The following is a 43,122-nucleotide window of genomic DNA, read 5'->3' on the forward strand; positions in this document are numbered from 1 at the left end:
GGGCGGGCTCCGGCGCAGGGGTTGGCGCCTCGGGCGTCATCGCCGGCGCCTCGGCAGGTGTCTCCGCGGGGGCCTGCACGGGCTCGGCCAGGCGCTCGGCGGCGGCGAGCCGCGGCGCCGCGATGGCGGCCAGGTGGAGCGGCGTCGCCCCTTCTTCCTGATGCAGCCCCTCGCGCTGCGGCTCATTGGCCGGCTCCACCGGCTCCGGCAGGGCGTCGGGCAACCCCTCCGGCATCCCTTCCGGCAGGGCATCGGTCAGCGCCGCCGGCATCCCGCCGGGCTCCCGCCCGCGCGGCGGCAGCATCATCTCGGCCAGCAGGAAGCTCGAGGGCCGCAGCATCTCCGGCGGCTCCTCCGCCGGCGCGTCGGGCACCGCGGCGGCGAGGGCGACCGGCGGCTCCGGCGCGGCCGCCGGGGGCTCGCGCTTGGCCAGCTCCTCGCTCAGCTCGAGGTCGAGCTTGTCGGCGGTGGCCAGCAGCCTGGCGATCTCCGCCTGCAGCGCCACCATGTCCTGCGGCGTGTCCGGCGCCGCCGCCGCGGGCGGTTGGAGGGCGGCCAGGCTGGCCAGGTTGGCCTGCACGGCCTGGCGGGCGGCGGCATCCTGCTCCAGCCAATGCGGCAGGTTGAGCAGCCCGAGCCCGCCCAGCCCCAGCAGCGCGGCCGAGCCGGTCAGGCTGATGGCCCGCACGGCCCAGCCGCGGCCTTCGCGTTCCAGCGGCGGCGGGCGGCGGTTTTCCACCGGGGCGGGCCTTTTGCCCGGTGCCGGCGCCTGGGGGAAGGGAGGCATGGTTCAGTCACCACCGGTTCATTCGGCGCGCGGTCCGACGGGACGGCGCCCCACAGTAACGAAGACCGCCGCGCTTTGTCGCGGGATGCGACATTCGAATTTCTCTCTGAGTAAATACCGTAAGGAGTTTTTCCTTTATCCAGAGGTATTCCTATAGAAGAAGTAGACGCTATGATTCGGAAGTAAAATCCACAACCTGTTTCTGCGGAGGGTCCTGGCGGCCGCCATCACGGGTTCCGGAGCGGCCGGGCCTCCCCCTGGGGTGACAACCGGGCGCCGGCGCGATATAAATGCGAACGCATCGCATTATCATCTCACCGCTCCGGAGACCGCGCTTCCGCGCTGGCCATGGCCCCCCCCGACCCCGAGGATGCCGCGACGCTGCCAGCCCCCGGCGGGATGCGATGGCGGGCGCTGGGCTGGATCGGCTCGGCGCTGCTGCATGGCGGCGCGCTGCTGCTGCTGCTGCCGCTGGCGGCGCCGAGCAGGATCGCCGGCCGCCCTCGCCATCCCCGCCGCCACCGCCAGCGGCGACCACGGCCGGCGGCGGCGCGCCGGAGGGGCTGTCGGCGGCCTACCAGGCGATGCTGCAGCGGATCCTGCGCCGGGCGCATCGCGTGCCGGAGGCGGCGCGCGACCGCGGCTTGGGCGGCACCGCGCTGGTGCAGGCGGTGATCGCGCGCGACGGCAGCGTGGTGCAGCACCGCCTGCTGCGCAGCAGCGGCGTCGCCCTGCTGGACGAGGAGGCGCTGGCGCTGCTGCGCCGGGTCTCGCCCTTCCCGGCGCTGCCCGACAGCTATGCCGGCGCCGAGGCGCGCATCACCGTGCCGGTCGAGTTCCGCATCCTGCGCTAGTAGACGTCGCGGCGGTAGCGGCCCTCGGCGGCGAGCGCGGCCAGGCTGGCCTCGCCCAGCAGGTCTTGCAGCACCGCCTGCACCCCGGCGCCCAGCCCGGCGCGGCTGCCGCAGACATAGATCACCGCGCCCTCGGCCAGCCAGGCGCGCAGCCGTGGCGCCTCGGCGGCCAGCGCATCCTGCACGTAGCGCGGCGCGCCGCCGTCGCGGGAGAAGGCCAGGTCCAGCCGGTCCAGGAAGCCTTCCGCCTGCCAGCCGGCCATCTCGTGGCGGTGGAAATGGCTGTGGGCGGAAAACCGCTCGCCGAAGATCAGCCATGTCCGGCGCTCGCCGGCGCGGCGCCGCGCCTTCAGATGGGCGCGCAGCCCGGCGAGCCCCGTGCCGGCGCCGAGCAGGATCGCCGGCCGCCCGGCCACCGCCTGGAAGCCCGGATTGGGCCGCAACGCCAGCCGCAGCCGGCCGCCCTCGGCCAAATGCCGGGTCAGCCAGCCGGAGCCCAGGCCGGGCTGCCCCTGGGCGTCGCGCGCCAGCCGCACCAGCAGCTCGAGGCGGCCCTCCTCGGGCAGGCTGGCGATCGAATAGTCGCGCCGTGGCAGCGGCGGCAAGGCGGCGGCCAGGGCCTCGGCGGGCAGGCCGACGAGCGGCGCCTGGTCCTCTGTCAGCCGCCGCGTCGCCAGGACGTCCGTCAGGTGCTGCCCGTCGGGCAGCCGCCATTGCGGCGACAGGTCGAGCCGCGCCAGCCAGGCGGCGACGCGGGCGGGCGGCAGGCAGGGCTGGATGCTGGCGATGTCGCCGGCCTGCCAGCGCGGCATCACGCCTTCCGGGGTCAGGCCCAGGTGATAGGCGGGGTTCTCAGGGTCGCCGGGGTTGAGCAGCCGGCGCTCGGCCAGGATCCAGGCGCTGTCCTCGGGGGCGGCACGCGGAACCGGCGTGGCGCCGGGCAGCAGCGCGGCGATGCGGGCCTGCCATTGCGACAGCGCCTGGTCGTCCTCGCGGTCCATCTCGATCGGTGCGAAGAGCGGCGTCGCCCCCTGCTGCCGCAGCCAGTGGTCCAGCCGCCGGCCGAAGGCGCAGAAGTCGCGGTAATCGCTGTCGCCCAAGGCCAGCAGCCCGAAGCGCAGGGCGGAAAGATCCGAGGTGCCGGCCATGGCGCCGCGCAGGAAGGGCAGGGCGGCGTCGGGCGCATCGCCCTCGCCGGTGGTGCTGGCCACCATCAGCAGCCTTTCGGCCGAGGCCAGCATCGCCGGCTGCAGCTGGCCGATCGGCGCCAGCGCCGCCTGCTGGCCGCCGGCGCGCAGCAGCGCCACGGTCTGCGCGGCGATGGCCTCGGCGCGGCCGCTCTGGCTGGCATGCACCACCAGCCAGGCGGCGGCGGCGGGGCTGGCCGCGCGCTGCCGGCGGCGCCAGCGCCAGGCCGCGTGGCCGCAGAAGGCGCCATAGGCCAGCACCACGCCGGCCGCCGAGAGCAGATGCGGCTCGATCATGCGGCCATCTCCCGCAGCGCGGGCGAGAGATGCTCGCGCAGACCATCGCCGGCGCGCTCGGTGAACAGCGCGGGGATGCGCAGCCGCGTCGCCAGCGCCAGGCCGGCGCGCAGCCCCAGCACGGTCAGCGCCGTGGCCCGGGCATCGGCGCGCATGGCGCTGGCATCGAGCACGCTGACCGAGGCCAGCTGCGGCCCCACCGGCCAGCCGCAGCGCGGATCCAGCGTGTGGCTGTATTCTTTGCCGTTGACCGTGAAGGCGCGGCGGCTGTCGCCGGAGGTGGCGACGGCCTGGTCGAGCAGCGCCAGGGTGAAGCCTTCCGCGCCATCCGGCCGTTCCAGCGCCACCCACCAGGGCGTGCCATCCGGCTTGACGCCCTGGCCGCGCAATTCGCCGCCGACCTCGACGAGGAAAGACGAGAAACCTTGGGCGGCGAGGTGGCGGGCGACGCGGTCGACGCCATGGCCCTTGCCGATGCCGCAGACATCGAGGCGCAGCCCGCCCGGCTGCAGCAGCCGCCCGGCCGCGTCGAAGCGCAGCCGCCCGCCACAGGCCCGCGCCATGGCCAGCAGCGTGCCCTCCGGCAGGCCGGGCGGCACCGGGCGATGGCAAAACCCCCAGAGCTCCGCCAAAGCGCCGATGGACAGGTCGAAGGCGCCGCCGCTTTCCATCGCCACCTGCTGGCCACAACGAAGAACCTCGGCGAGGCCCTCGGGCAGCGCGTGCCAGCTGCCGCCGGCCGCGTCGTTGAAACGGCTGAGCGCCGAGGCGGGCGCCCAGGCGCTCATCTCGGTGACCACCGCGTCCAGCGTGTCCTGCACGCCCTGCCGCAGCGCGGCCTCCGGCGTGTCGCCGGGATCGATCAGATGCACCGACCAGCCCGTGCCCATGCTGCGCCCGGCCAGCCGCCGCAGCGCGCCGCGCGGCGGCACCGGCGGGCGGGCGGGCCGCGGGATCAGCAGGCGCTGCATGGCCGCATCAGCGCCGGGCGCTGACCGCCACGACGCCGAGCTCGCTGCTGCCCGAGGCGCTGCTGGCCTGGTCGCGTGGCGGCCATTGGAAGGGCACGCGCACCAGCTCGCGCCCGCCGGATTCCCGCGCCACCTCGACCGCCAGGCGGTATTCGCCGGGGGCCAGGTCGCGCAGGGCGGCGTTGCCCGCGGTGATCTCGTGCCGGCCGGGGGCGCGGGTCGGGCCGCTGATGCCCTCGGCGGGGAGGCGCATCTCGCGGCCGCTGCGGCGCCACCAGGTGCGGAGGTCGCGCAGCCAGCCCTGGCCACGCTCCTCGCGCAGCTTGGTGTCGTACCAGACGGCGACGGTGGAAAGCGGCGCCTGGTCCGGCGTCTCGATCCAGGCGGCGAGATAGGGGCGGTGGTATTCTGCGACGGTCAGCCGCGGCAGCTCGACGCTGACGCGGAGCTCGGCGGCCTGGGCGGTGCCGGCCAGCACCAGGCCGGCGGCGAGAACGGGTGAGGCTGCGCGCATCGGCGCTACTCCCTAGTGGATGAACAGGATGACGATCAGCAGCGGCACCACCAGGCCGAGCCCGACCAGCGGCCAGGTCGAGGGCCGGTTGCCGGCATAGAGATGCAGCAGCCACAGCCCGGTGACGCAGAAGACCAGGCAGGCGACGGCGAAGACATCGAGGAACAGCGACCAGACCGGCCCGGCATGCCGCCCCTTGTGCAGGTCGTTCAGCAGCGCGACCGGGCCGCGCGTGGTCAGCTCATGCGTGACCGCGCCGGTCTCGCGCTCGATCGCCAGCCAGGCGTCGCCGCCGGGGCGGGGCAGGCTGACATGCAGCTCGTCGGCGCTCCATTCGGCGGCGGTGCCGGCCGCGATGCGCACGCCCATCGTGCGGCGGATCCAGTCGCGCACAGCCTCGGGCAGCGGCGCCTCGCCCTCGGTGTCGGTCGCGGCCAGCTGCGCGCGCAAGGCTTCGGGCAGCTGCGCGCGGGTCTCGGTGACGCGCAGCTGCGCCGGCAGGTCGCCGGCATGGTTCAGCGTGAAGCCGGTGACGGCGAAAAGCAGCATGCCGACCAGGCAGATCGCCGAGCTGATCCAGTGCCAGCGCCGCAGCTGCCGCAGCCAGAAACCGCGTTTCTCCGTGGCTTGACCTGGGGCCTGCATCGTCGTGGTCATCGTCGCAGGCCCAGGCTTCATCGCCTCACGGATGGCTGCGCGCGGTCTCGTGGTCGGCGGCCGAGATGCTGCCGTCATTGTTGGTGTCCGTCCGCGTGAAGGTGCGGTTGGCCACGGCCAGGTATTCCTCGCGGCTGATCGACAGGTCGCGGTCGCGATCGATCGATTCGAAGCGGCGGCTGGCCTGGGTGATCTGGCGCTCGAAACGCTCGTCCAGCGGCTTGCCGGCATATTCGGCGACCAGGCGGGTGCGGTACTCGGCGACATATTCCGCTTCCGACAGCTTGCCGTCGCGGTTGGTGTCGCTGCGCTCGAACTGCGCCGCGCGGATCGCGTCGTATTCGGCGCGGCTGACCACGCCGTCGCGGTTGGTGTCGTATTGCGCGAAGAAGTTCTCGCGGAAGCGCTGGCGGGCGGCCTGGATCTGCTCCGGCGTCATTGTCGGGCGCTCGGCCTCGGCGGCCGGCGCGGCGGCAGCGGCGGGCGCGGCCGTGGTGGTGGCGGGCGGCGCCGGGTCGGGCATCGCGCAGGCCGGCAGCAGGGCGAGGAGCAGGAAGGGGAGGCGGCGGAGCATGGCGGATCCTCAGGCTGAAGCACGACCGTGCAATGTGACGAAGCCTTTAGGTCAATCGATAATGATTCTCAAGTGCATGCGGTGGCGATTTCCGCGCGGCGCCCGGCCGACCGTCCCGCAGCCTGTTGAAGCTTTCATTTGAGAACAGAGACTTGCTGCCTCGGTGCCCCGCGCGGGCTCGCCGCCCTGCCACCGGCCGTGCCGAAAAATGGCAATCGGCAGCGTGACGGTATATTGCGAATGAGTCGCAGTATCATTAAGGGAGGCCGCACCGGCTCCGCCCAAGGCGGCCAGGACCGGCTGCAAAAAGGTCACCTGACATGCCAGCACCGCACCCGACCATCCTGCGCCACATGCTGACCACGACGGCGCTCTGCGCCCTCGGCGTCGCGCCCGCCCTGGCGCAGGATGCGGGGGTGCAGCTGGCGCCCGTCGCCGCCGAGGCCTCGGCCGCCGACGCGCCCTACCAGACGCCGGCCGCTGTCAGCCGCGTGGCGCCCGAGGATCTCCGCGAAGGCGCCGACACCAACCGGCTGCTCGACATGGTCCCGGGCGCGGCGCTCGGCGGCTATGCCTCGCAGCCCGGCGTCGCGGTGAACATCCGCGGCTTCGAAGGCGTCGGCCGCGTCAACATGATGGTCGAGGGCGTGCGGCAGAATTTCCGCCCCGCCGGGCATGAGGGCGGGTCCTTCGCCTATATCGACCCGAGCTTCCTGGGCGGCATCGACATCGAGCGCGGCGCGGTGACCGGGCCGGGCGGCATGGGCGCGCTGGTCGGCGCGGTCAATTTCCGGCTGCTCGACGTCGAGGACATCCTGCGCCCCGGCCGCACGGTCGGCGGGCGGGCCCAGGCGATGACCGGCACCAATGGCTATCGCTGGAATTCCAGCCTGGTCAGCGCCGCGCGGCTGGGCAATGGCGTCAGCATCCTGGGCGGCATCAGCGGGCGGGAGAACGGCAACTTCAGGAATGGCGACGGCCAGGAGGTCGAGCATACCGGCCAGGCGCTGCGCTCCGGCCTGTTCCGGCTGAACTGGGAGCCCGACGGCGAGCACAGGTTCTCGTTCCTGGGCAATATCTACGCCAATGAATTCACGTCCAATTACTACAACCAGACCATCCAGTCGAACCTGGCCAAGATCTCCTACCGCTACAACCCGGCGGCCAATCCGCTGGTCGACCTCAATGTCTCCGCCTCCTGGAACCAGGTGCGGATGATGAACCACCTGACCGAGCTCGGCACCGTCTCCGCCACCGCCACCGGCCGGCGCATCATCAACGAGGCCTATGAGGTGGGGCTGTCCAACACCAGCCGCTTCACTTTGGGCGAGGTGGGCGTCGCCTGGGACTACGGCGCGCAATATGCGACCGACGACACCGAGACGCGGCGCGGCGGCGTCAACGGCAATGGCCGGCTCAGCATCGCCGGGGCCTATTCAAATGCGGGCTTCACCCTCGGCCGGCTGAGCTTCGTGCAAGGCCTGCGCTACGACCATTACGAGAACGACGCCGAGGGCTATGCCACCACCGCCTATGGCGCGGTGCCGGTGACCGGGCCCTTCCATGCCGATCGCAGCGAAGGCCGGGTCAGCCCGAAATTCACCCTGGCCTACCAGCTGCTCGACTGGCTGCAGCCCTATGTCAGCTATGGCTGGGCCTTCCGCCCGCCGACCATTTCCGAGACCATGTATTCCGGCCCGCACAGCGTCGGCGGCACCTCGACCTTCTATCCCAACCCGTATCTCGGCGCCGAGCGGTCGCGCGGCTGGGAGCTCGGCCTGAACCTGCTGCGGCGCGACGTGCTGATGGCCGATGACCGCCTGCGCATGAAGGTCGCCTACTATGACAACGACGTCGAGGATCTGGTCAACACGGTCACCGTGCGCGGCACCAACCCGACCACCAATCGTGCCGTCTCCTACTATTTCTACGACAATGTCCCGGGCACCAGCCGGGTCAGCGGCATCGAGGTCGAGGGTGGCTACGACATGGGCCTGGCCTATGTGAACCTCGCCTATAACGGCGCCAGCATCAAATACCCGGATGGCGCCGACCACAGCTACACGCCGCGCAGCAGCGTCACCCTCGATGCCGGCATCCGCCTGCTCGACCGTCGGGTGACGCTGGGCGGCAAGCTCCGCCGCATCGGCGCCACGCAGACCTACAGCACCACCGGCACCAGCACGCCGCTCGCCGCCTATACGACGGTCGACCTCTATGGCAGCTGGCGGGCGATGGAGAACCTCAACCTCTTCGCCAGCGCCACCAATGTCGGCAATACCAGCTTCACCGTGCCGACGGCGGAGACCATCGGCGGCGGCCGCGGCCGCACCATCATCGGCGGCCTCACTTTCACGTTCTGATGCGCGACACCCCGCCGATCTTCCAGCTGCTGGAGCGGCTCCAGGGCGACCGCCCCTGGGGCAGCATGCTCGATGCCGGCACCGGCGCGCGCTCGGCGCGCTGGATGGCGGGGCTGCCGACGACGCGCTGGACGGCGGTCTCCGCCGATCCGGCGATGCTGGCGGAGACGCGGGCGGCGCTCGGCCCGCTGCGCGCCGCCGACCGGCTGCTGGCCGGCAACTGGTCGGACGCTGCTTTCCTGGCCGGCGAGCGGCATGACACGGTGCTGGCGGAATATCTGCTCGGCGCCGTGCAGCCCTATGCGCCCGGGCTGCAGCCGCGGCTTTTCGCCCGGCTGCGGCCGCTGGTCGGGCAGCGGCTCTATGTCATCGGCCTCGACCCCTATGCCGGGGGGCAGGGGGGCAGCGCCGACGACCGGCTGCTGCGCGCCATCGGCCGTTTCCGCGACGGCTGCCTGCGCCGCGCCGGGCTGGTGCCCTATCGCGAATACCCGGCCGAATGGGTGCTGGCGCGGCTGGGCGAGGCGGGGATGGCGGTGCGCTTCGCCCGCCGCTTTCCCAATCTCTACGACGCGCGCTGGGTCGGGATGCAGCTGTCCAGCGCCGCCGAGGCGCTGCAGGGCCGCGCGCCCGCCTGCGTCGTCGCGCGGATGGCGGCCGAGGCGGAAACGCTGCGGGCGCGGGCCGCCGCGCATGGCGTCCTGCGCAGCGGCGCCGACTATGTCATCATGGCGGAACCCGCCTAGCCGGGCTTCGACCCGGCCAGGGCGGCGCGCAGCCGGGCGATGCGCTTCGGGTCGCGCGCGGCCACCGCCAGCACGGCGACGGCGCCATCCAGCGTCGCCGCCAGGGCGGCGGCGAAATCCGCGCCGCCCATTTCCCGCCGCGCCAGCTGGTCCAGCAGGAAGCCGGTGCGCTCGCCCTCGGCGGTGCGCTCGACGGTCAGCACCTGCATGGCCCAGCCTTCGACCCGGGGCAGCGCCGCCAGCGCCGCCTGGCGCAGCGCGGCGCGCAGGTCGGCATCGGGCGCCAGGCGGTACACCTGGCCGAGGTCGCGGAGGCTCTCGCGGTAGAGCCGGACGCGCAGCGCGCGGGACGGGGCATCGATCATGCGGCGCAGCTTGCCATGCGGCGCCGTGCCAGGGAACCGGCGCCCGGTTTTCGCGCTGGACGCGGCGGCGCGCCGGCATTAGGAAATGATCGTTTCCTAATCCGGCGAGGAACCCCATGCCGCCCCCCGGGACCCGTCCCCGCCTCGGCCGCCCGCGCGCCTTCGACGCGGCGCGGGCGCTGGACCAGGCCATCGCGCTGTTCAGCACGGCGGGGTTTTCCGCGACCTCGATCGCGGCGCTGACCCAGGCCACCGGGCTGGCGGCAGGCAGCCTCTACAAGGCCTATGGCGACAAGGAAGGCCTCTTCGCTGCGGCGTTGCAACGCTACCTCGCGCTGCGCGACGACCGCCTGGCGGCGCTGATGGCCACGGCGCCGGACGGGCGCGCGCGCATCGCGGCGCTGCTGCGGCTCTATGCCGGGCTCAGCCAGGGCGAGGCCGGCGCCCGCGGCTGCCTGGTGGTCTCGGGCATCACCGAGCTCGACCAGCCCGGCGTGCCGGCCGCCGTGCTGCGCGCCACCCTGGCGCGGCGCCACGCCATGCTGGCCGCGCTCGTCGCCGAGGGCCAGCGCGACGGCTCCATCGCCACGGCCGAGCCGCCGGACGGTGTCGCCGACCTGCTGCTGGCGCTGCTGCAGGGCATGCGCGTGGTCGGCAAGGGCGGCTGTTTCCCGGCCCAGGCCGAAGACTTCGTCCGCCGCGCGCTGCGGCTGCTCGACTGAGGGGGGATCGGCGGCATGACAGGGCTGGCGCATCGGAGGGTGGCGGTGGCCGGGGTGCGGCTGCATGTGGCGGAGGCCGGGCAGGGGCCGCCGGTGCTGCTGCTGCCCGGCTGGCCGCAGAGCTGGCTCGCCTGGCGCCATGTCGTGCCCCTGCTGGTCGCGGCGGGGCGGCGGGTGGTGGTGCTCGACCCGCGCGGGCTGGGCGACAGCGACAGGCCGGAGGGCGGCTACGACCTCGACACCGTCGCCGGCGAGATCCACGGCTTCCTGGCGCAGGAGGGGCTGCTGGGCCTCGACATCGTCTCGCATGATGTCGGCTCCTGGATCGCCTATGCCCTGGCCGCCGGTCATCCGGCAGCCGTGCATCGGCTGGTGCTCAGCGAGATGACGATGCAGACCGCCGGCGTGGCGCGGCCGGTCCCGGACGAGGCGGCCAATATCGCCGGCTGGCATTTCGGCTTCAACCGCCTGCACGGCCTGCCGGAGGCGCTGGTGGCGGGGCGGGAGCGGCTGTTCCTCGACTGGATGTTCGACAACAAGGCGGCGCGGCCGGCGGCGATCGACGAGGCGGCGCGGGCGCATTACGAAGGCTGCTTCGCGCGGCCCGGCGCGGCGCGGGCCGGCTTCGACTATTACCGCGCCCTGCTCAGCCCCGCGGGGCTGGCCCGCATGGCCGAGCGCCTGGCGGTGCCGCTGCCCATGCCGGTGCTGGCCATCGGCGCCGAGGGCGGCGTGCGCGGCCGCCTGGCCGACAGCCTGCAGGGCGCGGCGCCGCGCCTCAGCAGCCTGGTGCTGCCCGGCGGCCACTACCTGCCCGAGGAAGCGCCGGAGGCCTTCGCCGCGGCGGTGCTCGCCTTCTGGCGCGACACCGTCGATGCCTAGCCGGCCCGGCGCTACCGGGCCAGGGCGTCGTCCAGCCGGCCCGGCGCTACCGGGCCAGGGCGCCCGTCCAGCCGGCCCGCGCTACCGGGCCGGGGCGCCGTTGCGCCAGACCGCCTCGATGCTGCGGCTGTTGGTGATGTCGACCGTCGGGTCGGCGCGCAGCACGATGAAATCGGCGCGGTAGCCGGGCGCCAGCCGGCCGCGGTCGGGCAGCCGCATCACCTCCGCCCCGGCGCGGGTCGCGGCGGTGAGCGCCTCGACCGGAGAGAAGCCGGCGGCGACGAAATGCGCCAGCTCCAGATGCTCGGCCACGCCCGGGATGCGCAGCGGCGTGGCGCCGGAATCGGTGCCCAGCGCGACCTTCACCCCGGCCGCCCGCACCGCGCGCAGATTGGCGATATTGGTCTGCACCTGCTGCCGCTGCCCCTCCGCCCGGCCCAGCGCCGCGCGGCGCCATTCGGGGTCGCGGAAGCGCGCCTGCAGCGCCGGGCTCATCGCATCGCGGAAGAAGGGCTGCTCGAGCCATTCCGGATGCTCGGCATAGATGTATTCGGCCTCGTTCAGGTTGACCGTCGGGATGTACCAGACGCCGCGCTGGCGCATCGCCGCCAGCAGCGCGGCATCGACCGGGCGGTCGCGCACGCCATGGCCGATGACGTCGACGCCGGCGGCCACCGCGCCCTTGGCGTCGACCAGGTCGTGGATATGCGCCGCCGCGCGCAGCCCGCGGGCATGCGCCTGGTCGATCGCCGCGCGATAGACGGCCGGCGGCAGCTTCGGCGCCTGGTGGTTCAGGTCGTCGATCCAGACCTTGACCATGTCGATGCCGGCATCGGCCATGGCATCGACCGCGGCGCGCGCCTCGGCGGGGGTGCGGGGCCGGGCGACCTGGTCGGGCTCGGGGTTCATCGCCGGCGGCGGCGCGCCGCCATCGGCCATGCCGACGCCGGGCCCGGCGCCATAGAGGTCGGCGCCGCCATGCCGGCCGTCGCGCCATTCGCGGCGCAATTCATGGAATAGCGGCCGGTTCATCCCCAGCGCATTGACCGCGACGACGCCATAGCGCTGGAACTGCGCCAGGTCGCGCGCCACGGTCTCGCGGGTGTAGAAGCGGCCGCCGAAATCGGTGCCGCTGACCATGCCGACATGCGAATGCGCGGCGATCAGCCCGGGCATCAGGTGGCGGCCGGCCAGGTCGACCCGGCGGGCGCCCTCGGGGATGGCCAAGCTGTCCTGGGTGCCGGCGGCCAGGATGCGGCCGTCGCGGATCACCAGCCGCGGGCGGTCGACCACCCGCTCGCCATCGAACAGACGGGCGGCATCGACGACGGTGGTGGCCGGCGCTTCGGCGCTGGGCTCCGCCATCGGGCCTGCGGTGCAGGCGGCGAGGCCCGCGGTGGCCAGCAGCACGGCCCTCCTGCGGGAGAAGATTCCCGTGGAAAACATCATCACGCATCCTCCGGATTTTTGTTCTTCGAAGGAGATGATATCGGATGGCCGGATTTTAACCAGCGGATGTCACGCCCGCCGCCGGCGCGTCACAGCCCCAGGCTGAGCTGCCCCGGCGCCGGCTGCGCGGGGCCGCCGCGCAGGAAGATGTCCGGCAGGAAACGCTCCGGCAGGGCCGCGAGCTCGAGCAGCAGGCTGTCCACCGCCTCGCTCACCTGCTCCCGCGGCAGGGACGGGCAGATGGCGCGCAGATAGCCGCGGCCCTCGCTGCGGGCGTCGCGCAGGCTGGAGCCGGCGCGCAGCGCCTGGTTGATGGCGGACCTGACGCGGACAGCGGTGACCGGGTCGATCAGCGTGGTGCGAATGAGATCGTGTTTCACGGGAACAAATTAAGAACATCTTGCCGGGCGGTGTCCAGCTAATTCATGGCGCCTAGGTCACGGACTCATAATGCCGCAGCCATAGCCTTGACCCGACAAGGTGTAGGGCAGCGAGGTAGTTGCGCGAGAGCTTGTCGAAGCGTGTGGCGATGCGTCGGAAGTGCTTCATTCGATTGAAGAAGCGTTCGACGAGATTGCGCTCTCGATAAAGCTCGGGCGGTACCGATCTCTGGTGCTTCCGGTCTCGCTGGGTCGGGATGTGGGCCTGCCCGCCGCGCGCGGCGACGAGATCCAGGATGGCCCGGGCGTCGTAGCCGCGGTCGGCGACCAGGTCCCGGCCCGGCTGCAAGTGCTCGATGAGGGCCGGTGCAGCGGCCTTGTCGGAAGCCTGGCCCGGCGAGACCAGCAGCACCAGCGGCAGGCCGGCCCCGTCGACGGCCGCGTGGATTTTGGTGGTCAGTCCTCCACGAGAACGGCCAATGGCGTGATCCGAGCCCCCTTTTGACCCCCTGCGGCATGCTGATGGGCGCGCACGATCGAACTGTCGATCAATTGCAGCGACTGCGGCGAGCTGGCCGCCAGCATCTCGAAGATCCGCAGCCAGACACCAGCGCGCGCCCAACGGTTGTAGCGATTATAGACCGTCGTATAGGGACCATAGCGCTCCGGCAGGTCACGCCAGGGCGAGCCGGTGCGCAGGATATAGAAAATCCCGTTCAGCACCCGCCGGTCATCAACCCGAGGCACGCCCCGTGGCTTGTTCGGCAGCAGCGGGGCAATGATCGACCACTCGCTCTCGGTCAGGTCGAACCGGGCCATCTGACGCTCCTCACCATCTGGAGCTTTGAATCAGGGCACGCCGAACACCGCAAGCTTTATGAGTTCACTACCTAGCTCTTTGTTTGATCGCGTGATTCAGGTTTTTCGGTGATTCCACCTCAAGCCATCACGCTCTAGCCCTCCGCGCGGGCCAGCCAGCGCAGGCTGCGCCGGCCGGGCAGGAAGAAATAGCCGCCGCCGCGCAGGCGGACGAAATCGGCGAAGCGGCGGATGGTCAGCGGCCCCTCGGGCGTCGGCACGGTCAGCCGGGCGCTGCGGCCGCCGCGCGACAGCACCGCATCCACCTCGTTCTCCAGCCCGTGGAATTGCGGCGCCATGGCCCAGCTCTGCTGGATGAACTCGAACTGCCGCTCGATATCCAGGTTCAGGCACATGAAATAGAGGCCCGGGCCATGCGCCCCGGCACCGCCGCCGGCGGCGGCGAAGGCGCGGCCGCGGCGCAGGATGCGGTGCCGGTTGGTGATGGACAGCTGCTCGCGCGAGCCGGGGGCGAAGGAATCGCGCGGATTGGTCCGCCGCACATGCGCGCCGAAGGGGCAGCGCAGCCCCATCGGGTCCTCGGCGCCGAGCAGGAAGTCATTGTCCATCGGCACGTTCTTCTTGCGGTTGTCCCAGCCGGTGCCGGGCTCGGTCGGGTGGCGCACCAGCGAGGTGCCGTCCTGCCAGCGGCCGACCATCTTGGCGCCGATCCAGCAGGCGCGCTGCGCCGGGTCCAGCCCGGGCGGCAGGCCGGCGCGGCCCTCGAGCTCGATGGCGGCCCGGGCCATGAAGCCTTCGAAGGCGGCGACGTCCTGCTCCAGCTGGCGCACCACCAGGAAGCTGCCGTTGCGGCCGAAATCGCGCTCGGCCGTGGCGCTGCCGGGCTGGAAGCTCGGCAGCAGCAGCCCGTCGGAATGGCGCTGCTCGCGCACCGGCAGGATGGCGCCGGGATCCTCGGCCGCGGCCATGCCCGGCGACAGCGGCAGCCCGCCACGGTTGTCGGGATAGCCGTAGAGGAACTCGCCGGGCTCGACGGCATGGATCTCGTCGGCATCGCGCATCCAGCGCCGGGTGCCGCGCACGATCGGCTGCGAGACGCCGTCGACGAAGCCGAAGGGCTCGCGCATCGGCCCGCCATCCGGCGCGGCGGGCGGCGCCAGCTGCAGCTGGTGCAGCAGCCGGCCGCCCTGCAGCGCCAGCGCCGTGGTGGCCTCGGCGATGGCCGCGGCCAGGGCGGCGGCATCCTCGGCATAGAGGTTCAGCACCGCATCGGGGACGGGGTCGGCGCCCCAGAGCCAGTCGGCCGGCCCGTCATCGCCGGTGTCGGACAGGATATGGGCGCGCACCGGATGCGCCATGCCCTGGCGGAAGGCCTGCGGGAACTGCGCCAGCGTCGCCGGCGGCAGGCCGAGCTTCTGCAGCCCGCCGGCGGCGAGGCCGAGCTGCTGCACGGTGCCGACCGGCAGCTCCTCGCCATAGGTGATGCGCGGCTCCAGCGCGCGCAGCCAGGCGCGGGCGGCGGCGGGCTCGGCCGGCAGGGCCAGGACCAGGCTGGCCGCGGCCGGCTGGCGCTTCAGCCCGCCATAGAAGATCGACTGCACCTCGCCGCTTTCGATGATGCCGGCGGGGCGGGCGCTGGAGCCGAGCAGGCTGAACCAGGCGGCGGCCTCGTCCTCGGTGGCCGCCGTCAGCAGCCCGTGGCGGATCGCCGCATTGGCGCGGATGCGGGCGGTGGTCAGGCGGGGATAGGCGGAATACCAGAAGCGGGTCGGGCGCTGCTGGCGGCGGGCCCAGCGCTTGAAGCGGTCGCCGTCGGTGGCGCCCTTCTGGAACAGGTTCTCGGTCGCCGGGAAGCCGGCGGTGTTGCTCCAGACGCCGGTCAGGCCATTGGCGGCCTTGGTGATGAAATCCTCCAGGTAGCTTTCCCAGCTGCCGCCGAAATTGGAGAAGAACAGCAGCCGGTCGGTGCCGGGCAGCAGCACCCAGCGGGCGAAATGGATGGTGCCGATCTCGCCCAGGAAGCCCGGGCGGAAATGCCGGGCCACCATCAGCCCGATGACGCGGAAGGCCAGGCGCAGCGTCAGCTTCCTGAACCATCCGGCCTGCATCACCGAAATGCCGGCCAGGTGGTTCTGCAGCGCGCGGTTCTCATGCGCGGTGACCTGCTCCAGCACGCCGGCCTCGGGCAGGCTGTCATCGGCGGTATTGGCGCGCTCGCTGCGGCGCAGGCGGAGGAACAGCCAGGCGAGCAGCCCGGCCAGGGCCAGCACCCCCACCGCCGCGGCGGCGACCAGCGTGGCGAAGCCCAGCGCCGCGCCGCCCGCCTTGCCGGCCAGCCAGCCGGCCAGCAGCACCAGCAGCCCGAGCGGCAGCAGCACCGGCCAGAGGAAGCTCCAGGCAGCGGCCAGCACCAGCCCCGCCATCCCGTCCTGCATCCCCGAGGCGCGGGGCAGCGGCGTCACCGGCTCGACCTGGCGCATGCCGGCGAGCTCGGGCGGCAGCTCGGCGCCGAAGACGCGGTCGCGCAGCTGGCGCAGCCGGGCCAAAGGCGTGGCGCCGGGGATGGCGCCCTCGTCCATCACGCCGCGCAGCCGGCGCGTCAGCTGGTGCTCGTCGAGGATGCGGGCGGCCGACATGCCCGGGGTGCCGCAGAAATCGAGGCCCGGCACCTCGAACAGCCCGGCGCCGGTGCGGATGCGGTGCCGGGCCAGCAGGTCGTGCAGGGCGCCGCGCTGCAACCCGGCGGCGTCGAGGATCAGCGCCATCTCGGCGGCCAGCAGATCGGTCAGGATGCGCGGCGCCGCGCCCTCGCTGTCATCGACCGAGATCTCGATGACCAGGTGGGCGGGCTTGCCGCGGTCGCCGGGCACGGTGGTGATGCTGAGGAAATGCAGCCCCTGGCGGCGCAGCACGTCGCGCAGCGGGCCGCGGTCCAGCAGGCGCTGGCCCAGCACCTCCAGCCGGTCGTCGACGGCGGCCAGATGCGCGGCGTCGAAAGGCACGCCGTAGGTCAGCATGAACTGCCGCATGGCGAACCTCCCGGGCAGGGGGTTTCGGGACCCCCAGCCTAGGCAGTTTCGCCGCGCCAGCGAAATGAATTGCCGGTCATCGGGCGGATCAGCGGGCCGGTCACCCCGGGTTCGGGCGCAGCGCCTCCAGGTAGCGGCCCATAGCCAGGCGGCGGCTGCGCACCAAAGCGATGGCCTGGGCCGGGCTGACCGCCTGGAAGCGCAGGCGCTGGCGGCTGCGCAACTGCACGAAGCTGTCCAGGCTGGTCGACAGCACGGTCGCGATCTTCGGATAGCCGCCGGTGCTCTGGTGGTCGGCCAGCAGCACCGTCGGCACCGCATCGCCCGAGACCTGGACCGAGCCACGGGCGATCGGCTCCGAGGGCATGTCCAGCGCGGCATTGGGCGGCAGCGCCGGGCCGTTCAGCCGCACGCCCATGCGGTCATAGGCGTCGCTGAGCGCATAGGTGGCGCCGAGGAAGGTGGCGATGGTCTCGGGCGCGAAGAAGCGGTCCTGCGGGCCGAGCACCACCGGCACCTCCGACAGCGGGCGGGCCCAGAGCGGCAGCGGGATGGCGCGCGGCGCCACCACCCGGGTTTCCTCCAGCGTGATCGCCTGGCCCTCGGTCAGCAGCCCGCCGCCCAGCCCGGTCGGGCCATGGGTGGAAATGCTGTCGAGCCAAGGGGCCACCTGCAGCCGGCCGGCAAATGACAAATAAGTCCAGCAGCCCCAGAAGCCGGGGCGGATGGTCAGCACCTGGCCGGCGCGGAGCGTCAGCACCGTCCAGGCGCCGTGGCGGACGCCGTCCAGCGTCACCTGGAAGCCGCCGCCGGCGACCGCCAGGCTGACCTCGCCGGCGTCGCAGGCCAGGGTCAGCCCGCCGGGGGAGATCTCGATGGCGCCGGCCTCGTCCGGATTGCCCAGGACGGCCTGGGCGGCGGCGAAGCTGGCGCGGTCCATCGGCCCCGAGGTCGGCACGCCGAAGCGCATCTTCCCGAAGCGCCCGGCATCCTGGAAGGTGACATGCGGGCCGGCCTGGGTGACGGTCAGCTGCGCGGTGCTCATGCGCGGCTCTCCGCCTCGAATTGCTCGCGGGTGATGCGGGTGAAGCGGACGCTGTCGCCGACATCGAACAGGAAGGGCCGGTCGCTGTCGCCGCCATCCAGGATGCGGGTCGGCGAGCGGCCGATATTCCACCAGCCATTCGGCATGATCATGGTGGTGACCAGGCATTGCGGCCCGGCGATGACCACGCTGCCGGCGGCGGTGCCGCGCACCGGCGCGGTCTTGCGCGGCAGGCGGATGGCCTCGGGCACGCCGGCCAGATAGGCGTAGCCCGGGGCGAAGCCATACATGTAGACGCGGTAGTCGCCGGCCAGGTGGGCGGCGATGATGGCCTCGGCCTCCAGCCCGGTGGCGGCGACCACGGCCGCCATGTCGGGGGCGAGCGCCGCCTCGTAGCAGACGCGGACCTCGCGCGGCTGGCCGGGCCTGCGCGCCACGGCGGGTGCGGCGATCAGCCGGCGCAGCGCGGCCTCGACCGTCGCATGGTCGGTCAGCACGGGGTCGAAGCGGACCAGGATGTTGACATAGGCGGGGACGGCTTCGAGGAAGCCGGGCACGCTCTCGGCCGACAGCCCGGCATCGAGCCGCAGCACCTGGTCATGCACCCCGTTGTCGATGCGGTCGCCGAACTCGACCAGCAGCCCATGGTCGGCGACCGGCCGGAACACCGGATAGGCAAAGCTCATGGGGCGGCCTAGAGGGGCTTGGACAAGAACGGCGCCACGGTGATGCCGGCCTCATTCAGGCGGCGGCGGATATGCTGGGCCATGGCGACCGCGCCCGGGCTGTCGCCATGGACGCAGACCGAGACGGCGTCCAGCTTGATCGGCGCGCCGTCGACCACGGGCATCAGCCCGGTCTCGAGGAACTGGATCAGGCGGGATGCCGCTTCTTCCGGATCATGCAGCATGGCGTCCGGCCGGCTGCGCGGCACCAGCTGGCCGTTCGACAGATAGCCGCGATCGGCAAAGATCTCGCTGAAGGTGGGCAGCCCGGCATCGCGGCCGGCGCGGTCCAGCGCGGTGCCGGAAATCGCCAGCATGGCGAGGTCGGGGGAGATCGCCTTCACCGCGCGCGCCACGGCGGCGGCGACATCGGGCTCGGCCGCGGCCCAGTTGCCCAGCGCGCCATGCGTCTTGACGAAGCGCACCTTGGTGCCGACCAGGGCGGCGGCGCCCATCAGCGCGCCGACCTGGGTCGCGACCAGGCGCTCGACCTCGCCCATCGTGTGCGGGATCAGGCGGCGGCCGAAGCCCTCGCGGTCGGCGAAGCCCGGATGCGCGCCGGCGACGACGCCCTGGTCGCGCGCCAGGGTCAGCGTCTTGAACATGGTCTCCGGGTCGCTGGCATGGGCGCCGCAGGCGATGTTGGCGCTGGTGACGACCCGCAGCAGCGCGCCGTCATCGCCCATCTGCCAGGGGCCGTAGCTCTCGCCGAGATCGGAATTGAGGTCGATCGTCCGCGCCATGGGGCTGGTCCTCGTCGGTTCGGGGGTGATCCTATGGCGGGATCAGCGGGTTCGCCAGGGGGCCGACCACAGGCGCAGCCGCGCGATCAACGCCGCCAGCAGCAGCAGGCCGAGCTGCAGCACGCCGACCACCGCGGTCTTCGGGCTGATCTCGAGGCGGATATCCTCCCACATGCGCATGGCGATGGTGGTGCCGTTGGGGGACGACAGGAACAGGCTGATGATCAGGTCGTCGAAGCCCGCGAGAAAGGCGAAGAGAAAAGCGCTGGCGAAGGAGGCGGCGAGCAGCGGCAGGGTCACGTCGCGGAAGCGGCGCAGCGGCGCGGCGCCCAGGCTGGCGGCGGCACGTTCCAGGTCGGTGTCGAAGCGGCGAAGTGCTGCGACCAGGATGATCACCACATAGGGCAGGCCGGTCACCGTATAGGCGATCCAGAAGCTGGCGATGCTGCCGTTCAGCCCGAGCCGCACCGCGGTGAAGAACAGCCCGAGGGCCAGCGCGATATGCGGCAGGATCATCGGCGCGACCGCCAGCAGCCAGAGCAGCCGCCGCCCCTGGAAGCGCCCGCGCGACAGGGCGAGGGCGAAGGGCGTGCCGATGGCCAGCGCCGTGGCGGCCCCCGCCAGCGAGACCACCAGGCTGAACCCCGTCGCCCGCAGCCAGGCCTCGTCCGCGAAGAAGGAAAAGAACCAGCGCAGCGACCAGCCGGGCGGCGGGAAGCTGAGATAGGGCGCGCTGCTGAAGGCGATCAGCACGACGACGATCATCGGCGCCAGCAGCAGCGTCATCAGCAGCAGACCGTAGCCCCAGAGCAGCGGCGTCGCGATGGGCGCCAGCAGGCCCGCGACCGCGGCGCCGAGCCGGCGCAGCAGCGGCGGCAGCGGCAGGCGGCGGGCCGGGGCGGCGGTGGTGTCCTCGCCGGCCATGGCGACGATGCGCTTGCGGAGCAGCAGCATCAGCGCGGTGACGAGGGCCAGCAGCAGGCAGGCCTGGGCGGCGGCGGTGTCGAATTCGGCCAGGGTGCTGACGCGCACCTCGATCGCCTGGGCCACCAGATAGTCGCCCGGCGCGCCGAGCAGGGCCGGCGTGATGTAGAAGCCCATGGCGGCCAGGAAGACCAGCGCGGCGCCGGCGCTGACGCCGGGCCAGGACAGCGGCAGGAAGATCGTCGAAAAGCTGCTGCCGGGGGGGGCGCCCAGGCTGGCGCCGGCGCGCATCAGCGCCGGGTCGATGCGCTGCATGGCCGCGAAGATCGGGAAGACCGCCATCGGCAGCAGGATATGCACCATGCCGACATAGGAGCCGAAGCGGTTGAAGACGAGTGGCAGCGGCTCCTCGATCAGGCCCAGCGATTCCAGCGCGCGGTTGACCAGCCCGTTGCCGCCCAGGATGGCGACCCAGGCATAGGAGCGGATCAGGATGCTGGTGAGGTACGGCACCGCGACCAGCGCCATGATCTGCGCGCCCCAGCGCCGCGCCGTGGTCGCCGCCCAATAGGCCAGCGGATAGGCCAGCGCCAGGGTCAGCAGCGTCACCACCGCCGCCATGGAGAAGGTGCGGCCGAGGATGCCGAGGAAGGTGCGCGACGACAGCACCTCGCCCCAGGCGCCCATGGAAAACAGACCGCCCTGGTGCAGGCTGGTCCAGACGACGCTGCCCATCGGCAGGATGAAGCCGATGCCGAGCGCGATCAGCGCCGGCAGCATCAACAGGAAAGGGCGGTTCAGCATCGGCCGGGACAGGCGGGCGTGGCGGGGCTCAGCCGGCCGAGACCCACTTCTCCCATTCGGTGATGGCGCGGCGCAGCCCGGTCTGGCCGGTGCTGTCGGTCGCGTTCCAGAAGTCGTAGTCCTGCACGATCTGCAGCCCCTTCACCGCCGGCGCGGTCGGCAGCAGCGCGGCGCGCTCGGCGCTGATATGGTCGAAGGCGCGCGAATTGGTCGGGCCATAGGTGATCAGCTCGGAATAGCGGGCCTGCGGCTCGGCGCGGCTCATATAGGCGATGTATTTCTGCGCGTTCTCGGCATTGGCGGCGCCCTTCGGGATCGCCCAGCCGGCCCATTGCAGGATGCCCTGGTTCCAGACCTTGCCGATGCTGCCGCCATTGTCGTTGGCGCCGTCGATGCGGCCGTTCCAGGCGCTGCCGAGGCTGGCCTGGCGGTCGATCTGCAGCTGGACGGATTCGGCGCCGTTCGCCCACCACTTGACGACATCGCCGCGGATGCGCGCCAGGCTGCGGAAGGCACGCTCCCAGTCGATCGGATACAGCTTGTCGGGGGCCACGCCATCGGCCAGCAGCGCGATCTCGAAGCTGCAGCCATCCGCCGCATTGGCGCCGGCGGCGAGCGTCCGGCGGCCGGGGAAGGCGCGCGCGTCCCAGAGCTGCGCCCAGCTTTGCGGGGCGCGGTCGCCGTAGCGCTTCTGGTCGAAGGCCAGCAGCATGGAATAGAGCATCGCCGGCGACTGGAACTGCCCGGCGGGGACGATGTCGAAGGCGCGGCGATCGGCCTCGGCCCAGAAGTTGTAGTCGATCGGCTGCAGCAGCGCGTCCTTCTCGAAGGCCGCCATCGAGCCGCCGGAGATATTGGCCACGTCATGCTTCGGCGCGCCGGCCAGGATCGCCGCGCGCTGCACGCCGGAATTGACCCCGGCCTGGTGGATGACGCGGATCCCGGTCTCCTTCTCGAAGGGCTCGGAGAAGGCGCGGCGCTGTGCGACCCCCATGGTGCCGCCGCCATCATGGACGATGACCGAGCCCGTGCCCTTCAGGCTGTTCTGCGCCAGCGCGGGACGGGCCAGGGTTGCGAGCGCTGTCGCGGCAAGCAGGCCACGGCGTGAGATGATGCTGGACATCAAACGGTCTCCTGCGTGTCGAGAGGATCGTAGACCCGGGCGGTGCCGGGGAGGAAGCGAAGGAAGCCGGCCTCGCCCGGCTGCCACAGCCGGCCGCCGCCCGAGCTGTTCCAGCTGGGCAGCTCCATGGTCAGCTGCTGGCCGCCGGCGGCCAGCAGCAGCACCTGCTGCGCGCCGCCGAAGCTGGCCTGGATGACGCGGCAGGGCTCTCCCGGCGCGTCGTCCGACAGCGTCATATGCTCCGGCCGGATGCCGAGCACCTTTCCCGGCGCGGGCGCGGCGCTGTCGGGCGCCAGCGCCCCGGCCAGCGGCGTCGAAAACCCGACGACGCCGCTGTGATCAACGGACAGAAAATTGGTGCGGCCGATGAAGTCGGCGACGAAGGCGTCGACCGGGCGGCGGTAGAGCTCCGCCGGCGCGCCGACCTGGCGCAGCCTTCCATGGTTCAGCAGGGCGACGCGGTCGGCCATGGACAGCGCCTCCTCCTGGTCATGGGTGACCAGGATGATGGTGGTGCCGAGCTCCTGGTGCAGCTGCTTCAGCTCCAGCTGCATGTGCTGGCGCAGCTTGCGGTCCAGCGCGCTCATCGGCTCGTCCATCAGCAGCACGGCGGGGCGGAAGATGATGGCCCGGGCGAGGGCCACCCGCTGCTGCTGCCCGCCCGACAACGCATCGATGCTGCGTGAACCAAGATCGTCAAGGCGCACCGTGCCCAAGGCCTCGGTTACCCGTCGAAGAATCTCGCCCTCGGTGACGCCGCGGCGGCGCAGCGGATAGGCCAGGTTCTCCGAGACGCTCATATGCGGGAACAGCGCATAGCGCTGGAACACCATGCCGATTTCGCGCTGATGCGGCGGCAGATGGTCGACCGGCCTGCCGCCGATGATGATGCGCCCGCTATCGGCGCGCTCGAAGCCGGCGATGGTCATCAGCATGGTCGACTTGCCGGAGCCGCTGGGGCCGAGCAGCGCCAGGAATTCCCCGGGCGCCACGGCGAGCGAGACGTCGTCCAGCGCGCGCAGCCGGCCGTAGCGCTTGCTGAGGCCCTGGATCTCGACGGGCTGCCCGGCCTGGCGCATTCAGCCTGCCACCAGCGGCAGGTCATGCGGCAGGGCCGACAGGCGCTCGGGCTCGCCCTCGGTGACGATGAAGGTCTCGCCGAGGCACATCGCGAGCCCGGTCTGGTCGTCGAGCAGGATCATGTGCATGAAGACCACCATCGAAGGCTCCAGCACCACCGGATTGCCGGCGAAGATCATCGGCCATTCCATCCAGGTCGGCGGATAGGCGGCGCCCAGGCTGTAGCCACAGGCGTTCAGCCGCGCATGCTTGTAGCCGTGGCGGTCGAGCACCGAGGCATGCGCCTCGAACAGGTCGCCATAGGTGTTGCCGGGGCGCAGCCTGTCGCGGCACAGCGCCAGCGCCTCGACATTGGCGTCGTGCATCTTGCGATGCCCGGCGCCGGCCTTGCCGGTCAGCGCGGTGCGCATCAGCGCGACATGGTAGTGGCGATAGGCGGCGGCGAATTCGATGTTCACCTGGTCCTGCGCGCCGATCACGCCCTTGCCGGTGAAATAGCGGCATTGCAGCGCGTTCTCCCCGGCGCCGCAGACGAAGCGGCCGGCCGCCGGGTCGCCGCCCTCGCGGATCACCGTCGCATAGATCTCCGCGAGAATATCGGATTCCGACCTGCCCGGCCGGCAGGCGGCGAAGGCGTTGAGCCAGGCGAGGTCGGCCAGGCGCCCGGCCTCGCGCACATAGTCGAGCTCGGCGGGCGACTTGATGACGCGGAAGCGGTCGAAGAAGGTCGAGGAATCCTCCAGCGCGCAATCCGCGAAGGCGGCGTCGAGCAGCTTGCCGCGCTGCGCGTTCAGCGTGGTGGAGGCATATTCGACACCGATGCGCATGCCGGGCTTCACCCGCGCGCCGAGCTCGGCGCGCAGCGTCACCGCCGGATTGGCGCCCGCCTTGTCGACCCAGAGCCGCACATCCTTGATCACCGAGGTGCGCCGGGCCTGCAGCACGTCGGACGAGCGCGTCACCAGCACCATGTCGCCATCGGCGCCGAGCCACAGGCCCTGGAACTGCGAATAGCCGGCGGTGTCATAGCCGGTCAGCCAGTACATGCTCTCCTGGCGGAACATCAGCAGCCCGTCGAGCCCCGCCTGCCGCAACCCGGTGACCGCCCGTGCAATGCGCGAAGTCAGCTCTTCGATCGTGAAATGCAGGGCCATGCGTCACCGAATGCCAGAGGAAAGCCGGAAATCCCACGTAGTTTATGCTGATGACAAAGCTGGGATGAACCGATTAATCTTCCCCATATGAATTCTGTTCAGCAATTGGCGCGGCTGCCGCTGGTCGGGCTGCGCGCCTTCGAGGCTTTCGCGCGGCTGGGCGATGTCGCCGCCGCCGCCGCCGAGCTCGGCATCACGCCGTCCGCCATCAGCCACCAGCTGAACGCGCTGGAGGAGCAGCTGGGCCAGGAGCTGACGGCGCGGCAGGGCCGGCGGCTGGTGCTGACCGGGGCCGGGCGGCGCTATTTCGAGGCGGTCAGCCCCGCCTTCCTGCTGCTGACCACGGCGACCGGGCAGCTGCGGCAGAACCGGCTGCAGCGGCGGGTGACGATCAGCGCGCTGCCGCTGCTGGCCAATGGCTGGCTGATGCGGCAGTTGACCGGCTTCATGGCGCGCCATCCGCAGGTCGAGCTGCAGCTGCAATATGCGCGCTACCGCGCCTATTCCTCCGACGCCGCCGATATTTCTCTGCGGTTCGGCAACGGGCATTGGCCTGGCTATGCCAGCGAGAGGCTGCTGCCGGGGGCGGCCGTCCCCATCGCCAGCCGCGGCTTCGTGGCGCGGCATGGCGCGCTGCGGCGGGCGGCCGATTTCCTGCGCGTGCCGCTGATCCATGACGGCAACAGCGAGCAATGGGCGGCCTGGCTGACCGCCGGCGACGCCGCGCCCACCGCGCCGCTGACCGGCATGATCTGCGAGGACGGCATGCTGACGCGCTCGGCGATGCTGGCGGGCTTCGGCGTGGCGCTCAGCCGGCCGGTGCTGCTGCAGCAGGAGCTGCGCGAGGGCAGCCTGGTGCAGCTCTCCGATCGCGGCCTCGGCAATGGCGAGGACTACTACCTGTGCCTGCGGCAGGACGGCGAGGTGAGCGCGCCGGTGCGCCACCTCGCCGCCTGGCTGCGCGCCGCGGCGCAGGCCTAGATCAGGCGGCCACGCTTTCGCCCAGCGCCGGCCGCACGTCGCGGAAGGCCGTCGCCTTCTCGAAGGCGTCGCCGAGCTTGAGCACCAGCGCATCCTCGAAGGGCCGGCCGACGATCTGCATCGACAGCGGCAGCCCGTTGCCGGTGAAGCCGGAGCAGACCGACAGCGCCGGCAGGCCGAGCACGTTGAAGGGCCGCGTGTAGAAGCGCGCGCCCATGATGGTGTCGAACTCGCCGAGCGGCTCCGGCGGCGTGTGCCGCGTCGGCATCACCAGCAGGTCGACCTCCTGCATCATCGCCGCCGCCTGCGCCACCAGCCGCGCCCGCAGCCGCAGCGCGTTGACGTAGTCGGCGCCGGAGACGAAGGCGCCGGCCGCGATGCGCCGCCGCGCGATGGAGCCATAGAGCTCTGGCGTCCGGGTCAGCCCCTGCTCGTGGATGGCATAGGCCTCGGGGCCCATGATCAGGGCGCAGAGATCGTAATAGGTCTCCAGCGGCGCCAGGCTGACATCGCGGATGATCGCGCCCTGGCCAGCGAAGATGCCGAGCGCGCTTTCCATCGCATCGGTGACGACGGTGTCGGCCGGCGCATCGGCCTCGAAGAAATGCCGCACCACGCCGATGCGCAAGCCGCGGATACCGCTGCCGAGGCCGCTGGTGAAATCGATCGGGCCGGGATCGGCGCTGCCCGGATCCATCGGATCGTGGCGCGCCAGCACCTGCATCATCAGCGCGCAGTCTTCCGAGGTCCAGCACATCGGCCCGGCATGGTCGAGGGTGAAGGACAGCGGCAGCACGCCGCGCCGGCTGACCAGCCCATAGCTGGGCTTCAGCCCGGCGATGCCGTTCCAGGCGGCGGGCGAGCGGATCGAGCCGCCGGTATCCGTGCCCATCGCGCCCATGCAGAGCCCCGCCGCGACCGCCGCCCCCGAGCCGGAGGAGGAGCCCGCCGGATCCAGCGCGGTGTCCCAGGGGTTGCGCGCCGGCGGCCAGGGCAGGTCGAAGGAGACGCCGCCGATGGCGAATTCCCAGGTCGCGGTCTTGCCCAGGATCACCGCGCCCGCCTCGCGCAGCAGGCGGATGGTGGTGGCGTCCTCGGCCGGCACATGGTCGCGGTACAGCGCCGAATGCCCGGTCGTGGCGATGCCGGCGGTGTTGTAGATGTCCTTGATGCCGAGCGGGATGCCGTGCAGCGGCCCGCGCCAGTTGCCTGCCGCGATCTCGGCCGCCGCGGTGCGCGCCTCGGCCAGGGCATCGTCGCCCAGGACACGGATGAAGGAATTCAGCCGGCCGTCGAGGCCAGCGATGCGCTCGAGGAAGGCCTCCGCCAGCGTCACCGGCGACAGCGTGCCGGCGCGGATCTGCCGCGAGGCCTCGGCGATGGTGAGGAAGCAGGGATCGCCGCTCATGGCTGCGGCGCCTTCTTCGCCGGCACCAGGCGGAAGACGTTGCTCGGCTCCTCCAGATAGGAATAGCTGCCGCGGATGCGCGCGGCGGCCTCGTCGCCGGCCTGCACCAGCCGTTCCAGATCGGCGCGGTCGGCCTCGGGGAAGCGGTCCAGCTGCCGGGCGCGCAGGCGCTCGGCGAAGGGGATCACGGACATGGCGGGCTCCGATCGCGGGTCAGGGGCGGGGCAGGCGGAAGCCGCTCAGCGGCTCCTGCCCATAGGGGCGCGGGCCGCGCATGCTGGCCGCCGCCTTCTCGAGATCGCCGACCAGCGCGACAAGCTTCGGCATCTCCTTGGCCGGGACGCGCAGGCCGAGCGCCTCCAGCCGTTCCTCGGTGGTGTCGGTCATGCCGCCGCTCCCTGTTCCGCCGCCACTGCCTCGACCGCCATGGCCGGGCGCCGGCCGCGCGTCGCCATGATCCGCTCCACCGCGTCGCCCAGCTTGAGCACCAGCGCATCCTCGAAGGGGCGGCCGCCGATCTGCAGCGAAATCGGCAGGCCGGCGCTGGAGAATCCGTTGCAGACGGCGAGCGCCGGGCCGCCCAGCACGTTGAAGGCGCGGTTGAAGAAGGGCTGCGGGCCGCCGATCATCGAATCCTCGCCGAGCTTGCCGGCGGTCTGGCGCGAGGTCGGGAAGACCAGCACATCGACATCGCGCATCACCGCGGCCGCCTCGGCCACCAGCCGGGCGCGCTGGCGCTGCGCGTTGATATAGTCGGCCGCCCGCACCAGCGCCCCGCCCATCAGCCGCACGCGGCCATATTCGCCATAGAGCTCCGGGCTCTCGCGCAGGAAGTTCTCGTGGATGGCGTAGGATTCAGAGCGCGAGACCAGGCTGCACAGCGCATTGTACTCGCCGAAGGGCGCGAGCGAGACGGTGCGCAGCACGGCGCCCTCGGCCTGCAGCGCCTGCAGCGTCGCCTCGGTCGCGGCCAGCACCTCAGGCTCGCATGCGACGTCGGTCTCGAAGAAATGCCGCACCACGCCGATGCGCAGCCCGGCGATGCTGCCGCCGATGCCGGCGGAGAAATCGATCGGCCCGGGATCGGTGCTGCCGGGGTCGAGCGGATCATGCTGCGCCAGCGCCTGCATCATCAGCGCGCAGTCTTCCGCCGTCCAGCACATCGGCCCGGCATGGTCGAGCGAGAAGGACAGCGGCAGGATGCCGCGCCGGCTGATCAGCCCATAGGTCGGCTTCAGCCCGGCGATGCCACACCAGGCGGCCGGGCCGCGGATCGAGCCGCCGGTATCCGACCCCATCGCCCCCGGCACCAGCCCGGCGGCGACGGCCGCGCCCGAGCCGGAGGAGGAGCCTGACGGGTCCAGCGCCGTGTCCCACGGGTTGCGCGCCGGCGGCCAGGGCAGGTCGAAGGAAGAACCGCCGATGGCGAATTCCCAGGTGGCGAGCTTGCCCAGCATCACCGCGCCGGCCTCGCGCAGCAGGCGCACGCTGGTGGCGTCCTCCTGGGGCACATGGTCGCGGAACAGCGCGGAATGGCCGGTCGTGGCGATGCCGGCGGTGTTGTAGATGTCCTTCAGCCCGATCGGGATGCCATGCAGCGGGCCGCGCCATTTGCCGGCGGCGATCTCGGCCTCGGCCTGCTGCGCCTCGGCCAGCGCGGCGGCCTCCAGCAGCAGGATGAAGCTGTCGAGCTGGCCGTCCAGCGCCTTGACGCGGGCGATGCAGGCGCGCGTCAGCTCCACCGGCGACAGCTGCCGCGTTCGGATCAGCCGCGACAGCGCGGCGATGCTGTGGAAATGCAGTTCGGTGTCCAAGGCGGGTCTCCTTCCTGGGGCGGGCCGGCGAGGCGAGGCAGGCTCTGAGCGAGCAATCCGCATGCCGTTTCCTGCTGACCAGCACTGCAAGAAGCATGACGCGGGATCGGCAATGACCTAGCATGGCGCGCGAAAGCGCGAAGGACAAGTGCCAGATGGAAACGCCGGAGAGCCTGCGCCGTGGCCTGGCCTGGCTGCGCGCGGCGCCCAGCGCCGCCGCCCCCGCGATCGAGGCCGCGCCGCAGCCCGACCTGAAGCGCGCGGTGCTGATCATGATGGCGGGGATCGCGTTGTTTTCGGTGCTGAACGGCGTGGTGAAGGACCAGGCCGAGCGCTTCCCGGTCAACCAGATCACCTTCTTCCGCAATGCCTTCGCGCTGCCGCCGCTGCTGGCGATCCTGCTGGCCGGCGGCAAGATCCACCGGCTGCGCATGCGCCAGCCGCTGCGCCACCTGACGCATGCGGCGACGATGACGCTGTCGCTGATGCTGGCCTATATCGGCTTCCGCCTGCTGCCGCTGGCCGAGACCACCGCCATCTCCTTCATCCGGCCGCTGATCGTCACGGCGCTGGCAGCACCCCTGCTGGGCGAGCGCGTCACCTGGATCTCCTGGCTGGCGGTGCTGCTGGGCTTCTGCGGCGTGCTGATCGTTGTGCAGCCGGGGGCGGGCGAGATCGTCGCCATCGGCGCGCTCTATTCCCTGGCCGGCGCCTTCATCGGCTCGCTAAACATGCTGCAGCAGCGGGCGCTGTCGCTGACCGACCACACCATCGGCATCGCCGTCTGGTACATGGCGCTGTCCTCGATCATGCTGCTGCCGACGCTGTTCTTTTCGTGGGTGACGCCGGGTGTCGGCGATCTTCTGGGGCTGATCGGCATGGGCGTGGCCTCGGGACTCTGCACCTACCTCATCATGCGGCCGCTGGCCTATGCCGGGGCCGCCGCCCTGGCACCGGTGCAATATACCGGGCTGCTCTGGTCGATCGTCATCGGCTATCTGTGGTTCGGCGACGTGCCGGGCACCGCGGTGCTGCTGGGCTCGGCGGTGGTGATCGCGGCGACGCTGCTGGTGCTGCGCCGCCGCTGATGGCTATTGGGCGGCGGCCAGCGCCGCGGGCTGCAGCACGGGGCGATTGCTGCGCCAGGGCGTCGCCATCTCATAGGCATGGGCGGTGCGGAACAGCATCGCTTCGGAAAAAGGCTTGCCGACGATCTGCATGCCGAGCGGCAATCCGCCCGGGCCGAAGCCGGTGCAGACGGAAATCGCCGGCAGGCCGGTGACGTTGAAGGGGATGGTGAAGCTCGGCTTCTCCAGCATCGCCCAGCGCGGCACCTCGGTGATGCGCGCGGCCTCGCCCGGCTGCACCGCGGTGACCAGCATGTCGAGGCCCTCCATCGCCGCCACCATCTCGGCGCAGAGAATGCGGCGGCGGCGCATCGCCTGGACATAGTCGGCGCCGCGCAGCAGCCCGCCGATCGCCAGCTTCTCGCGCAGCAGCGCGCCATATTTGTTGTAGTCGGTCTTCAGCCAGGGCTCGTGCACAGCGAAGGCCTCGGCCAGCAGGATGATCCAGCCGCAGGCGGCGTAATCCTGCAGCGGCGACAGCGTCACCTCGCTGACCACGGCGCCTTGCTTCTGCAACTCGGCCACCGCGGCGTCGAGCGCGGCGATGGTGGCGTCGCTGGCCGCGCTGTCGCTCTCGTGGAAGTGGCGGATCACGCCGATGCGCAGCCCCTTCACATCCTGGCCGATCTGCGCGGAGAAGTTCTCCACCGGCCGGTCGGCGCTGGCGGGATCGGTCGCGTCGTAGCCCGCCATCGCCTGCAGCATCAGCGCACAATCCTCGGCGGTCCAGGCCATCGGCCCGGCATGGTCGAGGCTGTAGGACAGCGGCTGCACGCCGGCGCGGCTGACCAGCCCATAGGTCGGCTTGATGCCCGACAGCCCGCACAGCGTGGACGGCCCGCGGATCGAGCCGCCGGTATCCGAGCCCGTGCCGCCCAGGATCAGCCCCGCCGGCACGGCAGCGCCGGTGCCGGAGGAGGAGCCGCCGGTGAAATGCTCGGTGTTCCAGGGATTGCGCGGCGGCGGCCAGGGCAGGTCGAAGGAGGGGCCGCCCATGGCGAATTCATGCGTCGCCAGCTTGCCCAGCATGACGGTGCCGGCCTCGGCCAGCTTGCGCACGGCGGTGGAATCCGTATTGGGGACATGGTCTTCCAGCAGCCGCGAATGCGCCGTCGTGCGGATGCCAGCGGTGTTGTAGATGTCCTTGTGGCCGATCGGAATGCCGTCGAGCGGGCCGAGCCCCTCGCCGCGCATCACCCGCGACTCGGCGGCCCGCGCATCGGCCATGGCGCGTTCCGGCGTCAGCAGCAGGAAGGTCTGCAATTGTGGGTCGAGCGCCTCGATGCGGTCGAGGCAGGATTGCGTCAGCTCGACCGGCGAGATCTTCTTCGCCGCGATCTGCGCCGCGGCTTCGGCAATGGTGGGGATCGTGCTCACCTCACTTGCTCCCCGGCGTGAAGGTCAGGGCCGGCTCGGCGGCGCGCGGCAGCGGCGCGTGCATGCGCGCCACCTGCTGCTCGACCAGGCCGTAGATGGCGTAGATGTCGCGCTGCTGCTCGGCGCTGAGCGGCAGCCCCGCCTGGGCGACAAGCACGGAGAAATCCTGCTCGCTGATGCTGGGCTTCATCATGGACACCTTTCTGGCGTGGAGAGGGATCTAGGCGGGGACGGCAGCCTCGGCCGCCACGGCATGCAGGCAGCGGACCATGGTGCCGGTCTCGCCGCGCACCACCGGCGGCTCGCGCTGGCAGCCGGCGACGGCCTCGGCGCAGCGCGGCCGGAAGTGGCAGCCCTCGGGCAGCGCGGCGAGGCTGGGCGGATTGCCGGGAATGGTGCGCAGCAATGTCTTGCGCATGCCGCCATGCACGGTGGAGCTCAGCAGCCCGCGCGTGTAGGGGTGCTGCGGGTCGCGCATCACGCCGCGCAAGGTGCCGGTCTCAACGAAGCGGCCGGCATACATCACGGCGATCTGGTCGGAGATCTCGGCGGCGACGCCGACATCATGGGTGACGAAGACCACGGCCATGCCGAGCTCCGCCTGCAATTCGCGCAGCAGCATCAGGATCTGGATCTGCACGGTGACGTCGAGCGCGGTGGTCGGCTCGTCGGCCAGCAGCACCAGCGGATCGCAGGCCAGGGCGAGCGCGATCATCGCCCGCTGCCGCATGCCGCCCGACATCTCATGCGGATAGTTCTTCAGGCGGCGCGCGGCGGAGGGAATGGAGACGCGCTCCAGCAGCCGCTTCGCCCGCGCCATGGCGGTGGCCCGGTCGGTGCCCTCGTGCTGGATGATGGTCTCGGCGATCTGGTCGCCGATGGTGTAGACCGGATCCATCGCCGACATCGGCTCCTGGAAGATCATCGAAACCTTGCTGCCGCGCAGCTTCGCCAATTCCGCAGGCGGCAGCGACAGGATATCGCGGCCGGCCATGCGCACCTGGCCCTCGACCTTGGCGAAGCCGGGCAGCAGCCCCATCACCGCCTTCAGGCTGACGCTCTTGCCGGAGCCCGACTCGCCGAGGATGGTCATCACCTTGCCGCGCGCCAGGCTGAAGCCGACGCCATTGACGGCGCAGACCTCCTGCTCGTCGCGCTTGCGGAAGCGCACGGTCAGACCCTCGACCTCGAGCGCCGGCGGCTCGGGCGTGGCGTCAAGCGGCATGGCGGGGCTCCGCGTTCATCTGGGCCTCGGGCAGGATGCAGGCGACCAGGTGCTGCGCATCGCCCGGCGCGGCATCCACCGGTGGCAGCAAGGGCGGCAGCATCTCGGCGCAGGCGGGTTGGGCGAAGCGGCAGCGCGTGCGGAACCGGCAGCCGGAGGGCGGGTTGATCGGGTTCGGCGGATCGCCCGACAGCGGCAGCACCGTGGTGCGGCGGTCCGGATCCAGCGTCGGCTTCGAGGCCAGCAGCGCGCGGGTATAGGGATGCCGCGGCCGGCCGTAGATTTCCTCCACCGGCCCGGCCTCGACGACGCGGCCGAGATACATGACCAGCACGCGGTCGGAGATATATTCGACGACATTCAGGTCGTGGCTGATGAAGAGATAGGTGAGGTTAAGCCGCGCCTTGAGCTCGGCCAGCAGGTTCAGCACCTGCGCCTCGACCGATTTGTCCAAGGCGGAGACGGCCTCGTCCAGGATCACCAGCCGCGGCTCCAGCGCCAAGGCGCGGGCGATGTTGACGCGCTGGCGTTGGCCGCCGGAGAGCTCGTGCGGATACCGGCGGGCGAAAAGGGCGGGGTTCAGCCCGACCTGGGCCAGCAGTTGCTCGGACCGCGCCACGGCCTGGCGCGCCGGCAGCCCGTGCATGCGCGGCGCATAGGCGATGGAATCGACCATGGTCAGCCGCGGGTTCAGCGAGGAATAGCTGTCCTGGAACACCATCTGCATCTGCCGCCGCATCTCGGCGACCGAGAGGCCGGCCTGGCTGCCGACCTCCTCGCCGTCGAAGACGATGCTGCCGGCGTCAGGCCGGATCAGATGCATCACCAGCCGCGCGGTGGTCGACTTGCCGCAGCCGCTTTCGCCGACGACGCCCAGGGTCTCGCCCTTGGCGATGGTGAAGCTGACATCGTCCACCGCCTGCACCGTGGCGACGCGGCGGTTCAGCAGCCCGCCATAGACCGGAAAATGCTTGCGCAGATCGGTGACGGAGAGCAGCGGCTGTGCCGGGCCGCCGCGGTCGCGCGGATCGACCGGCGGGACCGGCAGGAGGGCCGCGCTCACTTGCTCAGCCTCACATCCATGGCCGAGCGAAATCCGTCGCTCATCAGGTTGAAGCACATCGAGGTGACGAAGATCATCACCCCCGGCAGCGCCGCCACATAGGGCTGCACATAGATCGATTGCCGCAGAGAGTTCAGCATCAGCCCCCATTCGGCCTGCGGCGGCGTGACGCCAAGTCCGAGGAAGCTGAGGCCCGCCGAGAGGATGATCGAAAGGCTGATCAGGCTGGTGGCATAGACCAGGATCGGCCCCAGCACATTGGCCAGGACATGGTGGCGGATGATCTGCATGGTCGTGGTGCCGCTGGCCCGCGCCGCCTCGACGAAATCCAGGTGACGCGCCTGGGTGGTCACCGTCTCGGCGATGCGCACCATCGGCGGGATGAAGACCACGGCCAGCGCGATGATGGAATTGGTCAGCCCGTTGCCCAGCAGTCCGCAGATGGCGATGGCCAGCAGGATCGAGGGGAAGGCGTAGAAGACATCCATGGTGCGCATGATCAGCGTGCCGGTCAGCCCGCCCATGAAGCCGGCGGTGATGCCCAGCAGCCCGCCCACCAGCAGCGACACCATCACCGGCGCGACGCCCGCCAGCAGCGACAGCCGCCCGCCATAGGCCAGCCGGGTCCACAGGTCGCGCCCGGTCTCGTCGGTGCCCAGCCAGTGGCCCGGCGTGCCGATCGGCCGCAGCCGCCGCATGACGCTGCCGGCATAGGGGTCGTAGCTGGTCACCCAGGGCGCGCAGATCGCCATCAGCACGATGGCCAGCAGCAGCAGCGTGACGATGATGGTGACCGGGTCGCGCTTCAGCCGGCGGCCGACGGCGGTCCAGTAGCCGGCGGCGGGGCGTGGCGTGGTGGCCTTGCCGACCAAGGTGGCCAGGGCATCGGGATTGGCGAGGTCGGACATCGCGAGAGGTCTCCCTTAGCGCCGGATACGCGGGTCGATGGCCGCCTGGGCGATGTCGACCAGCAGGTTGAGCAGCACGAAGAAGCTGGCCAGCACCAGGATCGTCGCCTGCAGCACGGGAATGTCGCGGCGGAAGATCGCCAGGTTCAGCAGGTTGCCGGTGCCGGGCCAGTTGAACACCGTCTCGATCAGGATCGAGCCGCCGAGCAGGTAGCCGAATTGCAGCCCCATCAGGGCGAGCACCGGCGGCGCCGCGTTCTTGATGATGTGGCGCAGCACCGGGCCGCGGCCGAGGCCCTTGGCCGAGAGCGCGCCGACGAAGTCCTGGCCCATGATCTCCAGCACCGTCGCGCGCACCAGGCGGCCGATGACGCCCATCGGGATCATGCAGAGGGTGACCACCGGCAGCACGATATGGTCCAGCCGCTGCCACAGCGGCAGGCTGTCGTCGCCCATGCCCTGGGCCGGCATCCAGTCGTTCAGCACGGCGAAGACCAGGACGAGGACGATGGCGAACCAGTAATGCGGCAGGCTGACGCCGGCGGTGGTCACCGCGCTCAGCAGCTTGTCCGGCCAGCGCCCGTGATGCAGCGCCGCCGTCATGCCGAAGACAATGCCCAAGGTGAAGCCCAGCGCCGCGGCGGTGACGGCCAGCACCAGCGTGTTGCCCAGCGCCGTCATCAGCTGCCCCAGCACCGGCGCGGCGTTGAAGACGGAGATGCCGAAATCGCCGCTCAGCGCCCGCCCCAGCCAGAGCAGGTACTGGATGTGGAGCGGCCGGTCGAAGCCATAGGCCGCCTTCATCTGCGCGATGATCTCGGGCGAGGCCTCGGGCGGCATCAGCATGTCGATGGGATTGCCCGGCGCCACATGCACCAGGCCGAAGATGACCAGGCTGACGCCGAGCAAGATGGGAATGGCTTGCAGCAAACGCCGCCCCGCGAAAACGAGCATGGGTGCTCCTTCGACTGGTCGGATGGGCCCTTCGCCGGGCCTGTGACGATCTATGCACAATGGCTGTTGCGCATCCAGCCTTGTTTGCGCCTAATAGAATGGCAAATGGCGGTTTCGGGAAATGGCCTTGCCCGATATGGTGGCGCTTCCACTGATTCTGCATCGAATCGAGGCACGACATGCATCAGAACCAGATTCACCGAGCCGTGAGCAGCAGAGTTCGGGAGCGGCGGGGCAGCCTCTATCCCTTCGCCAGCATCGATCCCGCGCGCACCGCCCATGTGGTGGTCGACCTGCAGAACGGCTTCATGGCGCCCGGCGCCGTCGCCGAGATCGCGACGGCGCGGGAGATCGTGAGCAATGTCAACCGCATCAGCGCCGCGCTGCGCGCGGCCGGCGGGCTGGTCGCCTATATCCAGAACACCTTCGACGACGAGGCCGTGGCGGGATGGCCGGTGTTCTTCGACCATTTCTGTTCTCCCCAGCGCCGCGCTGCCATGATCGAGGCCTTCACCCCCGGCAACTGGCAGCACGCGCTGTACCCGGAGCTCGAGGTGCTGCCGGCCGACCTGGTGGTGCGCAAGCGCCGATTCGGCGCCTTCATCCAGGGCTCCTCCGACCTGCATGCGCAGCTGCAGGCGCGCGGCATCGACACCGTCATCGTCACCGGCACCGCCAGCAATGTCTGCTGCGAGTCGACGGCGCGCGACGCGATGATGCTCAACTACAAGGTCTTCTTCGTCGCCGACGGCAATGCCACCCACACCGATGACGAGCAGGATGCGACGCTGACGGCGATGGCGAATATCTTCGCCGATGTCTCCGACACCGCGGCCGTGGTCGCGCTGATCGGCCGGGCCGCGGCGGCGATGCCGCAGGCCGCCGAGTAGCCCCAGGGCCTCCGCGCAGAATGCGAGGGTGCCGGGCGATGCGCCCGGCGCCAGCGGCGTGCCGTGCCCCGCAGCACCAGGACAGAGGTTCAGCCATGCCCGACCGGCGCCAATTCCTCCTCGCCTCGGCTTCCACCCTGCTGGCCCCGATGGCGGGCCCCGCCGCCGCGGCGCCGCCCCAGGTGCTGCGCGTCGCCATGACCGCGGCCGACCTGCCGACGGTCACCGGCATTCCGAACAATGGCGGCGAGGGCTTCCGATTCCTCGGCTACCCCGCCTATGACAGCCTGGTGAACTGGGACTACACCCGCACCGAGGAGACGGCGAATATCGCGCCGGGCCTGGCGACGGAATGGAAGATCGACCCGGCCGATCCGAAGCGCTGGCTTTTCTCGCTGCGCCAGGGTGCCAGGTTCCACGACGACACGCCGGTCACGGCGGAGGCCATCCTGTGGAATCTCGCACGCATCTATGACGACAAGTCACCGCAATACGACGCGCCGGCCTCGCCCATCGTCAAGGCGACGGTGTCGATGCTCGACACCTTCTCCAAGGTCGACGACGCCACCATCGCCATCACCACCAAGTACCCCTTCGGCTTCTTCCCCTATCTGGTCACCCGTATCCTGGTGGTCAGCCCGACGCAATGGGAGAAGGTCGGCCGCAGCTGGCAGGAATTCGCCAAGCGCCCGATCGGCAGCGGTCCCTTCCGCATCAACCGCGTGGTGCCCGGGCAATATGTCGAGATGGTGCGCAACGAGACCTACTGGGACAAGGCGCGCATCCCGAAGCTGGAGAAGCTGACGGTCTATCCGATGCCGGAGGCGACGACGCGGATGGCCGCACTCCGCTCCGGCCAGGTCGACTGGATCGAGGTGCCGCCGCCGGATGCCATCCCCTCGCTGCGCCAGGCGGGATTCCAGGTCAGCCTCTGGCCCTATCCGCACACCTACCCTTATGCCTTCAACTGCCGGCCGGGCTCGCCCTTCGCCGATGTCCGCGTGCGCCAGGCGGCGAACTACGCGATCGACCGCGACGGCATGTGCAGCATGCTGAACCAGACCGGCAAGCCGGCGGTGGGCCTCTATCCGCCGGGCAACCCGGTCTTCGGCAATCCGAAGAACCGCTACAGCTACGACCCGGCCAAGGCGCGGGCGCTGCTGGCCGAGGCCGGCTATGGCCCGGGCAAGCCGCTGAAGGCGAAGATCATGATCTCCACCTCCGGCTCCGGCCAGATGGTGCCGATCCCGATGAACGAGCTGATGCAGCAGAACTTCGCCGCCGTCGGCATGGAGATCGAGTTCGACGTGGTCGAATGGGGCACCATGCTGGTGGCCATCCGCAACATCCCCGGCTCGGCGCCGACGCATGGCGTGGACGGGATCAATATCAGCCTCAGCTACACCGACCCCTCCAGCATGTTCCGCTACTACGCCTCCGACAGCGCCTCGCCGGTCAACTACAACTGGGGCCACTTCAAGAACGACGCGCTGGACGCGCTGCTGCGCAAGGCGCAGTCGGTCTTCGATGCGGACGAGCAGACCAGGCTGCTGGCCGAGGCGCATGCCATCGTCGTCGACGAGGCGCCCTGGCTGTTCATCGTGCACGACCAGAATCCGCGCGGGCTGGCGAAGAAGGTCAAGAACTTCCGCCCGGCGCAGAGCTGGTATCAGGACTTCACGCAGATCACCATCGAGTAGGCCGCGCGGGCTACAGCGCCGGCCAGCGCTGCGCCCAAGGGTGGGCCGCCTCGTATTGCCGCGCCATGGCCAGGAGACGCCAATCCTGGCCATAGGGCGCCACCAGCTGGAAGCCGATCGGCAGGCCCTCGGGGCTGGGATCGGCCGGGATGCTGATGCCGGGCAGGCTGGCCAGGTTGACGATGCCGGTGAAGGCGCGGTGATGCGGCGGGCCGAAGCTGTCCGCCGGGAATTGCAGCGCGCCGGAGCTCGGCGTCATCATCAGGTCGTAGTCGCGGAAGAAGCGTGCGAATTGCGCGAAGAGCTCTCGGAACGCCACCAGCGCATCCTGGTAGTCGGCGGCGCTCAGGCGCGCGCCCTGCTCGGCCATCTCCGCGTAGACGGCGCCGATGCGGCCGCGCCAATCCTTGCCGCGCAGCAGCCAGGCCAGGCCGGCGGCGCCCACCTTCGGCCATTCGCGCTCGAACAGCGCCAGGTCGGCCGGCACCGTGCCTTCCTCCACCCGGTGGCCGAGCGCGGCCAGGTTGCGCGCGGCGGCCGCGCAGCTGTCGGCGATGGCCGCATCCACCGGCCAGTCGCCGAAGCGCGGCACGTAGAGGATGCGCATCGGCCGCGGCGCCGGCTCGGCGTCGTCGGCGCGGAAGGCGAGCGAGGCGCGGTCCTCGTCGAGCGGGCCCTGGATGGCGGCGAGCGCCAGCGCCAGGTCGTCCACCGTGCGGGCGATGGGGCCGATGATCTCGGCGTCGTGCAGGATGACCGGCAGCCCGTCGCGCCGCGCCACGCGGCCGGTGCTGGGCTTCAGCCCCAGCAGCCCGGCATAGCCCGCAGGCCTGCGGATCGAGCCGCCGCCATCGGTGCCCAGCGCCAGCGGCCCCATTCCGCTGGCCACCGCCGAGACCGCGCCGCCGGAGGAGGCGCCCGAGGTCAGCGCGGTGTCCCACGGATTGCGGGTGACGCCGAACAGCGCGGTGTCGACATTGCCGCGCCCCAGCGTGAACTCCGAGACATTGGTCTTGCCCAGGATGACGGCGCCCTGGGCGCGCAGACGGGCCACCGGCGTCTCGTCGGCGGCGGGCACGTGGTGCTCGAAGACGTGGCTGCCCCAGGCGCAGCGCAGCCCGGCCACGGCGATATTGTCCTTGATGCTGACGGGCACGCCGTCGAGCGCGCCGCGCGGCGTGCCGCCAGCGAAGCGCGCATCGGCCTCGGCCGCCGCCTGGCGGGCGCCGGCGGCATCCAGCGTGGCGAAGGCGTTGACCTGCGGGTCGGCCACGGCGATGCGGGCCAGGATGGCCTCCAGCGCGGCGGAGGGGCGCAGGCTGCCGTCGCGGAAGGCGCGGCCCAGGCCCGTGGCCGGAAGGCGGTGGATCTCGCTGGTCATCGCGCGGCCCCGGGGGTGAGGGCGGCAGTATGCGCCGCGGCCCGGCGCCGGCAAGGGATTCGCCGGCCTGCTGGCGCGGCGGCCGCATCCGGTCTTCCATGCGCGGCGCCGCGCAGGAGCCCGCCATGCCCGATCCATCCTCCCGCTATCTCCGCAATCCGCGGCTGGCCGGCTCCGCCCGCGAGCCGGCTTAGCGGGAGACCTCCCGCACGCCGCACCAGTCGGCGATGAAGGCGGCCATGGCCAGCGTCGTCTGCTTCACGTTCGCCAGGTCGCTGCGCTCGTCGAAGGCGTGCGAGCCCTCGCCCTTCGGCCCGTAGCAGAGCGCCGGCATGTCGTAGTAGAGGCCGTAGAAGCGGGTGTCGTTGACGCCGGTGCTGCAGCGCTCGGCCATCTTCTCGCCGAAGACCTGGGCATGGGCGGCGGCCAGCACGGCTTCCGCCGCGCTGCCTTCCTCCTGCACGAAGCCATCGGCCATGAAGCCGTTCCATTCGACGGCCGGCGGGTTGTTGGCCAGGAACTCGTCGCCGGCGGCGGCCTGGCGCACCACCTGCTCGATGGCGGCGCGGCGCCCGGCCAGGTCGTCGCCGGGCAGCAGGCCGATGCGGCAATCCACCTCGCACCAGGCCGGCGTCGAGCTGCCCCAGTCGCCGCCGCGGATGACGCCCGGGTTGAACTTGATCGGGTCCTTCAGCGCGCCGAAGCGCGGATGCGACTTGGCGCGGAGGTTCTCCTCCCGCGTATGCGCCTGCAGCGCCTCGATCAGCTTGTAGGCGGCGACGATGGCGTTGGTCCCGGTCTCGCTGCGCGCGACATGGACGGGGATGCCCATCACCTTCAGCCGAAACCAGATGACGCCGACATGGGCGCGGGTCAGGGCGTTGCCGGTCGGCTCGGGGATCAGGCAGGCCTCGGCGCGATAGCCGCGCAGCAGGGTGGAGAGGGCGCCGTTGCCGGTGCATTCCTCCTCGGTGACGCTCTGCAGGTAGAGGTCGCCATCCGGCTCCAGCCCGCAGGCGGCGAGCGCGTCGGCGGCGAAGATCATGGCCGAGACGCCGGCCTTCATGTCGTTGGCGCCGCGGCCATAGAGCCAGCCGTCGCGCACCACCGGCTCGAAGGGCGGCGTGGTCCACATGGCGGCGGGGCCGGCGGGGACGACGTCGACATGGCCCTGGATGATCAGGCTGCGCCCGCCCGGGTTCTTCGCGCGCCGGGCGGCGACCAGCTGCACGGCGCGGCTGTAGTCTGTGTCCATCACGGGCGCGGCGCCGCGGGCGCCGTCGAAGCCGATATCGGCCAGGGTGTAGCGGTCGACGGCATAGCCGCGATCGGCCAGCTGGCGCGACAGCCAGTCCTGCAGCGGCGCTTCCTGGCCGCGCAGGCTGGGGAAGCGGGTCAGCTCGGAGAGGAAGGCGACCTGCTTGTTGAAGGCCGCGTCGACGGCTGCTTCCAGCCGCTTGAGGAGAGCTTGGTCAGGCATCGGGTCGTGCTCCGGGCGGTCAGTTGGCAGGACGGGCGGACAAGGCAAAAGTACGGCCCTGCGGATTGGGGGCGTAGATCACGCGGTCGCGCCGCGCCGCCCAGTTCCAGCGCAGGTAGAAGACGGGGACCACGCCCAGGTCGCCGATCGCCGCCTGCATGGCCTCTGTCGTCAGCGCCTGGCGCGCGGCCGGGTCCATCGTCCGGAAGGCCTGGGCCAGGGGGCGGTCGACGCCCGGGTTGGAATAGAGCTGGCGGTTGAAGGGGCCATAGCCGGTGGCCGCGTCCTTGGTCGCCACCACCTGGCGCAGCGTGTTCGCCGCCAGCCCGCTGGAATAGGTGGTCAGGAACAGCGAGAAGTCGCGGTTGGTGGCGCGGGTGAAGAAGACGCTGGGCGGCAGCACCTCGACCTGGGTCTCGACGCCGATGCGGCTGAAGCCCTGGGCGATCGACTGCAGCACGTTGCTGTCGCCGGGGAAGAAGCCGCCCGGCCCGTGGATGGTCATGCGGAAGCCGTCCGGATAGCCGGCCTCGGCCAGCAGGCGGCGGCCTTCCGTGACGTCGAAGCCCAGCGGCGGCATCTCGGGCGCGCGGTCGGCGACCGAGGGCGGCGCGAACTGCTCGGCCGGCGCCCCCTGGCCGACCAGCAGCCGCTCGACCAGCGCGGCGCGGTTGATCGCCAGCGACAGCGCGCGCCGCACCCGCAGGTCGCGCAGCGGGTTGCGCGGCAGCGGCTGGCCGGCCTTGTCGGTGACGAAGGCCGCCGTCTCGCCGGCGGTGTCGGGGAAGAGATAGGCGGTGGACTGGCTCTCGGTGCCGAAAAGGGCGATGGCGGCATCGCCGCGCAGCCGCGCCATGTCCTGGGCCGGCACGCCGCCGATCAGGTCGACCTCGCCGGCCAGCAGCGCGGCGACGCGGGCGCCGGCGCCGGGGATGTAGCGGGTGACCACGCGGTCCCAGGGGGCCGGCGCGTGATAGGCCTGGTTGCGGGTCAGCTCGTGCCGCTCGTTCTGGATGAAGCGCTCGTGGCGGTAGGGGCCGGTGCCGATCACCAGCTTGCCGCTGTTGAAGTCGGCGGTGCTGGCGCCCTGGTGGATGCGCCGCGACAGCAGCATGACCTGCGCCAGGTCATAGAGCAGATAGGGGTTGGGCTCGTGCGTGCGGATGCGCAGCACCGTGGGCGAGACCACCTCGACCGCCGCCACCGAGCGGACATAGGGGGTATAGGGCCCCGGGCTGTTCGGGACCGCCGGCACGCGCGCCAGGGTGAAGGCGATGTCGTCGGCGGTGAAGGGCGTGCCGTCGTGGAAGGCGACGCCGGGGCGCAGCGTGATCTCCCAGGTCAGGTCGTCGACCAGCGTCCAGGCGGTGGCCAGGCGCGGGGTGATGCCGCCCTTCTCGTCCTGGTCGACCAGCGCGTCGAAAATCTGGAACAGCGCCTGGCTGTTGTTGGTCGTCGAGTGGAAATGCGGGTCCATCGAGCTCGGGCTGGTGATGTCGCCGACGGTCAGCGTCCGCTGCGCCAGGGCGGGCGTGGCGGAGAGGATGGCCAGCCCCAGAGCAAGCCCCAGAGCAAGCCTCGGCGATCGCTTAAGCGGATGCGTCACGCGCTTCTCCTTCTGCCGCGCGCGCGCCCTTGGGGGGCGGCGCCGTCCCTGTCTGGGATCGACTATGACGGTTTCGTCATGGGGCAGAAGTCGCCAAAATGGCACCATCCGGTGGCCTGAGGTCACCACCCGGCAGCAGCTGCGCCAGCACGCCCTGCAGCCAGACGCGGAAGCGGGCGACCGCCTCCTCCTCCCAGCGCGCCGCCTCGGCCACCAGGTAATAGGCAAAGGGGCGGAAGTCGGAGCGCAGCAGCTCGACCAGCGCCCCGGCCTGGCGTGCCTCGGCGATCAGCAGGGCATTGCCCAGCGCCACCCCCTGGCCCAGCCGCGCCGCCTCCAGCGCCAGCGGCATCGAGCCCAGCAGCGTGCCATGCGGCAGCCGCGCGCCGCCGGCCTCGGCCAGCCAGCCGCGCCATTTTTCCTGCGTCTCGTCATGCAGCATGGGCAGGCGCAGCAGGTCGTCCACGCTGCGGACCGCCATGGCGCCGGGCAGCGAGGGGGCGGCCACCGGGAACAGCCGCGGCCGGGCCAGCACTTCCCCGCGCAGCGGCGCCACCACCGTCTTGTCGCCATAGGCGATCTCGACATCGGCCTCGACCGTCGCATAGTGCCGGCGGCTGAGCGCCGGATGCAGGATCACCTGCCGCCCCGGCAGCAGCTGGCGGATCTCTTCCAGCCGCGGCAGCAGCACGGCGGCGGCGAAGCCCGGCACGCAGCGGATGGTCAGCGCCCGCCGCCGCCGCGCCACCTGCGCCGCGGCATCGGCGATGGCCGAGAAGGGCGCGGCGATGCGGGCATGCAGCAGCGCGCCCTCGGTGGTCAGCGCCAGGCCGCGCCCGGCCGGCCGCACCAGCGCCACGCCCAGCGCCGCCTCCAGGTTGCGCACATGCCGCGCGACGACCGTGTGGCCGACGCCCAGCGCCGACCCCGCCAGCCGCAGGCTGCCCAGCAGGCCCAGCGCGTGGAAGGCGCGCAGCGCGACCAGCGGCGGCAGCTCGGGGAGGGAGGGTCCGG

General features: G+C 71.4%; 40 protein-coding genes and 1 pseudogene. 9 read left to right on the forward strand and 32 right to left on the reverse strand.

Annotated elements, in window-relative coordinates:
• Nucleotides 1–739, reverse strand: a pseudogene (locus GVN67_RS09340) (hypothetical protein); the annotation flags it as partial.
• A 452-nt stretch (nt 740–1,191) separates the two neighbouring features.
• Between GVN67_RS09340 and GVN67_RS09345 the strand changes: the two are divergent.
• A complete protein-coding gene (locus GVN67_RS09345) occupies nt 1,192–1,641 on the forward strand; it encodes a TonB family protein (protein ID WP_235035206.1) in 450 nt (149 codons plus the stop codon).
• Here GVN67_RS09345 and GVN67_RS09350 read toward each other — a convergent pair.
• Genes GVN67_RS09350 through GVN67_RS09370 form a run of 5 tightly spaced genes read right to left on the reverse strand, consistent with a single transcriptional unit; the run spans nt 1,638 to nt 5,841 of the window.
• Nucleotides 1,638–3,125, reverse strand: a complete 1,488-nt coding sequence (locus GVN67_RS09350) for a flavodoxin domain-containing protein (RefSeq protein WP_159995109.1) — start codon at nt 3,123–3,125, stop codon at nt 1,638–1,640. The genes GVN67_RS09345 and GVN67_RS09350 overlap by 4 nt on opposite strands.
• Nucleotides 3,122–4,096, reverse strand: a complete 975-nt coding sequence (locus GVN67_RS09355; protein ID WP_159995111.1) for an FAD:protein FMN transferase — start codon at nt 4,094–4,096, stop codon at nt 3,122–3,124. Before GVN67_RS09355 ends, GVN67_RS09350 begins: the two co-directional genes overlap by 4 nt.
• A 7-nt stretch (nt 4,097–4,103) precedes the next feature.
• A complete protein-coding gene (locus GVN67_RS09360) occupies nt 4,104–4,610 on the reverse strand; it encodes a DUF2271 domain-containing protein (RefSeq protein ID WP_159995113.1) in 507 nt (168 codons plus the stop codon).
• A gap of 12 nt (nt 4,611–4,622) precedes the next feature.
• Complete coding sequence (locus GVN67_RS09365; protein WP_159995115.1) at nt 4,623–5,267, reverse strand: PepSY-associated TM helix domain-containing protein; 645 nt, start codon at nt 5,265–5,267, stop codon at nt 4,623–4,625.
• A gap of 25 nt (nt 5,268–5,292) precedes the next feature.
• Complete coding sequence (locus GVN67_RS09370) at nt 5,293–5,841, reverse strand: EF-hand domain-containing protein (RefSeq protein ID WP_159995117.1); 549 nt, start codon at nt 5,839–5,841, stop codon at nt 5,293–5,295.
• A gap of 320 nt (nt 5,842–6,161) precedes the next feature.
• Here GVN67_RS09370 and GVN67_RS09375 point away from each other — a divergent pair, with 320 nt between their 5' ends.
• Together GVN67_RS09375 and GVN67_RS09380 are read left to right on the forward strand one after the other, a co-directional pair.
• Nucleotides 6,162–8,204, forward strand: a complete 2,043-nt coding sequence (locus tag GVN67_RS09375) for a TonB-dependent receptor domain-containing protein (RefSeq protein WP_159995119.1) — start codon at nt 6,162–6,164, stop codon at nt 8,202–8,204.
• Nucleotides 8,204–8,950 (forward strand): class I SAM-dependent methyltransferase, encoded by a 747-nt coding sequence (locus tag GVN67_RS09380; RefSeq protein ID WP_159995121.1) that lies wholly within the window; start codon nt 8,204–8,206, stop codon nt 8,948–8,950. Before GVN67_RS09375 ends, GVN67_RS09380 begins: the two co-directional genes overlap by 1 nt.
• On the opposite strand, the gene GVN67_RS09385 is transcribed toward GVN67_RS09380, so the two are convergent.
• The gene (locus tag GVN67_RS09385) at nt 8,947–9,315 is read right to left on the reverse strand and encodes a hypothetical protein (RefSeq protein WP_159995123.1); all 369 of its coding nucleotides are present in this window, start codon (nt 9,313–9,315) and stop codon (nt 8,947–8,949) included. The two genes, GVN67_RS09380 and GVN67_RS09385, sit on opposite strands and share 4 nt — an antisense overlap.
• Nucleotides 9,316–9,431: 116 nt before the next feature.
• Here GVN67_RS09385 and GVN67_RS09390 point away from each other — a divergent pair, with 116 nt between their 5' ends.
• A complete protein-coding gene (locus GVN67_RS09390) occupies nt 9,432–10,037 on the forward strand; it encodes a TetR/AcrR family transcriptional regulator (protein WP_159995125.1) in 606 nt (201 codons plus the stop codon).
• A 15-nt stretch (nt 10,038–10,052) separates the two neighbouring features.
• On the forward strand, nt 10,053–10,919 hold the full coding sequence (locus GVN67_RS09395) for an alpha/beta fold hydrolase (protein ID WP_159995127.1): 867 nt from the start codon (nt 10,053–10,055) through the stop codon (nt 10,917–10,919).
• Between the two features lie 81 nt (nt 10,920–11,000).
• Here the strand turns inward: GVN67_RS09395 and GVN67_RS09400 are convergent, their stop codons facing one another.
• The 11 genes from GVN67_RS09400 to GVN67_RS09450 all read right to left on the reverse strand — a co-directional run bounded on the left by GVN67_RS09400 (nt 11,001) and on the right by GVN67_RS09450 (nt 24,194).
• Complete coding sequence (locus tag GVN67_RS09400) at nt 11,001–12,329, reverse strand: amidohydrolase family protein (protein ID WP_200845198.1); 1,329 nt, start codon at nt 12,327–12,329, stop codon at nt 11,001–11,003.
• Between the two features lie 128 nt (nt 12,330–12,457).
• The gene (locus tag GVN67_RS09405; protein ID WP_159995131.1) at nt 12,458–12,748 is read right to left on the reverse strand and encodes a hypothetical protein; all 291 of its coding nucleotides are present in this window, start codon (nt 12,746–12,748) and stop codon (nt 12,458–12,460) included.
• A gap of 52 nt (nt 12,749–12,800) precedes the next feature.
• A protein-coding gene (locus GVN67_RS09410) for an IS5 family transposase (protein ID WP_159995133.1) occupies nt 12,801–13,567 on the reverse strand; the annotation gives its coding sequence in 2 pieces (ribosomal slippage) (nt 12,801–13,258 and nt 13,258–13,567; 768 coding nt in all).
• 134 nt (nt 13,568–13,701) lie between these two features.
• Nucleotides 13,702–16,596 carry a hypothetical protein gene (locus GVN67_RS09415; protein WP_159995135.1) on the reverse strand — a complete coding sequence of 965 codons (2,895 nt, stop codon included), beginning with the start codon at nt 16,594–16,596 and terminating at the stop codon, nt 13,702–13,704.
• Between the two features lie 100 nt (nt 16,597–16,696).
• The gene (locus tag GVN67_RS09420) at nt 16,697–17,641 is read right to left on the reverse strand and encodes a biotin-dependent carboxyltransferase family protein (protein ID WP_159995137.1); all 945 of its coding nucleotides are present in this window, start codon (nt 17,639–17,641) and stop codon (nt 16,697–16,699) included.
• Nucleotides 17,638–18,327 (reverse strand): allophanate hydrolase subunit 1, encoded by a 690-nt coding sequence (locus tag GVN67_RS09425; protein ID WP_159995139.1) that lies wholly within the window; start codon nt 18,325–18,327, stop codon nt 17,638–17,640. Before GVN67_RS09425 ends, GVN67_RS09420 begins: the two co-directional genes overlap by 4 nt.
• An 8-nt stretch (nt 18,328–18,335) precedes the next feature.
• The gene (locus GVN67_RS09430) at nt 18,336–19,109 is read right to left on the reverse strand and encodes a LamB/YcsF family protein (RefSeq protein WP_159995141.1); all 774 of its coding nucleotides are present in this window, start codon (nt 19,107–19,109) and stop codon (nt 18,336–18,338) included.
• A gap of 42 nt (nt 19,110–19,151) precedes the next feature.
• Nucleotides 19,152–20,837, reverse strand: a complete 1,686-nt coding sequence (locus tag GVN67_RS09435; RefSeq protein ID WP_159995143.1) for an ABC transporter permease subunit — start codon at nt 20,835–20,837, stop codon at nt 19,152–19,154.
• 28 nt (nt 20,838–20,865) lie between these two features.
• The gene (locus tag GVN67_RS09440) at nt 20,866–21,960 is read right to left on the reverse strand and encodes a polyamine ABC transporter substrate-binding protein (protein ID WP_159995145.1); all 1,095 of its coding nucleotides are present in this window, start codon (nt 21,958–21,960) and stop codon (nt 20,866–20,868) included.
• Nucleotides 21,960–23,039: an ABC transporter ATP-binding protein gene (locus GVN67_RS09445; protein ID WP_159995147.1), complete on the reverse strand. Its 1,080-nt coding sequence runs from the start codon at nt 23,037–23,039 to the stop codon at nt 21,960–21,962. The genes GVN67_RS09440 and GVN67_RS09445 overlap by 1 nt, the downstream gene beginning before the upstream one ends.
• Nucleotides 23,040–24,194 carry a Xaa-Pro peptidase family protein gene (locus tag GVN67_RS09450; RefSeq protein WP_159995149.1) on the reverse strand — a complete coding sequence of 385 codons (1,155 nt, stop codon included), beginning with the start codon at nt 24,192–24,194 and terminating at the stop codon, nt 23,040–23,042.
• 87 nt (nt 24,195–24,281) lie between these two features.
• Here GVN67_RS09450 and GVN67_RS09455 point away from each other — a divergent pair, with 87 nt between their 5' ends.
• Nucleotides 24,282–25,175 carry a LysR substrate-binding domain-containing protein gene (locus GVN67_RS09455; protein WP_159995151.1) on the forward strand — a complete coding sequence of 298 codons (894 nt, stop codon included), beginning with the start codon at nt 24,282–24,284 and terminating at the stop codon, nt 25,173–25,175.
• 1 nt (nt 25,176) lies between these two features.
• Here GVN67_RS09455 and GVN67_RS09460 read toward each other — a convergent pair whose 3' ends face one another.
• Genes GVN67_RS09460 through GVN67_RS09475 form a run of 4 tightly spaced genes read right to left on the reverse strand, consistent with a single transcriptional unit; the run spans nt 25,177 to nt 28,397 of the window.
• Entirely contained in the window at nt 25,177–26,583 is a 1,407-nt protein-coding gene (locus GVN67_RS09460; protein ID WP_159995153.1) for an amidase, read from the reverse strand.
• Entirely contained in the window at nt 26,580–26,777 is a 198-nt protein-coding gene (locus GVN67_RS09465; RefSeq protein ID WP_159995155.1) for a hypothetical protein, read from the reverse strand. Before GVN67_RS09465 ends, GVN67_RS09460 begins: the two co-directional genes overlap by 4 nt.
• A 19-nt stretch (nt 26,778–26,796) precedes the next feature.
• Nucleotides 26,797–26,970 (reverse strand): hypothetical protein, encoded by a 174-nt coding sequence (locus GVN67_RS09470; protein ID WP_159995157.1) that lies wholly within the window; start codon nt 26,968–26,970, stop codon nt 26,797–26,799.
• Nucleotides 26,967–28,397 (reverse strand): amidase, encoded by a 1,431-nt coding sequence (locus GVN67_RS09475; RefSeq protein WP_159995159.1) that lies wholly within the window; start codon nt 28,395–28,397, stop codon nt 26,967–26,969. The genes GVN67_RS09470 and GVN67_RS09475 overlap by 4 nt, the downstream gene beginning before the upstream one ends.
• Before the next feature lie 155 nt (nt 28,398–28,552).
• Between GVN67_RS09475 and GVN67_RS09480 the strand changes: the two genes are divergently transcribed.
• On the forward strand, nt 28,553–29,485 hold the full coding sequence (locus GVN67_RS09480) for a DMT family transporter (RefSeq protein WP_159995161.1): 933 nt from the start codon (nt 28,553–28,555) through the stop codon (nt 29,483–29,485).
• Between the two features lie 3 nt (nt 29,486–29,488).
• Here the strand turns inward: GVN67_RS09480 and GVN67_RS09485 are convergent, their stop codons facing one another.
• Genes GVN67_RS09485 through GVN67_RS09510 form a run of 6 tightly spaced genes read right to left on the reverse strand, consistent with a single transcriptional unit; the run spans nt 29,489 to nt 35,051 of the window.
• A complete protein-coding gene (locus tag GVN67_RS09485) occupies nt 29,489–30,901 on the reverse strand; it encodes an amidase (RefSeq protein ID WP_159995163.1) in 1,413 nt (470 codons plus the stop codon).
• Nucleotide 30,902: 1 nt separating this feature from the next.
• On the reverse strand, nt 30,903–31,094 hold the full coding sequence (locus tag GVN67_RS09490; protein ID WP_159995165.1) for a hypothetical protein: 192 nt from the start codon (nt 31,092–31,094) through the stop codon (nt 30,903–30,905).
• Nucleotides 31,095–31,121: 27 nt separating this feature from the next.
• A complete protein-coding gene (locus GVN67_RS09495; RefSeq protein WP_159995167.1) occupies nt 31,122–32,126 on the reverse strand; it encodes an ABC transporter ATP-binding protein in 1,005 nt (334 codons plus the stop codon).
• Nucleotides 32,116–33,189, reverse strand: a complete 1,074-nt coding sequence (locus tag GVN67_RS09500; protein WP_159995169.1) for an ABC transporter ATP-binding protein — start codon at nt 33,187–33,189, stop codon at nt 32,116–32,118. The genes GVN67_RS09495 and GVN67_RS09500 overlap by 11 nt, the downstream gene beginning before the upstream one ends.
• The gene (locus tag GVN67_RS09505) at nt 33,186–34,097 is read right to left on the reverse strand and encodes an ABC transporter permease (protein WP_159995171.1); all 912 of its coding nucleotides are present in this window, start codon (nt 34,095–34,097) and stop codon (nt 33,186–33,188) included. Before GVN67_RS09505 ends, GVN67_RS09500 begins: the two co-directional genes overlap by 4 nt.
• Nucleotides 34,098–34,112: 15 nt before the next feature.
• Nucleotides 34,113–35,051 (reverse strand): ABC transporter permease, encoded by a 939-nt coding sequence (locus GVN67_RS09510; protein WP_159995173.1) that lies wholly within the window; start codon nt 35,049–35,051, stop codon nt 34,113–34,115.
• 206 nt (nt 35,052–35,257) lie between these two features.
• Here GVN67_RS09510 and GVN67_RS09515 point away from each other — a divergent pair, with 206 nt between their 5' ends.
• The gene (locus tag GVN67_RS09515; RefSeq protein WP_200845199.1) at nt 35,258–35,941 is read left to right on the forward strand and encodes a cysteine hydrolase family protein; all 684 of its coding nucleotides are present in this window, start codon (nt 35,258–35,260) and stop codon (nt 35,939–35,941) included.
• Nucleotides 35,942–36,036: 95 nt separating this feature from the next.
• The gene (locus tag GVN67_RS09520; RefSeq protein ID WP_159995177.1) at nt 36,037–37,641 is read left to right on the forward strand and encodes an ABC transporter substrate-binding protein; all 1,605 of its coding nucleotides are present in this window, start codon (nt 36,037–36,039) and stop codon (nt 37,639–37,641) included.
• A 10-nt stretch (nt 37,642–37,651) separates the two neighbouring features.
• On the opposite strand, the gene GVN67_RS09525 is transcribed toward GVN67_RS09520, so the two are convergent.
• From GVN67_RS09525 to GVN67_RS09540, 4 genes are all read right to left on the reverse strand, one after another.
• Complete coding sequence (locus GVN67_RS09525) at nt 37,652–39,022, reverse strand: amidase (protein ID WP_159995179.1); 1,371 nt, start codon at nt 39,020–39,022, stop codon at nt 37,652–37,654.
• Between the two features lie 190 nt (nt 39,023–39,212).
• A complete protein-coding gene (locus tag GVN67_RS09530) occupies nt 39,213–40,502 on the reverse strand; it encodes an ArgE/DapE family deacylase (RefSeq protein WP_159995181.1) in 1,290 nt (429 codons plus the stop codon).
• A 19-nt stretch (nt 40,503–40,521) separates the two neighbouring features.
• A complete protein-coding gene (locus GVN67_RS09535; protein ID WP_235035208.1) occupies nt 40,522–42,108 on the reverse strand; it encodes an ABC transporter substrate-binding protein in 1,587 nt (528 codons plus the stop codon).
• Nucleotides 42,109–42,184: 76 nt separating this feature from the next.
• Nucleotides 42,185–43,122 (reverse strand): LysR substrate-binding domain-containing protein (locus GVN67_RS09540; RefSeq protein ID WP_368667229.1); only part of this gene is annotated, 938 nt, incomplete at its 5' end.

The organism is Roseomonas sp. 18066, from assembly GCF_902706185.1.
Lineage (GTDB): Bacteria > Pseudomonadota > Alphaproteobacteria > Acetobacterales > Acetobacteraceae > Pseudoroseomonas.

Excerpts from the sequence above, each read along its gene's own strand:
- GVN67_RS09345 (WP_235035206.1), top strand. The coding sequence starts at position 1,192 with ATGGCGGGCGCTGGGCTGGATCGGCTCGGCGCTGCTGCATGGCGGCGC.
- GVN67_RS09350 (WP_159995109.1), bottom strand. The coding sequence starts at position 3,125 with ATGATCGAGCCGCATCTGCTCTCGGCGGCCGGCGTGGTGCTGGCCTAT.
- GVN67_RS09355 (WP_159995111.1), bottom strand. The coding sequence starts at position 4,096 with ATGCAGCGCCTGCTGATCCCGCGGCCCGCCCGCCCGCCGGTGCCGCCG.
- GVN67_RS09360 (WP_159995113.1), bottom strand. The coding sequence starts at position 4,610 with ATGCGCGCAGCCTCACCCGTTCTCGCCGCCGGCCTGGTGCTGGCCGGC.
- GVN67_RS09365 (WP_159995115.1), bottom strand. The coding sequence starts at position 5,267 with ATGACCACGACGATGCAGGCCCCAGGTCAAGCCACGGAGAAACGCGGT.
- GVN67_RS09370 (WP_159995117.1), bottom strand. The coding sequence starts at position 5,841 with ATGCTCCGCCGCCTCCCCTTCCTGCTCCTCGCCCTGCTGCCGGCCTGC.
- GVN67_RS09375 (WP_159995119.1), top strand. The coding sequence starts at position 6,162 with ATGCCAGCACCGCACCCGACCATCCTGCGCCACATGCTGACCACGACG.
- GVN67_RS09380 (WP_159995121.1), top strand. The coding sequence starts at position 8,204 with ATGCGCGACACCCCGCCGATCTTCCAGCTGCTGGAGCGGCTCCAGGGC.
- GVN67_RS09385 (WP_159995123.1), bottom strand. The coding sequence starts at position 9,315 with ATGATCGATGCCCCGTCCCGCGCGCTGCGCGTCCGGCTCTACCGCGAG.
- GVN67_RS09390 (WP_159995125.1), top strand. The coding sequence starts at position 9,432 with ATGCCGCCCCCCGGGACCCGTCCCCGCCTCGGCCGCCCGCGCGCCTTC.
- GVN67_RS09395 (WP_159995127.1), top strand. The coding sequence starts at position 10,053 with ATGACAGGGCTGGCGCATCGGAGGGTGGCGGTGGCCGGGGTGCGGCTG.
- GVN67_RS09415 (WP_159995135.1), bottom strand. The coding sequence starts at position 16,596 with ATGCGGCAGTTCATGCTGACCTACGGCGTGCCTTTCGACGCCGCGCAT.
- GVN67_RS09420 (WP_159995137.1), bottom strand. The coding sequence starts at position 17,641 with ATGAGCACCGCGCAGCTGACCGTCACCCAGGCCGGCCCGCATGTCACC.
- GVN67_RS09425 (WP_159995139.1), bottom strand. The coding sequence starts at position 18,327 with ATGAGCTTTGCCTATCCGGTGTTCCGGCCGGTCGCCGACCATGGGCTG.
- GVN67_RS09430 (WP_159995141.1), bottom strand. The coding sequence starts at position 19,109 with ATGGCGCGGACGATCGACCTCAATTCCGATCTCGGCGAGAGCTACGGC.
- GVN67_RS09435 (WP_159995143.1), bottom strand. The coding sequence starts at position 20,837 with ATGCTGAACCGCCCTTTCCTGTTGATGCTGCCGGCGCTGATCGCGCTC.
- GVN67_RS09440 (WP_159995145.1), bottom strand. The coding sequence starts at position 21,960 with ATGTCCAGCATCATCTCACGCCGTGGCCTGCTTGCCGCGACAGCGCTC.
- GVN67_RS09445 (WP_159995147.1), bottom strand. The coding sequence starts at position 23,039 with ATGCGCCAGGCCGGGCAGCCCGTCGAGATCCAGGGCCTCAGCAAGCGC.
- GVN67_RS09450 (WP_159995149.1), bottom strand. The coding sequence starts at position 24,194 with ATGGCCCTGCATTTCACGATCGAAGAGCTGACTTCGCGCATTGCACGG.
- GVN67_RS09455 (WP_159995151.1), top strand. The coding sequence starts at position 24,282 with ATGAATTCTGTTCAGCAATTGGCGCGGCTGCCGCTGGTCGGGCTGCGC.
- GVN67_RS09460 (WP_159995153.1), bottom strand. The coding sequence starts at position 26,583 with ATGAGCGGCGATCCCTGCTTCCTCACCATCGCCGAGGCCTCGCGGCAG.
- GVN67_RS09465 (WP_159995155.1), bottom strand. The coding sequence starts at position 26,777 with ATGTCCGTGATCCCCTTCGCCGAGCGCCTGCGCGCCCGGCAGCTGGAC.
- GVN67_RS09470 (WP_159995157.1), bottom strand. The coding sequence starts at position 26,970 with ATGACCGACACCACCGAGGAACGGCTGGAGGCGCTCGGCCTGCGCGTC.
- GVN67_RS09480 (WP_159995161.1), top strand. The coding sequence starts at position 28,553 with ATGGAAACGCCGGAGAGCCTGCGCCGTGGCCTGGCCTGGCTGCGCGCG.
- GVN67_RS09490 (WP_159995165.1), bottom strand. The coding sequence starts at position 31,094 with ATGATGAAGCCCAGCATCAGCGAGCAGGATTTCTCCGTGCTTGTCGCC.
- GVN67_RS09495 (WP_159995167.1), bottom strand. The coding sequence starts at position 32,126 with ATGCCGCTTGACGCCACGCCCGAGCCGCCGGCGCTCGAGGTCGAGGGT.
- GVN67_RS09505 (WP_159995171.1), bottom strand. The coding sequence starts at position 34,097 with ATGTCCGACCTCGCCAATCCCGATGCCCTGGCCACCTTGGTCGGCAAG.
- GVN67_RS09510 (WP_159995173.1), bottom strand. The coding sequence starts at position 35,051 with ATGCTCGTTTTCGCGGGGCGGCGTTTGCTGCAAGCCATTCCCATCTTG.
- GVN67_RS09520 (WP_159995177.1), top strand. The coding sequence starts at position 36,037 with ATGCCCGACCGGCGCCAATTCCTCCTCGCCTCGGCTTCCACCCTGCTG.
- GVN67_RS09525 (WP_159995179.1), bottom strand. The coding sequence starts at position 39,022 with ATGACCAGCGAGATCCACCGCCTTCCGGCCACGGGCCTGGGCCGCGCC.
- GVN67_RS09530 (WP_159995181.1), bottom strand. The coding sequence starts at position 40,502 with ATGCCTGACCAAGCTCTCCTCAAGCGGCTGGAAGCAGCCGTCGACGCG.